Below are 57,671 nucleotides of genomic sequence, written 5' to 3' on the forward strand. Positions count from 1 at the left end.
GCACCCCTTTTTCATTTGCTGCATTTTGGATATTTTTTACTAGCAGACCAGAAGTGATCCCAGCGGTGCAAATCAATAATATCCGTTTTTCCTCTGTCGATTCCATCCGTTCACCACCTCAAGAAATTTTGCGTTTTTTATTGTAAATATCCAATACGACAGCTAGCAATAAAATCAAGCCCTTGATTGCCTGTTGCCAGTCTACTCCGACCCCCATGATCGACATCCCATTGTTCAGCACACCCATGACTAAGCCACCGACGATTGCTCCAGTGATCGTTCCAATCCCTCCAGAAGTCGAAGCTCCTCCAAAGTACACAGAAGCCATCGCATCTAATTCAAGCGAAGTCCCTGCCTGAGGGGTAGCAGCATTTAAACGAGCGGCTAAGATCAATCCTGCTAAAGCAGCCATGACGCCCATATTCACAAATACCCAAAAGGTGATTTTCTTCGTCTTGATCCCAGATAATTGAGCGGCCTTCAAATTGCCACCTGTGGCATAAATTTGTCGTCCAGCGACTGTCCGATTGGTCAAAAATCCATATATCCCAACAATCACACCTAAAATGATCAATATTACTGGAAATCCTTGGTATGAAGCAAAGATATAACTTAATCCTAAGACAAGAACGATCGTCAATGCTGCTTTGATCAAGAATGCGTTCATTGATGGTACTTCAAATAAATTTTCTTTTCTTCGCGCTCTCGCACGCCATTGAGCAAATACTAAACTAACAGCTAACACGACACCTAAAATCAACGTCAATAAGTGCATTCCAGGAACACCAAAGATATCTGGTAAATAACCCGTCGAGATTTTTTGGAAACCTCCAGGGAAAGGCGCTAAAGATTGCCCTCCTAATACAACTTGTGTCAAGCCACGAAACATCAGCAGACCAGCAAGTGTTACGATAAACGCCGGGATTCCTACATAAGCGACCCAAAATCCTTGCCACGCACCGATCACCCCACCAACTAATAAACATAAAGGGACTGCGAGCCAAGGACTGATGTTGTTATTGACCATCAACATACCCGCCATCGCCCCTACAAATGCCATGACTGAACCTACCGATAAATCCACGTAGCCTAAAAGTACGACCAACAACATTCCTGCAGCCAAAATCAAAATATGGCTGTTTTGCAACACGATATTCGTTATATTCAGCGGTCTTAAAAAGATCCCGCCGGTCATTAGTTGAAAAGCGATCAACAAAGCGACCAAAATAATGACCATACTATATTTACTAAAGATATCCAATATCTTTTCTTTTACATTCCAAGCTTTTTTTTCCTGACTTTTTTTTGTGACATTTTCCATCAGCCCACTGCCTCCTCTTCTTTTGTCATCAGGTTCATCAATAACTCCTGATTTGCCTCTTCTCTAAGCACTTCTCCCGTCATTTTCCCTTCATTCATGGTATAGATCCGATCACACATACCGATGATCTCAGGTAGTTCAGAAGAAATGATACAGACACATTTTCCTAAGGCAGCCATTTCTTCAATAATCGTGTAGATTTCATACTTTGCCCCGACATCGATACCACGAGTCGGTTCGTCCAGAAATAAAATTTCCGGTTCTGTCATCAACCACTTAGCTAAAACGACTTTTTGTTGATTCCCTCCACTTAAACTACCAACGTTTTGGAACACATTGGTGGCTTTGGTCCTCATTTTTTTCCGAAAGTTCTCTGCTTCGATCACTTCTTTTTCTTGATCTAAAATGCCACTTCGACTAATTTTTTTGAGACTAGCAATCGTCGTATTTTCTCTGATGTCCATTAAAAGATTCAAGCCAACAGACTTACGATCTTCGGACACATACGCCAACCCATGATCAATTGCTTGAGAAACATCTTTGATCACTAATTCTTTTCCGTCTTTAAAAATCTTACCGCTGATATTGCTTCCATATGATCGACCAAAAATACTCATGGCAAATTCAGTTCGTCCTGCCCCCATCAATCCGGCGATACCAACAATTTCTCCTCGTCGAATCGAAAAATCGATATGATCATTGATGATTCGGTCGGTGGTCAATGGATGATGGACCGTCCAATCCTTGACTTCAAAATAAACCTCGCCAATATCAGGATGACGATCAGGATAACGATTCGTTAAATCACGACCAACCATCCCCTTAATGATCCGTTCTTCACTGATTGCTGTATTTTCTAACGTTTCGATCGTTTGGCCATCTCGTAAGATCGTGATCCTGTCCGCCACCGCAACGATTTCATTCAATTTATGCGAAATGATGATCGAAGTGATCCCTTGATTGCGAAACTCCTTGATCAATGCTAAAAGATTGGCACTTTCTTCTTCATTCAGTGCTGCTGTCGGTTCATCTAATATGAGTAATCGAACATTTTTAGAAAAAGCCTTCGCAATTTCCACCAACTGTTGATGCCCGACACCGATTTGTGAGACTAAGGTGTTCGGATCGATTTTCAAGCCCACTGTTTTTAGTAGATTTTCTGTTTTTCGTTCCGTCAAGTTCCAGTCGATCACGCCATGTTTTGTTTGTTCGTTCCCTAAAAAAATGTTTTCTTTGATCGATAGATAAGGACTCAAGGCTAATTCCTGGTGGATGATCACGATCCCTTTCGCTTCACTATCTCTAAGATTTTTGAATTGGCATACCTCACCGTCATACATGATTTCGCCTGAATAACTGCCATAAGGATACAAACCGCTCAACACATTCATCAACGTGGATTTTCCTGCACCATTCTCGCCACAAAGGGCGTGGATCTCTCCACGTTTAATGCGGAGATTGACATTGTTCAACGCACGAACACCAGAGAATTCTTTGATGATTTCTTTCATTTCTAAAATATAATCTGCCATTTTTTCACTTCCTAATCGAGGGTGTGATAGAAGTACTCAACTCCGAAAAATAAGCGCGAAACCTGAAAATTGTTCTTCAAATTTTGAGATCTCACGCTTATTTTTGAAGGAGCTACTACTGAAACACTATTTATTGAGGTTATGCCAGAAGCGTTTTGACCTAAGCAATAAGAGAGAAAATTGAAAAATAGTTGGTTATATTTCTCCGATTTTTTGCTTAATGTTGAAGGTCAGCTTCTAAACACCGTTTATTCGGTTCTAAGGGTACAAGAGGACAAATGTTCCAAAGCCCTCTTATTGGCCTAAATCACTTTCGCTGTAATACTCAGTATCGATCAGCTCTTGTTTGTAATTTTCTTTATCTACAGAAACTGGGTTAGCTAGATAAGTCGGGATGACTTTCACACCATTATCGTAGGTTTCCTCATCATTGACCGGCACTTCTTTATCATTGTTGATTGCTTCGATCATCTCTACCGTATTATCAGCTAGCACCCGTGTATCTTTAAAGATCGTTTGTGTTTGCTCTCCTGCAATGATGGATTTCACTCCAGCAATCGTTGCATCCTGTCCTGTGATAACTGGAAGTGGTTTGTCGGCTGAGCCATAGCCCACTCCTTTTAAGGAGGAAATGATCCCTAAACTGATTGGATCGTAAGGAGAAAGAACTGCATCTAATTGTTCATCTGTATAGTTAGCACTTAATAAGTTATCCATACGTGCTTGTGCAGTTGAGCCATCCCAACGAAGCGTCGCGATTTGATTGAATTTCGTTTGACCTGATGAGACGTTCAATTGTTTGCTGTCGATATATGGTTGAAGAATCGACATCACACCATTGTAATTGATCAATGCGTTGTTATCGTCAGGTGAACCGCCAAATAATTCGATCGTAAATGGGCCAGCACCATCTTTTAAACCTAATTTATCTTCGATATAAGAAGCTTGTAAAACACCTACACCAAAATTATCAAATGTTGCATAATAATCGACATATTCAGAGTTCATTAATAAACGGTCATACGCAATGACTTTGATATCCGCCTGATGTGCTTTTTCTAAGACATCTGTCAATGCTGAACCGTCAATCGAAGCAATGACCAACGTATCTACTCCTTTTGTGATCATATTTTCGATTTGTGCCACTTGGTTTTCTACTTTGTCTTCTCCATATTGCAAATCCGTCTTGTATCCTTTTTCTTCTAGTTGCTTGACCATATTGTCGCCATCTGCGATCCAACGCTCTGCAGATTTTGTTGGCATCGAAATACCTACGAACCCTTTTTCATCTCCGGCTGCACTGCCATTGCTACAACCGGCGAATACTGTCACTGATATTAATAAAAAAACAATTGCTACCAACCAATTTTTCCCAACTCGTTTCATGTGTGTCCCTCCAAATACTTATTTGATGAATTCATCATAATCGAAATATAAAACGCTTTCATTGATTATTTTTCTGTGTTTCTATAAATTCCCTCGTGAATTTATGTAAACTTTTGATTTTTCTTCATTTTCTTTTGACGATTCTTGATTTTCTTACGAAATTGACAAACATGCTAATATGAAAATTGAAAACGCTATATGATATAGATAAAAGGGGAGATTCATTATGAAGAACAAAAGTTTTTTTATCCTGGTAGCTTTTTGCCTGTTGTTGACTGGGTGTGCTTTCAACTCTACTGAGCCTACTAAAAAAGAGTTGACCATTGGTTTTTCTCAAGCTGGCACCGAAAGTAATTGGCGCAAAGTTCAAAATCAATCCATCAAAGAAGCGCTGGAAAAACAAAATTTCCAAGTCCTTCACCGAAATAGTTACTCTGATCCAAAACAACAGATACAAGATGTGATGACATTTATTGCCTATCAAGTCGATATGATCGTGTTATCTCCTATCGAAGAAACAGGCTGGGATTCTGTTTTGGAAGAAGCCAAAGAAGCGAATATCCCAGTCATCATCGTTGATCGTAACATCACAACGGAAAAACAAGATCTCTATTTGACCCATATTGGTTCAAGTTTCAAAGCACAAGGTAGTCGAGCAGGCCTTTATGTCACCAATCATTACCAGCAAAAAACACAAGAATCGATCCAAGTATTTGAGATACGTGGTTCAGAAAACACATCTCCCACTCGCTTGCGATCAGACGGCTTTTTAGAAACCATCGGTCGCGACCCAAGAATCCATGTCAGGCAAGTGATCACCGGAGACTATATTCGCTTAAAAGCCAAAGAACAATTTTCAAAAGCCATTGATGAGGGAAAACTTGAGGGAATCGATGTCATTTATTCTCACAATGATGAAATGACACTAGGTGCCTTAGATGCGATCAAGGAAAAAAAACTTGAAAAGAATTTTGTGATTGTCAGCATTGATGCACAAAAAGAGATGATCGATCAATTAAAAAAAGGAAAGGTCAACTGTGTGGTGGAATGCAATCCTTTTATGGGTGAACTAGTAGCCAATACAGTCAAACGCTACTTCGAAAAGAAAGCGATTCCACAAGACATCTATGTTTCTGATACGGTGTTCTCAGACCAAAATGATTTTTCAACGATCCCACCGCGGGGGTATTAGGAGGAAAAATGAAAAAGAACGAAAGCATTAAAGTACTACTTCGACATACAAGCTGGCTCATGTTATCTTTAGCAATCACGCCTTTGATCATTAGCATTGCACTTTATACACATTATCTTTTTTCCTATGAAAAAAGTATCCATAATATCTCGATTGCTAATCAAATCGCCAGTAACGTAGAAGAAACAATCATCGAAGAAGCTCTTGGATTAACTTATGGACAGATCACACCTGAAGAATTTCAACAGAGCAACCAGATCAATCGCATCAAAGAAGAAATCAGTGCCATCAAAGTCAGTACTCAAAACTCACAAGAATTAGCAACACTCAATATCGTTTTGCGCTCCCTTGATAATGTTTCTGACTATTTAGACAAAATCATTGCAAATATCCATCAAAAAGAAACATTCGCAGAAAATCAAGCATTGATGTTACATGTTGAATCTGCGGTCAAACTTGCCCATGACATCTTACAAGATTTTGTCAAAATCGAAATCGATACGGCTTCCGTAAAAAGTGAAGAAGTTCGCAGTTCCTTGGTGATTCTCTCCACCATCGAGGCTGTTATCATCGCGCTGATTTTCCTATTGACAAGAAAGTTCAACACGAAAATGATGTACCAAATTCAACAGCCTATGGATGAAATGATCAAAATGGCTGATGCTTTAGCAGAAGGACATTTAAATCATCGGATCAAAACTCCACAAAATAATGAGTTAAAAAAATTAAGTAATAGCATGAATGATATGGCTGATAACTTAGTGATTTTGTTAGAGGAAAATGCGTTGAAGCAATATAATCTTGCGCAAAGTGAAGTCAGGACACTACAAGCTCAGATCATTCCCCATTTTATTTATAATAGTTTAGATGCCATTTTGGTCTTGGCAGAAATGGGTCAAATTGAAAAAGTCAAAGAAATGACATATGCCTTATCTGACTTTTTCCGCATTTCATTAAGCCAAGGAAAAGACTGGATACCAGTCGAACAGGAAATTCGACATTGCGACAATTACCTGAAGATTTTGCAAATCCGCTATGGAGACCAATTATCTTATCAATTAACCATTGATCCAAAAGTCAATCATCATCCAATATTGAAAATGATTCTTCAACCATTGATTGAAAATGCGGTCTATCATGGAACCAAATTGGTACGTCGGCCAGGAAAAATCATCGTAAAAGCGTATATAGACCAAGAAGAATTTATCCATTTTTGGATCATTGATAACGGAAAAGGGATTACTGAAACCAAGTTAGAGGAGATCAACCAAGAACTCGCAGATGGTTTAGATACTAATTTCCATAAAGGATATGGACTCTTTAACGTCAACAAGCGCTTGCTTTTATACTATGGAACCGATGCAAGTATCAAGATTACTAGTCGGATCGATCATGGAACGGTCATCCATGTCGTTGTCCCTACAAAAAATATAGATAGGAATGAAGCAAATGTATAAAATTTTTATTGCAGAAGATGAACATTTGATTCGCGAATCATTGAAGAGGATGATCACTGATTTTTCAACCTTTTTACCTTTGGGCTCTATTGAAGATGCCAGCGATGGCGAACTTGCTTTATCAATGATTGCCGAGCAGAAACCAGATATCTTATTGACAGATATTCGTATGCCTTTTATGAATGGGATTGAATTAGCCAATGAAGTAAAAAAACTTTTGCCTGATATCCAAATCATTTTTATTAGTGGATATGATGAATTTACGTATGCAAAAGCTGCGATTCAACTTCAAGTAGCCGAGTATCTGTTAAAACCGATCAAACCTAATGAACTACAAAAAAGCCTAGAACAAATCATTCAAAAACTAGAAGCTGCCTCCTTATTGAAACAGTCTAAAGAAACAAATGGCTATTCCTTAGAAGTACAAAAAAACTTCTACTTGAATGCCCTGTTCAATAATCAGTTACTACTTTCAGAAGCAATTGAAGAAGGTCGAAAACTTGAACGTGAAATCGCCGGAAATAAATATATGGTTCTTTTGATCGCAAATCATACAAATAAATTTTTTTCAGATTATGATATTTTTCATGAAAAGATGGCTGAGCTATTCGATCACGATAAACAAATACTTTTTTCTTCCCTTTCTTCACGATTTATCAAACTATTGATTTTTGATCCAAATGAAGATATATTACAAAAAAAAGCAAATCAAGTCGCATTGCTTTCTCATAAAACATTAGGTCATACGACAGATGATTTAGTTATCGCAATCGGTTATCCTGTCAAACGAATCAGCGAAATTCCACATAGTTATCAGACTGCTGTTCATTTGCTCAGTTACTTGAAGATCGATCCTAAAATAAAAATTCTTTCTTATTTAGATTATGAAAAAAAGCTTGGCAATTACGGACAATCTTTTGATCTAAAAGAATCCATTCGTTTACTAAGAAAAAGCGAAATTTCTTCGTTTGTTGAGAAGTTGGTCAAACAGACCAATCAACATGCCGATCCACTTCTCGTTAGGCATCTGATCATCAATGAGTTGAATGAATTAGTAACGATACGTCAAAAACAAACCAATCAAGTCGTTTCTTTTACCACTACAGAGGAAATCCCGAACATTCTGTCAGACACGCCTCTCTTCATCCAATACCTTGAACAAATGATTTACTTTTTAAAAGAAATGGTACTTGAGAATCACATGAATCAATATAAAGAAGTACTCGAACAATCCGTCACGTATATTGAGAACCACTATTTTGAACCAGAGCTTTCTCTTAAAGAAGTGGCTGATCATGTCCATTTGAGTAGCTCACATTTCAGTACGATTTTTTCTCAAGGGATAGGACAAACATTTATTGACTATCTTACTGAACAACGATTGAGCATGGCTAGGCGACTTTTGCGGGAAACCAATTCAAAACTATCTGTCATAGCCTCAGAAGTGGGATACAATGATCCAAATTATTTTAGTTCTATTTTTAAGCGAAAAGAAAAAATCTCACCTAAAGAGTATCGAAAAAAGAAACAAAATAGTGCACATTCTTTACAAGAAAATAATTATCTAGTCAACGAATAAGCAACAAACCCGCGAAATATTTTTTTCAGTTTAGTCTGAAAAAGTTGTTACTTTCTTACCTGGACTACTTGCTATAATTATAGAAATAGTGAAAAAAGAAAGGAATACGCGTGTGAAAGCAGAAATAAAAAAATTACCTGTGATTATTGTTGGAATCATTAGTATTACAGTGGGACTAAATATGTTTTTGCTTCCACATCAAATTGCTTCAGCAGGCGTAGGATCAATTGGTTTTCTTCTAGAAATGGTCTTGCTGATCGATCGGACATTGATTGTTTGGGCAATCAATCTAGCGATGCTTTGCTTAGCTTTTATCTTTCTGGAAAGAGCAGTTTTTTTTAAAACCCTGATAGGTAGTTTGATATTTCCGATTATTTTAGCACACACACCGACTTTGACAATCACCCAATATTTCCCAATCGCCTTAGTCGCTGGCAGTTTTCTATTTAGTCTTGGAATATTCATTCTTTACCAAATCGGTGCCTCAAACGGCGGAGTTACGGTTCCTCCACTGATTTTCAAAAAATATTTTGGGATCGAACATGCTTTAGGTGTTTTACTGACAAATACCGTGATCATAGTTCTAAACCTTGTGATTCTGGGGGTAAGACAAGCGGTTATCTCTGCCATCTCTATTTATCTCATTTCATTTTTCATGAAAAAACTATTACAATTTCAAACTCAATTTTTAGCTATTAAGCCGATTGATTTAGTGAATGAGAGTTCGCCTATTCTAGATGAACAAACTAATAAAAACCTAGCAGAATAAACATTGTGACTAATAGCTATAAGAAAATAACCCATGAAATCCAAAATAGGAAACTATTTTCGGAAGTTCATGGGTTATTTTATATGATTATTTTTATCTATTATTTAGACGGAATGCGTTAAATCAAATTGACTACTTCAAAATAAAGCGAGTAGGACATTAGTCCTCTCGCATATTCTAAAACCGAATAAACGGCGGGAACAGAAGTAACTTCTTTGGAAATAAGGCACCATCTACGAAAATTGTTTTAGTGGATGGTGCCTTATCTTTCGAGGCTAAACACTTCTGTCCTGATCGCTGACTTATCGAGGTAAAAGTATTCTATTTTTACCTTATTTTCTACTTTTTATCCTTATTTTCCTCTTTATTTTCTTGTTCTTCATCTTCCTCTTTGATCACACGTTCGACACGATCTTCATCATTTTGTAATTCACGACGGTTGCGTTTGAACAGTCCGAAGAATCCTGCAAAAGCAACAAGTATCCCACCAACAAATTTTCCAAACATACCTGAAGTTGAACCAGTCTTAGGTAATTGCTTACCTGAAACATCTTCAGAGTCACTTATCTCTTGTGTGTTACTCGTTTGGTCATTCGTTTGCTTATTACTAGATAATCCATCATTAGAGCTGTTATCACTTAGTACTTGGTTTCTTGCAACTTGATTATCTGTATCGGTCGTCTCAGTTGATGTGGTACTACTTAAATCAGTTTCGCCTCCATCACCGGTGCTTAGATTTACCTCTGGTGTTGTCGTACTTGGGTCAGTTTCTCCTCCACCAGCGCCTGGGTCTACTTCTGGCGTCGTCATTCCTGGATCGGTTTCGCCTCCCGTGCCTGGGTCTACTTCCGGCGTGCCAGTGGCCGGATCGGTTTCGCCTCCCGTGCCGGGATCGACTTCTGGCGTGCCGGTTCCAGGATCGGTTTCGCCTCCGGTACCTGGATCGACTTCTGGTGTACCTGTGTCGGGATCGGTTTCGCCTCCGGTACCTGGGTCTACTTCTGGCATGGTTGTACCTGGATCTGTTTCGCCGCCACCTGTGCCGGGGTCTACTTCTGGTGTGCCTGTTCCCGGATCGGTTTCGCCTCCCGTTCCTGGGTCTACTTCTGGCGTAGTCGTTCCTGGATCTGTTTCGCCTCCGGTACCTGGGTCGACTTCCGGAGTGGTCGTACCTGGATCGGTTTCGCCTCCGGTACCTGGGTCTACCCCTGGTGTGCCTGTGCCCGGATCAGTTTCGCCTCCCGTGCCTGGGTCTACTTCCGGCGTGCCTGTGCCCGGATCGGTTTCTCCGCCACCCGTGCCTGGGTCTACTTCTGGCGTGCCAGTGGCCGGATCAGTTTCGCCGCCCGTACCTGGATCTACTTCTGGCGTACCTGTGCCCGGATCGGTTTCGCCTCCGGTGCCTGGGTCTACTTCCGGCGTACCTGTGCCCGGATCGGTTTCGCCTCCGGTGCCTGGGTCTACTTCTGGTGTGCCTGTGCCCGGATTGGTTTCGCCTCCTGTGCCGGGATCGGTAGTTTCTCCGCCTGTTCCTGGGTCTACTTCTGGCGTCGTTGTGCCGGGATCAGTTTCGCCTCCCGTATCTGGGTCTACTTCTGGCGTCGTCGTTCCTGGATCGGTTTCGTCTTCACCCGTGCCGGGGTCTACTTCTGGCGTGGTCGTACCTGGATCGGTTTCGCCTCCCGTACCTGGATCTACTTCCGGCGTCGTCGTTCCCGGATCTGTTTCGCCGCCCGTACCTGGGTCTACTTCTGGCGTCGTCGTTCCTGGATCGGTTTCGCCTTCACCCGTGCCTGGGTCTACTTCTGGTGTAGTCGTGCCGGGATCGGTAGTTTCTCCGCCTGTTCCTGGGTCGACTTCCGGTGTTGTTGTACCTGGATCAGTTTCTCCTCCGGTACCTGGATCGACTTCCGGCGTTGTCGTTCCTGGATCTGTTTCTCCGCCTGTTCCTGGGTCTACTTCTGGCGTCGTTGTGCCGGGATCGGTTTCGCCACCTGTACCTGGATCGACTTCTGGTGTGATCGTGCCGGGGTTAATAGGTATTAACGGATCAATCTCTGGCGTGACCGTGTTTAGACTTTTATCTGGTATTACGATATCTAAACCTGGAATACTTGCTCCTGGTTGACTTGGCAAAATTGGGTTGACAGTTGGAATACCTGCTTCTGGCTTATCTGGAGTCGCTGGTTCTACCTCTGGCGTACCTGTGCCTGGATCGGTTTCGCCACCTATACCTGGGTCTACCTCTGGTGTGCCTGTGCCCGGATCGGTTTCGCCTCCTGTGCCTGGCTCTACTTCTGGTGTGGTCGTACCTGGATCGGTTTCTCCGCCACCTGTGCCTGGGTCTACTTCTGGTGTTGTTGTACCTGGATCTGTTTCGCCTCCGGCACCTGGATCTACTTCCGGCGTACCTGTGCCTGGATCGGTTTCGCCTCCGATACCTGGGTCGACTTCTGGCGTCGTCGTGCCGGGATCGGTTTCGCCTCCCGTACCTGGGTCTACTTCTGGCGTCGTCGTGCCGGGATCGGTTTCGCCTCCCGTGCCTGGGTCTACTTCTGGTGTACCTGTGCCCGGATCGGTTTCGCCTCCTGTGCCTGGGTCTACTTCTGGTGTGGTCGTACCTGGATCTGTTTCGCCACCTGTGCCTGGCTCTACTTCTGGCGTATCTGTGCCCGGATTGGTTTCGCCTCCCGTACCTGGATCTACTTCCGGCGTACCTGTGCCCGGATCGGTTTCTCCGCCTCCCGTTCCTGGGTCTACTTCTGGCGTCGTCGTGCCCGGATCGGTTTCTCCTCCCGTGCCTGGGTCTACTTCTGGTGTGCCTGTGCCTGGATCTGTTTCGCCTCCGGTACCTGGGTCTACCTCTGGTGTGCCTGTTCCTGGATCGGTTTCGCCTCCCGTACCTGGGTCTACTTCTGGCGTGGTCGTACCTGGATCTACTTCCGGCGTACCTGTGCCTGGATCTGTTTCGCCTCCGGTACCTGGATCGACTTCTGGCGTCGTCGTGCCGGGATCTGTTTCTCCGCCCGTACCTGGATCTACTTCCGGCGTCGTCGTTCCTGGATCGGTTTCGCCACCTGTGCCGGGATCGGTAGTTTCTCCGCCTGTGCCTGGGTCTACTTCTGGTGTGCCTGTGCCGGGATCGGTAGTTTCGCCTCCACCGGCGCCTGGGTCTACTTCCGGTGTTGTCGTACCTGGGGAAACTTGTGGATTCGTTGCATCCGGTGTTGTTGCATCTGGTGTGGCCATATCCGTCATTGAGGAAGAAATATAAGCAAATTCTCCACCAATTTGGTAGATATTAAAGTTCGTATCTTTCACAACGATTGTAAAATCACTGCCACTTCCATTTGCTCCGGTTAAATAGCCAGCATACTGAACTCCATTGACCATGATTGGTTGAGCAACAAACTGATTATAAGACACACCGTCTACTGTTATATTGACCGTACTTATAACTGAAGAAAAGTTTGTCTGAGAAACCTGTCCTGTTTTCACAGTTACTGCCGAATTCGCTGTAATCGTGTGACCACCATACCCACCACCAGAAAACGTCGCTGTCTGATTCCATCCTGCTAATCCAGCTGCGTCTTCGGCAAGATTACCATCGACTGCTCCACCAGGACTAATACCTGATTGAGAACCACTATACGTTGGCATCGACATTTCATCTGCGTATGCTGTAGTTGAATCAGTGGCTTTTTGCTCGTCTAAACTAACGGTCACATATTCATATTTCAATGACTCGATCACTTGATCTTTTGCTTGGATTTCATAGTAAGTTGTATTTTCATCCGCTAATTGATCAACGAAATTTACTTTAACATTGATATTGGATTCATCTGTATTTAACCAAGAATCTGTGTTCTCAAAACTCCTTACACCGTGCAAGGATAAAGACGTTTTCAAGCTGTCCACTGTACTACCGAACTGAACAGGGGAAACCAAGTAATGTCCGTTGATCTCTAAAGGCAATCCATGGGTCGATGAAGAAAACGTGAAGTAACCATCTGCTTGATTTTTACCATGATCGGTAGAAATAGACTCATCATGATAAACTGCATAATAGGTACTTCCTTCATAGGTAATTGAAAAATTCTTCTCCATAGCATCTTCAAAGTCGCTTTTGATTTCATCTGTTAATTTTGCTTGCCCATTTTCTGCTTTCACGTTCAAAGAAAAACCTGTATCGATTTTCATATTTCCTAATACTGCACCATCATCCGCGGTAAAGTTGGTGCTTTCAGGTTTCGTTTTAGATGAGAAACTTAAGGATTTTTCTCTCGTACTTGCAACTACTTTTGAATCTTTCCAGTTTGCAGAATCTTCATAAGCCTTTTCTTTGGATTCATATAAATGAGGAGAGACCGTTTTATAATTATCTTGTGAAGTTACCTTTACATTAGGATTTGCTTGGATCAATTGCCGATAGCTTGACATTTTCATTACTTGCGCATCACTTGTAGATAAAGTAGAAGTTTGGTAATAAACGTCCGCATCTTTGATTCCCAAAATTTGTTGGATATCATATGCCGTATGGGTATCACTGACTTTGATCCCTTCTCCTTCATACATAGAAGAAAGTTTTTCTTTACTTGGTAGTTGATCCATTAACTTAGCTACAAAGCCAGTATTTGTCTTCACACTGCTACTTTGACCTTTTTGTAAGGATTGATTTAATTCATCCACAGAAGTATGTTCAATATCTTGGATGGTCTCATCTTCAACAAGTCGCTTTTCGGACAAAGAGGAACTGTCTGCAGAGGCAGAAAGATTTGGAATCGTGACGCCACCGATAAATGCCCCAGCACCAACTGTCAACAGTGCGCCAGCTTCAATCATTCGCTTTTGTTTTTTTGACATCTCTTTATCTGGTTTATTTAATTTCATTTGATCTTTCTTCTTTGCCATCACGACCACTCTCTCTTTCTTTTTCCCTAACTAAAGAGGCTAATATTTTTGTAAAACCTAGTGGATTCTTGTAGCCATGTTCAAAAAAGAAATCCGTAAATTCAATTTCTGGCACGGTCACGTTTTTTTGGATTGCTAAACTGATGATATTGACATATTGAGAAATATCAACTGTTCCTAGGACCTGCAATCCTAAGATTTTTTTAGTTTTCTTTTCATAAACAAGATAAATACTTGAATAATGATTTTTTCTACCTTTCTCAATTGGTGAGTATTTGACGATTGATTCATGGACAAACTGACCACCACGTTCTAGATAACGATTCTGATAGTGTACCTCTTCTGCGTCATATCCGAATTTTTTTGCTTGATTGAGTGTGATTCCTGTATTCGCAATGGTAAATCCATCCATATTGAATTTATACGTTCCTGTGGTCATTGCTACTTCTTGCTTTTTCTCGTGGATATTGACAGCAGCGATCAGCCCTTGACGAAACGCATCGGAAGCATGAGGATTATAAATATTTTCTTTGGTCAAGTCCATATAAGTCGTAGAGCAATCCCCTACCGCTAAAATCGAATCATCGGTTGTATACATGTACTTATCAACGACGATTGCTCCACGGTCACCGGTTTCGACTTGTCCAGCTAATAAGAACGAATTTGGTCGGAAGCCAACAGAAACAAAGACGCCATCTGCACGGATAGTCAAATCAGAAGAAGTTTCAACTTCGATTTTAGGTCGGCTCCAGATTTTTTTATCAATTGTATTGTAACTTGTCACTCTAGTACCTAGTAATAGTTGAATACCTTCTTCTTCTAGTTGCTTCTCTACTTCGATTGCGGCATTCTCATCCAAATATTTGTCAAGGATTCTTGCATTTGACTGGATCAAAGTGACTTTCATTTTTCGTTGCGCTAAGATACGAGCAATCTCTACACCGACCAGTCCAGCGCCAATCACTACCGCATGATGGGCTTCTGATATAAATTTTTCAATTGCTTCAGCATCCTTACGCTCTTTCAAAAGAAAAAGTGTCTCATTTAGTTTTCCGCCAGTTGGAGGAAGGTTGGGATACGAGCCCGCAGCCATGATCAATCGGTCATAAGATATTTCGTGCTCATGTTGACTTAACACATTTCTAAAATTCAACGTCTTCTTTTTCGCATCGATGTTAGTTACTTCTTTTTGAATGCGTAAATCCACTCCTTGAGCAATAATTTCATGCGGTGTTGCATAATTTGCTTGGGAGTGGATATCTTGATGTCCCATCAAAAATAATGGGATTGTTTGGGAGACAAATGTTATTTCATCTTTTTTTTCAAATACGATTACTTCATCGTCTGGATATTCCTCACGAATACGAAGTGCTGCGGCAATCCCCGCATGGTTTCCTCCAACAATTATGATCCTCATCAACTGCCTCCTTCATTAATAAAAGCATGCTACAAAAAATACATACGGTTATTTTTAATCTACTATTTATATAAATTATATCACTTAGAAAGACTAGTTGTCAGTTATAAAGGTCTATTTACTAAGAGTCAACCAAAACAGTTATTTCCACTCCTATTTACCAAAATCGGTACAGAAAAGAATATAACCATTCTTGATTCAACAGATGAAATAAACCATTTATTTTTTAAGTAAACATCCAGTCATAAAGTAGATATAATTGTACATTGAATTTCATAAAAAAAATTTATTTTATACGATATACACTGTATGTACATGGACATTAGATGTTAGCTACCTATTGTTGCTTAAACTGCATAGCGGCTATTTGATAATGGTTGAAATAATAAATATGACGTTATTTAAAAAGAGTCATAGAACGGATAGATCAACCATTCTATGACTCTTTATTCTTTTTATTTAGAGGAACTTATTGCTCTGATTCTTCTAATGCTTTCACATCTTTGACCCCGAATGTCTCTTCCCAGTCTTTCTTAAAATCTGTCACTGCCTTATGAATGGAAGGCATACCGAATACTTGTGTAAAGATATCTGGTGACGCAGTAATACTATGCGCCCCTTGACGACAAGCATGATTGACTTGTGCAACATTTTTAAAACTAGCAGCTAAGATCTTGCTTTGAGATTGCGTTCGTTCGATTTCCATTGCTAGTGCTTTGATAATAGCAACAGCATCGATATTTAGATTTTCCATACGGTTATAATAAGGTGCCACATAATCGGCACCTGCAGCAATTGCTAAGTATCCTTGCATTTCAGAGTAGATAGCGGTAGCAGTGACATTTACTCCTTTGGCTTTCAGTTGTTTGATGGCAGCCAATCCTGGTTCGTTCACTGGTACTTTAATGAAAATATCCTTACCAAGATGATCCATGATTACTTGGGCATCAGCTAAAATCTCCTCTGCTGTTTCTCCAACTACTTGAACATGTAAACTGGCTTTTCCAATTAACTGCTTGATTTCTTTAAAGTGAGCAAACAAATCGATCTTTCTTTCTTTTTTGATGATTGAGGGATTCGACGTTACTCCAGATAGCGGGAGGATCGATTGATAATAACGAATTTTCTCAATATTGATCGTATCTAACATAAATTCCATTTTATTCATCCTTTCAACAGATGTGTTGCTTTGTAATTTATTTAATACTGATTTTAGTCTTGATACCAATCTCTACGATTTCTTTCTCTTCAACATATAAAGTACCTGGTAATTCAGGTTTTACTGATCCGTCAAACTTGATTGTGATATGTCCAAGCTCTTTTAGATTATCATTGACCAAACTTCCAACAGACGTGATGCGATAGCTTGTCTCATTGACGAATAGCTGTTGTCCTACTTTGATCTCTCCGTGGATTGGCTGGAGTTCAATATTATAACAATAGGCTGATAGCATATCTGGTGCATCTTTTCCAAATAGAATCACGATCTTCTCTTCTTTGAATAGCGTAGCTTCTGCCCCAATCGAAGTTACTTTTGTTGAATAAACTGACATTTTTTTCCTCCTAGATTCAACTATACATTCCAAAGCTTGCTATCCATGCGACTAACACTCTGGGTACACCGTTTAAAAAGCGTGAATATAAAACGGAAGGTACGCCAACCTCTACTGTTTCAGCCTCTGCTTCTTCTAAGCCTAATCCGACAGGGATGAAATCACAAGCATTTTGAGTATTGATTGCAAATAACGCAGGTAAAGCGAGCTGTGGCGGAATATTACCTTTACCGATCTCCACCCCGATCAGTGTCCCAATGACTTGGCTGATGACTGCCCCAGGTCCTAATAATGGAGAAAGAAACGGTAAGGAACAGATAAAACCGATGATCATCAATCCCCAAATATTTCCTGCTAAAGGTGCCATGATATTAGCAAAGAAATTACCGATACCAGATCCTTGTATGATCCCGATCAACAAGGAAACAAATGCCATGAACGGAATGACCGTATTGATCATCGTCTGTACACCTTCGCGTGCGGACTGATTAAAAGTTGCCACTACTTTTCCTGCACCCATGCCGATTTTTGCAATAAAATTCTGCTGTTCAGCTTTTTGTTCAGTAATTTTTTTGCTTGTATCGTATTTATATTCACGTGTTGGCCCACTCTTATTTCCTATGTTGTCAGAATGACCGACCGTGCTTTCTTCAGTAGTCAGCGTGATTTGATTGACCCCTACTGCTGATACGTAAATGTCTTCTGTAATGTATTGTGCTAATGGTCCGCTTTTTCCTGTTGGTACGACATTGATCGTAGGTATTCCTTTTTTTGGATAGATCCCACAACGCAATGTCCCTCCGCAATCAACGATTGCTAAAGCGATTTCATTATCTGGGATAGAAGTTTTAAAGCCATTGACTGCTTCCATTCCTGTCAATTCAGCAATTTTATCGACGATTACTGGTTTTTCTCCCCCACCAGTAATATAAATAAATTTATGTTTTTCCTCTGTTGGTGTGATCACTAATGGTCCTCCGAACCCACCAGTTCCTCTTACAACTCGAATACTGTGATAGCTCATTTTTTCACTTCCTCCTTATTCTGTCGCTGTTTCTACTGTTTTACTCAGAGTGACTCCTTGTTGTTTACAAACATATGCGGTTGTAAAGTCTGTTACCCAGCCACCAATAAAATTCATAAGAATTCCGACAAACATATAACGCACAGCTAACTCCATTGAATTCAATCCTAAGGTTGTGATTCCTTGGGCGATTCCTAACCAAACAAATAATTCACCCGGATTGATGTGGGGAAAGACGCCATTGCTCGTATGACAAAATTGTGCTTGAGAAGCATAATAGCTTGGCTTGTAATATTCAGGCAAAAAGCGAGCCATTGTAAAAGACATCGGATTTCCCAACATAAAGGCAGATAAAAAAGGTAAGATCAAATATCTTGTGACGGGATTCTTCGTTGATAGTTTGGCAACTTTAGTTACTCGTTCTTCACCTAAGAAAGCAATCAGTGTATTCATTGCTACCATTAGGATCAACACTACAGGGACGATACCAGTCATCCAAGATACAAAAGTTTCCGCACCCGTTTCAAATAAACCGATGAAGCCTTCCGCAAATTTTGTGATATATTCCATTATTCAACACTCCTTTTTCTTGATAGGTATTGTTTTTTCCATAAACTGAATTGAATACCAAGCATCGTAAGTGGGGAAGGTAGCGATTCTTCTTGATAATTGCCTAATTCTACCCGCAAATAGATTTCTCTGGCATTTGCCATTGCTTGTTGCACCAATTTATTTTCTGTTCGCACCAAAGGATGATAGTTGTCGATGTAGTGGATATCTGTTCCAATATATTGTGGCAATAGACGAAATTTTGCTAGGACAGTTACGCCCTGCATCTTTCGCGCATCAATAATGATCCCTTTTTGATCGACAGCAAACATGACGATCGTTCCTGCTTTGATTTTTCCAGATCGACGACCGATAGCCACCTTCCCTTTTCTGCGCATTTCTAGATAGATTTGATTAAAGTGTTTGATTTGTTTCATTCCAAATATTACTTGCAGTCCGTAAGCAGCAAGTGCAAATGCGCCGAATATATATATGAAGTTCATGTTATGACCCCCTTTCGTATCATCCAATTTTGTAACCCAACTAAATCATCCAAACGACATAGTTCACTTCTAAATTCAGGATCGCCAATAACAGCAAAAAGCTGATCATACAGTTTTAGCAATTCTTTTTCTTTTTCCATCGTTAGATCTTGTGGAATGGCTAACAACAAGACGACTTGCACTTGTCCGTTGATCGTGGAGATCCCTTTCCTAAAGATCCCCACTGATAAAATAATTTCAGCCGATTTTTTATTGATGGCATGAGGAAAAGCAATTCCATATTCAAAAATCGTACTCCTTAACTTTTCTCTAATGAACAATTGTTCCTTAAATTCTTGATCGACTAAGCCTTTGCTCTCAAGAGATTCTAGCATATGATCAAGATTTTGTTTGTAGGGTTTCTTTTCATTTAAAATCTCAAAATCTAGTTTTAAGTGATGAACGTTTGCAGCTCTCAACTTTTCTGCTTTACGCCACTCTTCTTGCAACCAAGTTTCGTTGAATAGATTGATCAATCGAATGATTGGCGTATGTTTCTTTACATTTTTCAGAGGAATGGTTGTAAAAACAGCAAAATATTGGTCTAAGTCTTCCTGCTGATACTCCTCCTCAGAAAAATGGACCATGCTTATTTGAGGACCCAAAACCCGTTCCAATTGACGGCGAATAATCAAAGCTGTTCCTTTTCCGGTATTACAGACAATTGCAATTTCTTTGTGTTCGTTGTTACTGGTTTGTTTCCTCAATGCAAGTTCAAAATAAAAGGCAATATAGCTGATTTCTACAGTCGGAACCACTCGTTGTAACTGCTCCCCAATCTGCTGTAGACCAATTTTTGCCAGTTCATAGGCTAGAGGATATTGGGATTCGATTTCACCATAGAACTGATCTTGCAGCTCTATTCGAAAAATCAAACGATTGAGCATGTAAATGAAGTGCTCTTTTATTTCATGAACTAAGAAGGTTTCATCAAATTCTACTAGTAAATTTTTATGGATTCTCTCTATCATTTGTTGAAATAACTGTTCGATTTTTTGCTCATCAATAGTAGACTTATCCATGCCAGCGATGGCACTTATATTAAGTGGAAAACTAAGAAAAGCTTGTTCTGTTTGGCTTAGTGTGATGCTATATTCATATTCCAAATGATGGATCAATTCGACAAAAGCAGGGTGACTCGTCATAAGGTCCATATACTCATTTGGCAAATCTACCAGTATATTTCCTTTAAGGAGTCGTTTCATTGTAATAGAAATCGTTTTTTTCAAAAGAAGACCCTGATTTTTAGGTAAATTAAATTTTTGAACTAAGTGCTCTACGAAGTCTTGTGTGCGTTCTGATAATGGACGTTCTGCAAAATATTCTTGTACATAATGAAGGTGTAATAGTCGTAGATCCAGTTCTTCTCCACGCATACGCAGTCCACGATTCGGCGTGCCAATCACTTCGACATCAAAAGAGGAAATCAGTTTTTTCATCACTCGTAGATCTTTGACGACAGTACTTCGGCTGACCCCTAATGCTTCTGACAAATCATCGATCAGCAAAAAATCTTTTTGCTCGATCAGCTTCTTGAGAATAAAGAAAACTCTTTTACTGCAAGAATTAAAATCGCTCTTCCGCTTCAAACTGCCGTTCATTATCAAGTCAAATTTTTCAAAATTTTCAATTTCGATATGAAAAGCATTCTTATGTTGAACGATTTCTGCAATTCCAATCAATTCTTCGTTTAAAGATTCAATGCTGGTTTTCACCGTTTGCGTACTTGTATTCAGCTTTTGTTTCAACCCGCCGATTCTCATTTCTTTGTGGGTAACCAGTAATTGTAGAATTTGATACCATCTGTTCACTACCGTCATTTACTTCCCCCACTTTTTATCCTCTAGTTTTTCCTCCGGCCACATTTGTGGTTACTCCAGTGATATAACTCGAACGATCAGATAGATAGTAACTAACTAAGTCAGCGACTTCTTTTAATTTCCCGCTTCGACCTAATGGAATCGTGCTTGTTTTGGCATAACCTGCTCTAAGCTCTTCAATCGTGATGCCACGAGTATAGGCCAAGGCTTCTTCATAAGAAAGTGTGCGTAGTCCGGTTTCCTCCATGATTCCTGGAGCAATCCCTATTACCCGAACATTTGATTTTCCTAACTCTTTTGCCCAAGATCGAGTAAAGCTGTTGACAGCGGCTTTCGTTGCAGCATAAGCACTTTGTCCCTCTGAACCTTCAAGTCCTGATTCAGAAGACATATTGATGATAACTCCTTCTCCTTTAGCAACTAAAATTCTACTTACTGCTTGAGTCATCAAATACAAACCTTTTTGATTGATTGCGATGATTTTGTCAAAGACTTCCTCGGATAATTCATATTCCCCGTGCGCGTGCTTTTTATCCACTAATAAGCGCGGAATGTTGATTCCTGCATTGTTGACCAACCCATCGATCGTACCAAAGTGATCCTTTACTTTTGCAACTCCAGCTTCTACCTCTTGTCGTAATGTTATATTGGTTTTTACAAACAATAATCGTTGATGTTTAAGTGTCGAATCTTTAATATCAAAATTTGCTACATTGACATGTTGTTCCAATAAACTTTCGACGATACTTTTCCCGATACCAGAAGATCCTCCGGTTACAATAATCGTTTTCCCCTCAATGTTCAGCCAATTTGTCATAAGCGATCACCCCTTTTTTTGTTTACGCTTTCAGTATAGCTACGTAGAGGAAAATAATTAAGCCAGACTTTTTTTGAGTTTCCAAAAAAAATCTGACTTAATGTCTTTTTATAAGTGATGCTTTTTTTATTTACTAGTTCTTTGCTCTATTCTATTTTTTTACATGAGCATTATCTTTCAGTTTTATCGGCTACCTTCTGATTTTGAACGTTTCAACCAGTATATTGCTACTATAAAGACTATGATCATACCCAAGCCAACCAAGATATTCGAGTACATCGATTGTTCTGCTGTTTTCGGAAGCTGTCTGACTTTTCTTGAATGGTTGATGGGGGTTTTAGTATACGTGACTTGTTCCTTATTCATTACTTTTGTTATCGCTTTAGTTATTTCAGTCGTTTTGACTGTTTCACTCACTTTCTTTACCTCTGCTTGTTTGATTGGTGGTGACACAGGCTCAATGATTTTTGGCAATTTTTCCCATTGTGCGGTATAAGTCATATCACCTTCAACAAACTCGCTGACAGTTGGCGTCCAACCGATGAATTTATAGCCTTCTCTTGATGGCGTTCCACTAAACGCCGGAGTTGCTACGCCTTTAGTTAAATCTGAAAACACTTGATTATCGAAAACAGTTTGATTTTCTACACCGTCTGTATAGATCACTTGGTAATTGATGGTTTGTGGAATCACAGGTTCCCAAATAGCTGTGTAAGTTACATCACCAGTCACTGTATCAGTTACTGCTTTATCCCATCCTTTAAATGTATACCCAGCTCTTGTAGGTTGCCCACTAAATGTGGGTGTCGCAGAACCGGCGACTAAATCTTTAAAGACTTGATCTGCAAAAATTTCCTCTTCTGGTACACCGTCTGTATAGTTGACCTGATAAGTCGGAACGGGTTCCCATATGGCTGTATAGATTGCGTTGCTAGTTACTGTCTCACTGACGGTTGGACTCCAACCAGCGAATGTATAACCTTTTCTTGTTGGCTCTTCACCAAAAGTAGGTGTCGTAGCTCCTGGTTCAATACGTTTGAATGTTTGATCCTCGAATACAACTTCATTCTCCACGCCATCGACATAACTCACCGTATAGGATTCAATTGGTGTAAATGAGGCATTTACTCTAATTTCAGCTACTCGCGAAGCATTGGATGCATCTACAGGTAGTGAAACATGAATTTCAAGTGTATTTATATCACCGATTTCACCTTCGATGGAAAATGGAACTCCGATCATACGTACACTTGGATCTAGGTATGGATTCGTATGACTGAATAGCTCGCCGACCTGATATTTTCCTAATGAGGTCCCATTTAGAAAAACTTCCAGCTCCATCTCACTAGGATTTCTTCTTTCCGCATCAGTATTATCTAGCGTACTTAGATCAACCATGACCATTGCCACACCACTTTGTTGATTTTGAGATAATAGCTTCACTTGTGTTGAAAAAATCCCTGGAGAACTTCCAGGATTGATTTGTGCACCATTAAAGCGCCACGGGATCATTTCATCGTCCCCGACGTCATAATAATCAATGCCATTTGCAGAATAAGACACTTCTGAATTGACTCCTGAAGTTGCCGCAGAAACATTTGGGTTGAACCCTACAAATACAAGAAAAACAATAAAACACGATACTATCTTTTTCATAATGATCCTCCATTCTGGCATGAAGTCAATAACCATATTGTGTTGACACTTTAAATTGCTCAATGATGAACAATAAAAATCGCATATACCTCTATTTATTAAACCCCCTTTTTCCGAAAAAAATAATGATAATAAACTCGATCATAAATTTAAACTCCTGCCTCTCTATTTAGTTGTGATGTTCCATTCGCTTTTAATTTATTATTAATATTACAAAAAATATAAAAGCCTTAGATTATCCTTTGAAATTGTTATTTTTTTAATTAATCAGCTGTTTTTAGCAGTTTATAAAGATGATAGATATCTTAATCTCAAGTAAATTATAACAAATTAAACATTAAAATTGTATGAATTTTTACATACCTAATCCTCAGAATGCCAATAAAACAGTAATTAAATATGTTCTATTTTTGTTTTAAGTTATCTTGTTTATTAAATTAAATTAATTCCATTGCTTCTTTCAAGCTATGTATATTTCTATTTGAAGTTATAAAAAAACTCAACAATGTTATTAAATTCACAAATATATTTTTTTAATCACTTCATATTTTCTAACTTTATCGATTATGTTGAACAGAAAAGTAAAATAAAATGATTGCTCATCTGTCTATAACAATTAACTTTTTTTAAAAAAGGTACACCAAAATAAGCAATGAAATCCGGAACTAGCCACCATGTCCAGATTTCATTGCTTATTTTTTTAGCATAGGCTTCGATAGAATTGCTTTAACTTTTCTTTTTCCTCTTTTGATAAAGCTTGCACAGGCTTGGCTTTTCTCGCTCCTTCGATTCCATATAGCATATGGAGACAGGCGCCACTGTCTACCTTTTGACGAATTTCAAAAAATATCTGTTCCGCTCCCTTTTCTTTAAATTGTTCTTCCGTTGTCACACCAATCTTTCGTAAATTTTCTTCTAATACTTTCCCTATATTCGGTAGATTACTTAACTCTGTCATGAGATTCCCTCCAAAAGTCTGGCTTTGATATATTGCATAGTACACTTAGAATATTCTATCGTTTTTCTTTAGTATACCATTTTGAGAAACGCACTAGCAATTCAGATAAGAACGCTACTTCGAAAGAAAGTAAACTGTTTCTTTTAGCTACTCAATGTAGGCTTGCTCCTGTAAAACTTGAATCTTCTGCTTTTTTCAGATATCATTGGTTCGTAACTAAATATGATTTTGTTTGCAGGGGGACGTTATCGCGTTGAGAAGGTAAAACCTGACCCTTTGAACCTGTTGGTTGATACCAGCGTAGGGAGCAAATGTCCTTTTTGTTGATGCGAAATCGAAACAATCAAGGCATTCTTCTATACTGGAAGAATGTCTTTTTTCTATTTTAAGGAGGAATCTGATGAAAAAAGTACTAACTATTGCTGGTTCAGACTGTAGCGGGGGCGCCGGTATCCAAGCCGATTTAAAAACATTTGCCGCTCATGGTGTTTATGGAATGTCTGTGATCACCTCAGTAGTCGCTGAAAATACCGCTCGTGTGATCTCATACCAAGACATCGCACCAACAATTATCAATGAACAAATGACAGCTGTTTTCGAGGACATCTATCCTGATGCAGTCAAAATCGGTATGTTGTCGTGTGCAGATACGATGTTAGCTGTCGCAAGCAGTCTACAAGAATGGCAACCTAAAAATATTGTACTAGATCCTGTGATGTATGCAAAAAATGGCGATGCCTTGATGGAGCCACAAGCAATCGATACATTGATCAAAAACGTTTTACCATTAGCTACTTTGATCACCCCAAATATTCCAGAAGCAGAAAAAATCGCAGATCGCTCGATTACTTCCCTGGAAGAAATGGAACGAGCAGCAAAAGCCATTTATGAAAGATGTCACGCTGCAGTTTTGATCAAAGGAGGGCATCGCTCAGGTGAAGCCACTGATATATTGTATGATGGGGAAAATATTTACTCCTATACGTCTGAACGAATCGCCACAAAAAACACCCATGGCACTGGTTGTACCTTCTCTTCAGCGATTGCCTCACAACTCGCTTTGGGCGTACCATTAGACCAAGCAATTTCCAAGGCAAAAAAATATATCACTACTGCAATCGCACATTCACTAGAATTGGGCGAAGGTCATGGCCCAACCAACCATTTCTATTCACTCTATCGCAATGGTCTTAAGGAGGAACAAAGTCAATGAATACATTTTTAAAAACAGCTGTAGAAACGGTCCGTATGAAAAATCCTTTGGTCCACCATATCACGAACTATGTAACGGTCAATGATTGTGCGAATGTCACACTTGCGATTGGCGGTTCACCGATTATGGCTGATGAAGCGTTAGAGGTAGCAGAAATCACAGCAATGTCACAGGTATTGGTACTAAACATGGGTACTTTAAATGAACGTACCGTAGCTTCGATGCTTTTAGCTGGGCAAACAGCCAATGAAAAAGGTATCCCAATCATTTTTGATCCAGTCGGTGCAGGGGCTTCACAGTTTCGTAATCAAACAGCAAAAACGATCATGGAAAACTTGAAATGCGCAGTGATTCGTGGCAATATTTCAGAAATCCGCTTTTTAGCAGGGATCGCAAGCACAACGAAAGGTGTTGATGCCTCGGCAGATGATGCAAGCTCCATTGAAGAAGCCCAACAGATTGCTGATCAATTAGCAACCGCTCACAAATGTATCGTAGTGATCACCGGTGCGACAGATGTGATTTCTGATGGGCGGCGTAAAATATTAGTGCACAATGGTTGTTCTGAAATGAGTCGGATCACTGGCACTGGCTGTATGCTCACTTCATTGATTGCTAGCTTTTGTGGAGGGTTACTTGAAGATCTTTTTCACGCCACAACCACAGCTGTTCTTACCATGGGGATTGCTGGTGAGCTTGCGTTGGAAAAAACGGCTGGAACGGGAAGTTTTCGGATCGCATTGATTGATGAAATCAGCCGTATTGATCGGGAAACATTACTACTGCGAGGAAACTACTTTGAAAAATGACATCAACTATTCCTTATACCTGGTGACTGATCAGTCACTTTTGAAAAAATACACACTCCAAGAAGCAGTGCAACAAGCACTTGAAGGTGGTATCACTGTCTTACAGTTGAGAGAAAAAAAAGCCAATTCACGAGATTTTTATGAGGAAGCGATTGCGTTGAAACGATTAGCTAAACCATACAATGTTCCATTGATCATCAACGATCGAGTAGACATTGCGTTAGCTTGTGATGCAGACGGTGTTCATGTCGGTCAAACAGATCTACCTGTGGCTGTGGTGAGAAAAATGATTGGCCCAGAAAAAATCATCGGCGCTTCCGTCCAAACACTCGCACAAGCAATTTCCGCTGAACAAGCTGGGGCAGATTATTTAGGTGTCGGGACGATGTTTCCAACCGCGACTAAAACAGACGCCATCAATGTATCAAAAAGAGAACTCAAGAAGATCCTTCAACACGTTTCGATTCCTGTTGTTTTGATCGGTGGTCTCAACGAACAAACGATTGCAGAATTCAAAACTTGCCCCGTCCAAGGATTTGCTGTGGTTTCAGCGATCCTAGCAAAAGAAGAAATCAAAAAAGCGACTAAAAAACTTTCTGTACAAATCAATACGTTCATCAAAGAGTAATAAATTAAAAAAGCGGCCCATGTAAAGTCAAATGATCTTTACATAGGTCGCGTTTAATTTCATTCCTCACTCCAAGCTTTTCAAATGATGTTCAACGATAAAAGCAGTTTCTTCAATCGATTTATCCGACACATCAATGACAAAATTTCCATAGTGATCAAAAATCTCTTGCGAGTAAGCCAATTCTTTGTGGATCGTTTCTAAATTGTTGTAGCTTGACGATTGATGCAAACCTAAAGAATCTAAGCGATTGCTCCGGATTCTCACTAAATTCTCTGGATGACAAGTCAAACCAACGATTTTACTTTTGTCTACTTCTTCTAATACTTTGGGTAATGGTACTTCAGGGATCAATGGCAGATTGGACACTTTGTACCCCTTATTTGCCAGATACATACTTAAAGGTGTTTTTGACGTTCGGGAAACACCTAGAAGTACGACATCTGAATCTAAAAAACCTTTAGGATCTTTTCCATCATCATATTTTACAGCAAACTCGATGGCAGAAATCCGATTGAAGTATTCAGTATCCAACTTGTGGACAGCCCCTGGTTCTTCAATGGGCTGCATCCCAGTTTTTGCATGAATGATCTCGAAAAGAGGATGCATCAAGTCGATATAGAGTAAACCAGTTTTCCGACTAAAAGATTTTGCCACTTCCGATAGTTCATGATTCACGAGTGTACTGATCACAATTGCTTTATCACGTAAAGCATCTGCTAAAATCGGCAACAGCTCTTCCTTCTGATTCACAAAAGGAAATTTATAGTTATTATGGAACACCAAGTTAGGATATTGGACCATCACAGCGGATAATAACTTTTGCGACGTTTCACCTAGTGAATCTGAGATAGAATAAACAATGACTTCATTTTGCATGGATAAACTCCCCCTATCGATTTCGTTCAGCATTTCTCGCTTGCTGAGTGATAAAATTCAATACTTTTGATTTAGTGATCTTACCGATTACGTTTCGCTCATTTGCTTCATCAACCACTGGCAGAGAGTCAACTTCAAAATCTTGAAGGATCGTCGCTACTTCCAATAAATCCATTTTTTTCGTGCAAGTTCTGATATGCGGATTTCGTGTCATACAAAGAGCGACCGGCGTATGATCGATTTCAGTATTTAAGGAAGCTCTCAACAAATCTTTTCGAGATAATACACCCACCAATTGTTTTTCTCCGTCAATCACATAAATCGAGCCAACATCATACACGAATAATGTCGTGATCGCATCACGGATCGAAGTATTCAAATCAATCAGCAATGGTGGCACCATGATCTCATCCACTTTGACTGTGAATGTTTTAAAGAAAAAAAGCGTCTCTAGGTCAGAACCTGTATACGTATAACCAATTTTCGGCGTAGCTTCCAGTATCCCAGACATTGTCAAAAAGGATAAGTCCGACCGCAGTGTCGCTCTTGAAACATCTAAGAGTTCAGAAATTTTTTCTCCGCTGACAGGTTGTGTCTCTTTGACGATCTCGATGATCTTTTTTTGTCGTTCACTCAATTTCATTTGTGCTTTTTCTCTCCCTCCCTCATCTTCATTTCTTATTATACACATATATAAACCGATTTCAAAATAAATTTGTGTTTCATTATTCTTATTGACAGATATATATGAGTCATATTAAGATGTGTTTACAATATAAATGACTCACATTAAATCAATGGAGGCTTATCATATGGTAAAATGGATCTATGACTTTAACGAAGGCAGAAGCAAAGATAAAGCATTATTGGGTGGAAAAGGTGCAAATCTAGCGGAAATGACTCACTTAGGATTGCCTGTTCCTTCTGGCTTTACCCTGACTACAGAAAGTTGTATGCGCTATCTTAAAAATGCCGCTTTCTTTGATCAACAATTGATAACAGAGATTCAAACAGCTATCGAACGGCTAGAAGTAAAAACAAACAAGTCATTTACGAACGATGATGAGCTATTGCTAGTTTCTGTAAGGAGTGGTGCAGTCTTTTCTATGCCTGGTATGATGGATACGATCCTCAATCTAGGTCTAAATGATTTACGAGTACATGCTTTAGCTGAGCAAACTAGTTTAGCTTTTGCTTATGATTGCTACCGTCGTTTGTTGCAAATGTTTGGCGATGTCGTCTACGGAATCCCCAAAGAAAAATTCAATCTTCTACTCACAAATGCAGAAAAAGAAATCAATAAAACGGTTAATGATTTCAACGAACAACAACAGTTAGCATTGATCAAAAATTATAAAGAGCTATTTATCAAACATAATAAAGTTTTCCCTCAACATCCTATGGATCAGCTAAAAGAAGCAATCCAAGCGGTCTTCCACTCTTGGAACAATCCACGAGCAAACGTTTATCGAGAGTTACATGGTATCTCTCATCATTTAGGCACGGCTGTCAATGTCCAAGAAATGGTTTTTGGAAATAGCGGAAATGAAAGCGGTACAGGTGTCGTCTTTACCCGAAATCCCGCTACAGGTGACAATCAGCTTTTTGGTGAATTTTTGCTGGATGCACAAGGAGAAGACGTTGTTGCTGGCATTCGCACGCCCCAACCGATCCAAGAGCTAAGTGAGCGACTACCTAATGTCTACCAAGATTTCTTGCACTACGCACAAATGCTAGAACTTCATTACAAAGATATGCAAGATATCGAATTTACCGTTGAACAGGGAAAGCTATTTATTTTACAAACGAGAAATGGCAAACGAACAGCTAAAGCTGCTTTAAAGATTGCGACTGACTTAGTAGACGAGAACGTTCTTTCAAAAGAAGAGGCTTTGATGCGAGTGGAAGCAGAAATGATCGACCAGTTGATCCATCCGATTTTTAAACCCGAAGCTCTAGATCAAGCAACACCATTTGCTCAAGGCTTACCTGCAAGTCCCGGTGCTGCCACAGGTGAGATCGTCTTCACAGCCGAAAAAGCAAAAGAACGATATGAACAAGGAAATAAGGTCATCTTAGTTCGCCAAGAAACCTCTCCAGAAGATATCGAAGGAATGATCGTTAGTGAAGCCATCGTCACTAGTCGTGGCGGGATGACTTCTCATGCCGCTGTCGTCGCTCGTGGGATGGGTACTTGTTGCGTGACTGGTACGGAAACCTTGACGATCGACGAAGAAGCAAAAACTGTAACAACAAATGACATTCGGCTAAAAGAAGGCGAGATTCTCTCCGTCAATGGCAATACAGGCGAGATTTACTTAGGGGAACTTCCTACAGTTATCGCTGAAAACAATCAGGACCTTACTTTATTTTTATCTTGGGCGGATGAACTCGCCGACTTAGAAGTGCGTGCCAATGCTGAAACTTTAACTGATTTAACCACTGCTCTTGATTTTGGGGCTACAGGTATCGGATTAGCTAGGACCGAGCATATGTTTTTCGGAGAAGATCGTATTTTAGAAATGCGTCGCTTGATTTTAGCAGAAGATCACCGAGAAATGGAAACAGCTATGACAAAATTGCTGGCATTTCAAGAAAATGATTTTTATCAGATGTTCCAAACGATCCAAGATAAACCAATGGTCATTCGCCTACTTGACCCACCGATGCACGAGTTTCTTCCCCATGAGGTACCAGACATTGCGAATTTAGCAGACAAACTGGTCCGATCAGTCAATGAACTGACAGCAAAGATCGAGTATTTGAAAGAAACCAATCCGATGTTAGGTCACCGTGGGTGTCGCTTAGGGATCACTACACCTGAAATCTATCAGATGCAAGTCAAAGCAATCATTCAAAGTGCGATTCGGCTAGTACAAGAAGGGATACCAGTTGTTCCAGAAATCATGATCCCATTGATTGCTGAAAAAGAAGAATTGCTACACCTCAAAGCTCTATTGATCGAAACGATTGAAGCAACTTTCAACGCACAAAACATCGTACCATTTCCTTACGAGATCGGTACGATGATCGAGTTACCTCGTGCTTGTTTGATTGCCGATCAATTAGCAGAACAAGCTGATTTCTTCAGTTTCGGTACAAATGATCTCACTCAAATGACCTATGGATTTTCTCGAGATGATATTGGAAAATTCATCAATCGCTACCAAGAAAAAGCGATCATGACCCATGATCCATTTCAACATTTAGATCAACAAGGTGTTGGTCAATTGATCAAACTCGCTGTTTCTAATGCACGTCGAACCAAACCAACGATGACGATCGGCATTTGTGGTGAAGTCGGCGGAGATCCTCAATCGATTCCCTTCTTTCAAGCCATTGGAATCGACTATGTCTCCTGCTCTCCTTACCGGATTCCAGCTGCTCGATTAGCGGTGGCACAGGCTGCGATCCGTAGCCGTCCGTCTTAATTATTTATTTCTTTGTATCTAGTTTTAAAAAAAGTAACCACAGCCAACGTATCGAACGTTTTAGGCTGTGGTTACTTCTTTAGAGCGATATTATTTTACCGTGAGCTATTTTCTTTTTCTTCTGTTCTTCAGCTTCTCCTTTTCACGGATTCTCTTTTCTTGAAAGAGCAGTTCTTTCTGCAATTTCAAATAGTTCATATAGCGATTTTCTGATAGCTCTCCACTGTCGATCATATTGACTAAGATCCAACCAACATATCCTGCTCGGTCTTTATCTAAATTCTATTTTTAGCTACCTTTCTCTTTGTATCCTTTAAGAAAGACTGAGTTTTTTCATTCTCACATAAATACTTGTATCTAATACCACTTTTGTCACCAACAGAACGATAAGTATTAAAGCGACGTTGGCAACAAAAGAGTGAAAGAAGAACATATTATCTCGACTCATCCATAACAACACTTTATCAATTTCAAATGTATTGATTGGGAAGAGATACAGTATTTTATTCGGTATTCCCGACATAAAAATATGCGTCAGTGGTTGCGGAATGACAAAGAGTCCTAGTGAAATAGCTAGCGCACTAAATGGTGAACTACTCAAACTGGAAATCAGCATAGTTACGCCAGCGATGAACAGCACTCCTATTAACTGAAAAACAACACCGAACAAGTAAGCTTGAAGCATATTCCATCCCAATGGAAAATCAAAGACCTTCCAATCCAAGTTGGCTTGAACGCTCACATCCCACCCACTAAATCCATAATAAATATAAAATATTATCAAGATGATTAACTGAACGATCAGAAAGGAAGCTATAGCCATACCTGTTCCAACCAGAATTTTTGATTTTATCATTTTTGTTCTGCCGTACCTTGTAGACAACAACAAAGGAATAATATTTTTTGAAGTATCATTCGCAAAAAGAATCGAGCATATCAGAATGACAAACAGCGAAATTGGGATAAAAGCAATTGAAGTGACATTTAACAAATCCGTCCAAGTCTTAAAATTCCCTATTTTGATCGGAAATCCCATTTTTTTATAGCCCACGTTTTTCATAGATAAAAGATTCACATCGTCAATGGTATATTTTTTACCGTCCCTAATGGCATCTATCATTTCAACATAAACATCTTGCTCCTCGTGATTTGTGAATGTATCGACCACTGACCATTGAAAGTAATCAAATATTTGAATGTTTTTTCTTTTTTTGTCCTGATAAATCTTCAAATAGTCAGATGTAATTTTTTTAACCTTATGATCAGTCAACTCACCTTGGTACTCATTTGTAAAATCTAGATATCTTTCAATTGATTCCCTACCCGAAACATCAGTAATATTTTTAGCTCCCCTAAGTTGCGACTGAAAAAAGCCAATATAGACGATTGCAAAAAGACTCAATAACAAGACAAGCCCAGATCCAATAATCGATTTGTTTTTCAGTATCTTTTCACTTTCAAATTTAAAAATCTGCATTCGTTTGATCCTCAGTTCTAAAATAGTATAAATACAAATCTTCCAAGTTCGCCTTCACATGGAGAGCATTGTCATTCGGTTTGACCGTCGAAATGATTCTTAATATGACACGATCATCTACATACTTTTGATTGCTTACAGGATATTTTTGGTAATATGATTCAATCTCGTCAAGCGATGTTTTAACTTCCCACACACTGTTTTCGATATTATTCATTAATTCAGTTACTAATCCTCTATCTTGAACCACACCTTTATTTAAAACCAACACTTCATCCGAAATATATTCCACATCAGATACAATGTGAGTAGATAAAATAATAATTTTATTCTCTGATAGGGAGCTGATTAAGTTTCTGAACCTCACTCGCTCTTTTGGATCTAATCCTACTGTTGGTTCATCAAGTATCAAAATTTCAGGATCATTAATCAGTGCTTGAGCAATTCCTAAACGTTGTTTCATACCACCTGAATATTTCTTTATTTTTTTATTCTTTTGCTCTGATAGCCCAACTAATTCAAGCAATTCCAAACATCGTCTTGTTGCTAGTTTCCCTCTCAATCCTTTTAATGCTGAGATATAAAGCATAAACTTTATCCCTGTAAAATCTGGATAATAACTGAAATCTTGTGGTAAGAAACCTAGTACCGATCTAAATGCTTCACTATTTATTGTCACATCCTCATCGTTATATAAAATTTTCCCACTATCGGATTTGATCACTCCACAAATTAATCTAAAAAGAGTTGTCTTTCCTGAACCATTGGCTCCAAGCAAGCCATAAACTCCTGCTTTCAACGTTAGAGAAACATCATCTAAGGCTTTTAATTCATCGAATTTCTTAGTAATATTCTTTATTTCTAATTTCATATAAAATCACCTCCCATGTTATGTTGCTTTAACATTTGTCTTATCAATGCAAGAAGTCCAATTGAAGTAATCACATAAACAATCGTCCAATAAGAAAGTGGAAAACTATAAATGTTGAATATCCCTTCGATAATAATCGATACTGCGACTAGTACTCCCGAACTAGTCCAAAGCAATAGGTTCGACAAGTTATTTCGTATTAGAGTAAAAATTGAGAATAAAACAATACAGAAAACATTGAACGGAACGAGAAGATACAACGCAAAACTTAAGAAAGACACAGGAAATATCTGCTTACCTACCACCGCAAGAATCACTATCAAAAGCAAATCAAATACACCAAAAACAAGCATTTTCATCGCTGTATGTTGCCGTAAATCGTATTTAAACGTCTGCTCTAGCTCCCACATATTATTCGTGAAGCTCTTAAACAGCTCATCTGTGAAAAATATCACTGAAAAAAGAACCATTCCTGTTATCCCTCTCAGAACATGTTCATAGCTCATTTCACCCTTTGAAAACATAAGAAACAAGGAGAATCCTAGAAGTGCAAATTGAATACTCCACAATTTCCATCCCACAAACTTAATTGAGGATAAAAACAAACTTAAATAGGATTTTCTTGAAATTTGGTTTTTAAGCATTTGCTTGTTTCCCAATCTCACTATTCTTTTTTTGGCTTCTTGGGTAGAAATATCATTTTTCAAATAATCTCTATTCAAAATAATAGTCCTCCTTTTTAAGTATTTGTTTCATTTTGTCTAGTCCTTGTTGAATCCTTGATTGTGCTGTTGGCACACTCGTTTTAGTTAACTGTGCTATTTCCTTAACTTTCATATCATAGAAAAATTTAAGTATGATCGCTTCTCTTTGGTACTCTGGCAGTTGGTCTAACGCACGCTGAATGTTCCTGTTTTGATCATTTATGAAGTCAAAGCTTGAGTCTTGGTCTTCTAACTCTTTATTGTAAGATTCATCGAATACTACTTCGTCAAAATCATTTTTCTTGCTATAGCTATTACACGTATTCACAGCAATGGTGAAAAGATAATTGAAGAAACTTCCTGAAAATTTATAAGAATCAATGCTGCTTATCACTTTCAAAAACGTTTCTTGGGTTAAATCTTCAGCTAATCTACTTTTTCCAAAAAACCTTCTTCTGCAATAATTGAAAATTTTGTCGTAATATTTATCAATAAGTTTTTCCCAAGCGTCAACATCTCCTGACTTTATTTTCAGGATAGTTAGATAGTCGTTGATTTCTCTCACCTACCTCTCTTTCAATTCATCAAGGAGTCAAAATCCGCCTGGATCTACTTTATTTTGACAAGGCTTATTCTTGACATTGTTTTTCTTACCATGCTAAAACCCCAAACCATAATGAGTGGAATTAACACTCCCATCATTACACGAAATAAGCCATTAACGACAGTAATTTCGTTATGCCACAAATTAAAAATTTGAATAGGTATCATATGTAGCAAAAAAACACTTTGACTATAGGGTTTCAACTTTTCAAATCCGCTTATCTTGTTTTTCGTAATAACTAATAAGCCAAACAAACACACCGTAAATGGAATAGTGAAGTACATAAAATTCTTATCGATTCCTTGATTTTGAAATACGATCATTCCTTCAAAAACTCCAATAAGACTAGCTAAGAACAATCCATAGAAAAGTGACTTGGAGTATTTTTTTAATTTATACTTATTATCTGCTAGAACAAACCCTATGAGAACAAATATCGGACTAAAGAAAAAGCCATTCCTTGTAGTCGCAAACACACTGAAATATTTTTCCACGCCTGAAACGAGCAACGGATTAGAAAAAAATGCTGAATATGTTTCAATAGAGCCAATCGAAAAGAGCAAGAAGCAAATCAGCAGCATCCATCTATAACCTAGTTTTTGAAGCATGTATCTCACAATAACTATCGAGAAGACTAAAGCAGGAAAATACCACAAATGATAGAAGCTCCCACTGTAAAAGAAAGAGACAATAAGTGCTATTGGTAGTAATCCTAAATGAACTTGGACTGTCTGTTGTATCAACTGAATACCAAAAGGTATGTAAAGCATAAATGTCACTGCATAGAGATATACTATCTTTCTCAGCCACTTCAGCGAATGCCCTTCTCTTTTGCTGTTCAATCGAAAGAAGTACGCATTATTTACGAAGAAAAACGGGACAGCGATTCGGCAAATCATGCTTTTAACTATAAAATGCAATGTTGGATCACTAACAATCGTTCCAGAGTGGACAACGACAACACAAACCGTTGCAATAAATTGCGCAATATATAGGTTCTGATTTTTGTTCTTCATGGCTTCTCCTTATGATTTGGCTCTTACACTAACAATTAACTGTAAAAATAAAAAAAACATTTAAAGATTAGCAAAATCTAATAAATATATGTAAATATCAAATGAAAGTTTTTTAAATAGTATTTTCTCATTCGGATTATCGACATTTATCGTAAGCAACTGGCTTTTCTAACTAAATATAAAGAAAGCCTTCCAAACATCTTACAGTAATGAAGCATTGGAAGGGAAAAACATAAAATCAAGGTCATCAAAAATTGAAAAAAAAAAGAACCCTTGAAAATTCAAGGGTTCTTCCTCTGTCTGATAATAACAAATTAACGACGGATTTCTTTGATACGAGCTGCTTTTCCGTGTAATGCACGTAGGTAGTACAATTTCGCACGACGTACTTTACCGTAACGGACAACTTCGATTTTTGCAACACGTGGTGTGTGCAATGGGAATGTACGCTCAACGCCTACACCGTTAGAAACTTTACGTACTGTATAAGTTTCGCTGATTCCAGCACCACGGCGTTTGATTACAACACCTTCAAATAACTGGATACGTTCACGAGTACCTTCGACAACTTTCGCATGAACACGTACAGTGTCACCAGGGCGGAAAGCTGGAATGTCAGAACGTAGTTGTTCTTTTGTTAATTCTTCGATTAATGGATTCATTGTTTTCTTCTCCTTATTCCAAACATTCTTATGAGTAATTTCTCACAGCGGAACATCGTAATAGTTAAGTGTTTTTACACTCACCATAGAATACTATCATATTCTATGGTGAGTGTAAAGAAAATTTTCATTTATTTGTTGCAACTCAAGCTTCTTCTTTTTTGATCTCCGCTAGCATTTTTTCCATTTGCGGTGTCATGTCTAATTTTTCTAACATGTCTGGACGTCGAAGATATGTCCGGCGTAAGGATTCTTTTAGTTGCCATTCTTCAATCAATTTATGGTTACCATTGGTCAATACTTCTGGTACTTTCATATCTTTGAATTCTGCTGGTCTCGTATATTGAGGATGTTCCAACAAGCCAGTAGAATGCGAGTCTGTTTGGGCAGATGTTTGATTACCTAAAACATCCGGCAATAGCCGAACGGTCGCATCGATCATGACCATGGCACCTAACTCTCCACCGGTCAGTACATAATCTCCCAATGAGACTTCATCAGTTACGAGCGAACGGATGCGCTCATCATAGCCTTCATAGTGGCCACAAATAAAGATCAGGTGCTCTTCTTCCGAAAATTCTTCTGCCATTTTTTGATTGAACGGTTGACCAGCTGGATCAAGTAAAATCACCCGTTTCTTAGTCTCTGGATGTTTTTCTTCGATGGCTTTGATATTGTCATAGATGGGTTGGACTTTCAATAACATCCCTGCTCCACCACCATAAGGATAGTCATCGACCGTTTGGTGTTTGTTGTCCGAATACTCACGGAAATTAGAAACATTGATTTCTAACAATTCTTTTGCTACTGCTTTACCAATGATCGATTCCCCCATCGGGCCTTCAAACATTCGCGGAAACAGAGTCAACACGTCAATCTTCATCATCGATCAATCCTTCTAATAATGTTACACGAACCAAGCCATTTTCAAGATCGACTTCTTGAACGACGGAATCGATATACGGGATCAGTGCATCTTTTTTCTTTGGTCGTTGGATGACCCAAACATCATTTGCGCCTGGAGATAAAATCTCTTTGATCTTTCCTAGTTCTTTTTCGTTTTCATCAATGACCTTTAAGCCAATGATTTCATGGTAGTAATATTCATTTTCTGTCAATTCAACTAAGTTTTCTTTTGATACACGTAAGATACCATCACGGTATTTTTCAACGTCATTGATGGAAGGATGATTCTCAAAGCTGAGTAAATCAAAGTTTTTATGTTTACGGTGACTTTTTACAGTCAATTCTACAGGAGCTTTTCCTTCTTGGAAGAGTGTCAAAACTTCACCTTTTTTGTAACGTTCTTCAGGGAAATCTGTGGTTGAGATGACACGGACTTCGCCTTTGATTCCTTGGGTATTGACAATCTTGCCAACATTTAGATATTCAGTCAACTTTTGTCCTCATTTCTTTCATGATTCTTGTCACTCTGCTTGGTCACGATTTGCTTTTGGACTCAGAGTGTTCTATCGTTTCCTGTCTATTTTAGCATGTGGTTCTTGGCAATTCTAGTCTTCTTTTATTGTTGTTCCATGGAAACAGCCATTTTTAATGCATTCATCGAATCTTGATTCGTGATCGTATAGACAGTGGTTGGTTGTTGCCAAATGATCCGAGTATTTTGATTGGTGCCATCGGTCATATTGATTTCGATCGTTCCGACTTTTTCCGGTGCAGGTAAGCGGGCAGACTCCAAGTAAGTCACGATCTGTTTCGCCAAAGGTACAGGATCTTGTCCGTCAATATTGCTGGCACGTATTCGTAACCGCCAATTTCCTTCTTGCCATTCAAGAATCGAAGAACCGGCAGCACCTTGTTGATAACCGACAATGTTATAGCCGAGATCGACTTGTCTTCCTCCAGTATCGACCGTAAATGGCTGAATCGTGTTCAGTGTTTCTTGGGAAGATGCAAAGTCATCTTGATAAAGGTAAGAAGCGATTGGTTCTGCTTGGTTCAATGAGGCGTCGTTTAGTGGTAGCGCTTGTTCTGATTGATAGTATAAGACAGAAAAGCCTTGTTTTGTCATCGTTGCTGCGATGTTCAAGTTAGATGACCCAACTGGGATCTCTTTTGGCATCGGTGTGTCTGGATACTCTTTTTGCAATTGCTCAAAGGCAGTTTGCGTCGAATTTTCTTGTGTGCTCGTGCTTGTTTCAGCTGATGATGCTGTTGAAGCTGTTGTCTCCTGACTACTTGTGGAAGATGCCCCTATCTCTTCCTTTGAAGTAGTTGTTTCTGTCGTACGAACTGTTTCATTTGTCGTTTCTTGACTCGTTTCACTTGGTGATTGACAAGCACCGAGTAAAGCGACAGCGAATAAGCTGATCAAACCTATTTTTTTCATTTGAAACACTCCTCTCTTACTATTAAGGATACGCTTTGTACCTGTTTTTGCCAAATATGATCTCTAAAGAACACAAAAAAACTGTTTCGCGAAAACGAAACAGTTTATTCTTTATTGTCGATGATATTCAAACGCACTTTTTTCGGTGCATTGATTCGTACTCCGTAAACGATCGTGCGGATTGCTTTCGCAACGCGCCCTTGTTTACCGATGATACGACCGATATCTTCGGGAGCCACAGTTAGATTGTATTCGTAAAAATCTTCCGATTCAACGACTTCTAGCTGGACTTGATCAGGATAAGTAACTAACGGACGAACGATTGTTAAGACTAATTCGCTTAAATCTTTCATATCCGGTCACCTTATTTCTTTGAGAATTTAGCTTCATGATGTTTTTTCATAACGCCTTCTTTTGAAAGGATGTTACGTACTGTATCTGAAGGTTGTGCACCTTTTGATAACCAGTCAAGTACTAAATCTTCTTTTAAAACTACTTCTGCAGGGTCTTTCAAAGGGTTGTAAGTACCTACAGTTTCGATGAAACGTCCATCACGAGGAGAACGAGAATCAGCTACGACGATACGGTAAAAAGGACTCTTTTTAGAACCCATACGTTTTAAACGGATTTTAACTGCCATTATATATTTCCACCTCCATTGTTTTATTCACAAGATGTAGTGTACCAGTTTTTTTTTACCCTGTAAAGCTTTTTTTCTTTACAGTCTGATTTTTTTCTATTTTTATTCTTTCTTTAAGTCGTTAGTGTCCTTTTCCATGGATTTCTTCTTACTTTTTTGAATCATCAAGGTTGAACATAGGAAGCTTGTAAATCCCCTATCCATAAGCATTTCTTTTGTTTTCGACTCTACATTAAAATAACCCAAGTGTTTTTATTTGCTCAGTTTACTTATTTTTTGTAAGATAAATATAGAAAGATTGAAGGAGGAATTGTTTTATGACAAAAAAAATTGGTTTTTTCATCGGAAGTTTAAGAAAAGATTCATACAATAAGAAAGTTGCAGAAACTTTTTCGGACTTATTACCGGAAGGATACGAGAGCGTATTTGTAAAAATCGATGACCTTCCTTTTTATAACGAAGATATCGAGACACCTGAGCAAACACCTACAGAATGGACACGTTTCCGTGAAGAAGTCAAAGATCTAGACGGCGTGATCTTTGTTACTCCTGAGTACAACCGCTCAGTGCCAGCTGTATTGAAAAATGCCTTGGATGTTGGTTCTCGTCCTTATGGTCAAAGTGTCTGGGATAAAAAACCTGGTTTAGTGGTCACTGCTTCTCCTGGTGGAGTCGGTGGTTTTGGCGCAAATCATCACTTACGTCAATCATTAGTCTTTTTAAATGTCCCAACATTACAACAACCAGAAGCGTATATCGGAAATATCAATAACTTACTTGATGAAGATGGCAACATTATCCAAGGAACCGTTGATTTCTTCCAAACGATTTTAGATGCGTATCTAGATTTCGCTGGAAAATTGAACGCTTGATGTCTTGCTAATTTTACAAAAAACCACGAAACAGCATGTTGTTTCGTGTTTTTTTGTGTGACCTACTATTCTTTGTGCCCTTCTTTACGATAGTGTAGCTCAATAAACTCGCCAAAGCGTTTCGTGTCCACCAATTGATACCGCTGTACATAATCTCCTTCTTGAAAAAGACGAATCCCTTTCCCAAGTAATACAGGCGCAATTTGAATGTACCATTCATCGATCAGTTGCTGTTCAATGATTGGTTTGAGCAAACGACCGCCACCAACTACCCAGATCCTTTGTTCACTTGATTCCTTCAACTCCTTGATCAAGCTTACGGGATCTTCGTGAACGACCCTAGCATCCTCTAACTTCAATTCTTTGTCTGTTGAAAAGACATAATTGGTTTTTTCTGGATAGATCTTGGCTGTATCTAAATATTTTTTGGCTTCTTGATACGTTTTTCTGCCCATGATCGTTGTATCGATGGTTTGATAAAACGCATCATAGGTTGTTTTTTCCCCAATAGGCGTATCGAAGAGCCATTGCAAGTCATCATTAATTGTTGCTAGATAGCCATCCATACTGATTGCTCCGTAAAAAATGATCTTAGACATTTCATCTTTCTCCTTTAGCGAGTGACTTCTTGGTGGCGAAAACATGTGATCAGGTGATCGTTGATGATCCCTACCGCTTCTAAAAAGGCATAAATGGTCGTACTTCCAATAAATTTGAAACCGCGTTTTTTTAAGTCCTTTGAGATGCGATCAGAGAGTTCACTAGTAGTTGGCACTTCACTTTGGTCTTGGTAGTTTCCGATCACGACTTCGCCATTGACAAAAGACCAGAGGTAATCAGAAAAACTCAGTCCGGTTGCTCGCATGGCTAAAATAGCTTGTGCGTTAGCGATTGCCGCTTCAATTTTCCGGCGATTGCGGATGATTCCTTTATTGCTCATCAATTCTTCGATTTTTTCTTTAGTATAGCTAGCGACTTTTTCGAGTTCAAACTGGTCGTAAGCCTCATCGAAAGCTTGGCTCTTGTTCAAGATCGTTTGCCAGCTGAGACCTGCTTGATTGATATCAAGCATTAATTTACGGTACAGTCGTTGGTCATCATATTCAGGTACTCCCCAAATCGTATCATGGTACTCACGCATCATTTCAGTTGATTCACTCCATGGACAGCGTTGCATCGACTCACTCCTTTTGGGATTTTCAGACAATGTATGAAAAAACTCCGAAGACAAAATTAAATACGTCTTCGAAGCTTTTTTGCACTTGATTACTGTTTATTTCTTTTTCTTCTTTTTCTTTTTATTTTTCTTCATCATGCGATTCATCGCCATTTTTCCTAGCTTACCTTTGACACCGGTACCGAACATTTGGTCCATGCCAGGAATATTCATATCCCCTTTAGACATTTGTTGCATCATCTTACGGGATTCTTTGAATTGTTTGATCATACGATTGACTTCCACTACGCTGTTCCCTGAACCAGCAGCAATTCTGCGTCGGCGGCTTGGATTCAATAGGTCTGGGTTTTCACGTTCTGCAGGTGTCATCGAATAAACCATTGCTTTTTTACGCTCAACATCTTTCGGATCAACTTTGATATTTTCGATTCCTGGCATCTGATTCATTCCTGGGATCATTTTTAATAAGTCTTCGATTGGGCCCATACCCATGACTTGATCCAATTGTTCAATGAAATCATTGAAGTCAAATGAGTTCTCACGCATTTTTTGCGCAAGCTCTTCTGCTTTTTTCTCATCATAGTCTTGTTGCGCTTTTTCGATCAGCGTCAACATATCCCCCATACCAAGGATACGACTTGCCATACGATCTGGATGGAAGACTTCTAAGTCAGTCAGCTTTTCACCAGAACCGATGAACTTGATTGGTGCACCGGTCACTGAACGAATCGATAGCGCCGCTCCCCCACGTGTGTCTCCATCTAATTTTGTGATGACGACCCCGGTGATCCCTAATTGTTGATTGAAGCTATCCGCAACGTTGACGGCATCTTGACCAGTCATCGCATCGACAACGAGTAGGATTTCGTTAGGTTGTGTCAAGTCTTTGATTTGTTTTAATTCATCCATCAATGTTTCATCAATGTGTAAACGTCCGGCTGTATCGATCAATACGTAATCATTTTTCTTTTCTTTCGCGAGTTCCATCCCTTGACGAACGATTTCTACAGGACTCACATCTGTTCCCATATCAAAAACCGGAACATCCAATTGCTGTCCTAAAACTTTTAACTGGTCGATGGCAGCAGGACGGTACACGTCACCTGCAATCAATAAGGGACGAGCATTTTCATTTTTCTTTAAATAATTCGCTAATTTACCAGTAAACGTTGTTTTACCTGCCCCTTGCAAACCAGCCATCATGATGACAGTCGGGATTTTTGGAGATTTAGTCAATTCGACCGTTTCTGAACCCAAAGTGATCGTTAACTCTTCATCCACGATCTTTACGATTTGTTGTGCTGGAGAAAGACTATCAAGTACTTCTGCTCCAACTGCACGTTCGCGCACACGTTTCGTAAAATCTTTGACTACTTGTAAGTTGACATCGGCTTCTAATAGCGCAAGACGGATCTCGCGCATCATTTCCTTGACGTCAGCTTCAGAGACTTTTCCTTTTTTTCGTAACTTTGACATCGCCTGTTGTAGGCGTTCAGTTAAGCTTTCAAATGCCATATTTTATTCATTCCTTTTTGTTATTCTTCGATTTCTTGAATTTTTTTGATGTATCCTTGCAGCGTTTGATCTTCAGGATACTGTTCATTGATATAGTTCGTCAATTCTGTCAACAACTGTTCACGAACGACATAATCAGAAAAAAGGTGGAGTTTTTTTTCGTAATTCTCCAAGATCTTGCTCGTTCGTTTGATATTATCATAAACTGCTTGGCGACTGACCTCATATTCTTCAGCGATTTCTCCAAGTGAAAAATCATCTGCATAATATAATTCCATATAATTCATTTGTTTCTCAGTCAACAGTGTCGAATAAAATTCAAAAAGAGCATTCATCCGATTGGTTTTCTCAATTTCCATTCAACTCACCTCGTTGATCCATCCACTCTTCTTCTGAGCAGACACTGATTTTTTGTTGGAGAAAATAGGCGGTAGCTACGCCAATGCCTTCTTTCAGACTACCAGTGAAACTACCATCATAGATAGTTGATGAGCCGCAGGAAGGACTATTTGCTTTTAAGATCAACGTTGAGATCTGCTTTTCCTTGAGTACTTGATAAGCATTGATCGCACCATTTTTATAAGCTTCTGTAACATCTTTTCCAGAGATCGTCATGACCTTAGCCTGATGATCCCAGACATCAAACCCATCACCACCAACGATTTCCGCTGGTTCTCTTGGAATGGGCAAACCTCCTGCTACTTCTGGACAGATCACGATTGCTTGACCTTCTGTCACGAGTTTTTTTAAGGCAGGGATTGTTTGTTCCCGGCCATCATAGCGACATGAGACGCCACCTAAACAAGCACTGATACCGATCATCGGACATTTTCTCCTTTAGCTGAGCAAATTGCTTTTATATTATACCATTTATTTAGCTGGTTAAATAGTCCTTGCCCCCGATTCTGTGCTAAAATAAAGGAGATGAAATTTATCAAAAGGAGAATTTATGAAAAAAGTACTAGTTGTTGATGACGAACCCTCAATTGTAACATTACTGACATTCAATCTTGAAAAAGAAGGATATAAAGTAACCAGTGCTGCAGATGGTCAAGAAGGTCTTGATCTTGCATTGGAACATTCATATGATTTCATTATTTTAGATGTGATGCTTCCTTCGATCGATGGCATCGCGATCACACAAAAGCTCCGTCAAGAAAAAAATGATACACCTATATTGATCCTAACAGCTAAAGATGATCAAGTCGATCGAATCATCGGACTGGAGATCGGTGCGGATGATTATTTGACGAAACCTTTCAGCCCTCGGGAAGTCCTTGCACGGATGAAAGCCATCTTTCGTCGGATCGAGCCCCGTAAAACTCAATCTGATGAGGCAGAACCAGAATACTTATCGATTGGACAAATCAAAGCCGACTTGACGAATTATCAAGTGACGATCGAGGACCAACCGATCGAACTTACGCCGAAAGAATTTGAGTTGCTTGTTTATTTCATGAAACGCAAAGATCGAGTGATCGACCGAGATACACTGTTGGATCGTATCTGGAATTTTGATTTTTCTGGACAAAGTCGTATTGTTGATGTCCATGTCAGTCATTTACGTGAAAAAATCGAGCGTGATCCGAAACATCCTAAATATTTACTGACTGTTCGGGGCTTTGGTTATAAATTCCAGGAACCAAAACGATGAAAAAACAATGGAAAAAATTCTCCGAGCGCTTGTTTTTTCTCATCTTGTTGCTTGGCTTATTTTTTGGTGGATGGCAGATCATCTCCCATTATTTCCAACAACAGATCATTGAACAACAAGAAAGTTATTTGACTAAAAAAGCGCAGTTATTGGCTCGTCAACTAGATGTCGAGAATCCTACTTCTGCTAGTAATAAAATAGTTCTGGATGAATTTGTCCATCAATCCAATGAACGAGTGACGTTGATCGATCAAACTGGCACGATCATTTATGACACGGAAGAATCTTCTTTGCATGAACAAAGAAAAACACGCCCGGAAATCAAAGCGATCTTAGAAGGAAGTACGCTTGGTACTTCTCTTCGTAAGAGTACGACATTGAATGAAGAATTACTTTATGTCGCCTTGCCCATCAAAGTCAATGGAAAATTGGTAGCGATCATTCGCATCGCTGAACCTACAAGTGGCTTTCTTCCTCGTACGGAAAGTTTTCGCCGTTGGGTATTCGGTTTCTTCTTGGTTTTCTTTCTTTTATTGACATTTATGATCTACTACCTGATTTACCAACGAAACCAACCACTCAAAACAGTGATTCCTGTTTTGAAAAAAATGGTCAAGAACCCGGAACAAACGGAGATCATCATGCAGACTTCTGATCAATGGGAAGAATTATACCAGACGATCAATGGCTTGAGTGAACAGATGACCAAAATGTATCGCGCCTACACGACGACGGAGGAACAATTATACAGCTTGTTGAATGAATTGATGATCGGTGTCTTTCTGATTGACTCCAATGCCACACTGCGCCTGCTTAATCCAAAAATGCAAGTCCATCTAGGTGTGAAAGATTATCAAGAAAATCAACATTACACAGAAGTGATCCGCGAACCAAAATTGATTCAATTGATCCATCAAGTTTCTCCGTCTGAACCGATCGTTCATCAAGAAGTCACGATTGCTGACGGTACGCAAACACTGGATATCAGCTTGCGTTATTTCAATAGTTCAGAGGATACTGGACAAATTTTAGGTGTTGCTTATGATCTGACAAAAGTCAGACATTTAGAAAAAATGCAAAAAGATTTTGTCGGCAATGTCTCACATGAATTAAAAACACCTGTCACTTCTTTGATTGGGTTTACTGAGACTTTACTGGACGGTGCAAAAGAGGACCCCGACACACTGACTGAATTTCTATTGATCATGCAAAAAGATGCGATTCGTTTAGATAAGCTGATCCGAGAAATTATTCAGTTATCAAAAGACGAAGAGAGTTTACATGAAACCCAAACGATCTATATGGAGCCTTATTTCCAACAGGTGATCCAAAGCTATCAACCAATGATCCGGAAAAAACAGTTGACGATCAAATTGATTGGAGAAAATACTGCCTTTACGACACATCCTGATTTGCTTTACCCGATCATCAAAAACTTGTTTGAAAACGCGATCCAATATTCAAAAGAAGAAAGTGAGATCATCCTTCGCTACGAAAGCCACGATCAGCTGATTTTCTCTGTACAAGATTTTGGTATTGGTATCGATCGCGAAGATCAAGAACGCATCTTTGAACGTTTTTATCGTGTAGATAAAGCGCGTAGTCGCCATTCAGGTGGTACAGGATTAGGATTGTCGATCGTGAAAGAATACGTGAATTTACTTCATGGTACGGTGGAGATCGAGAGTCACCCTGGTATCGGCTCTACCTTTATTGTGAAGATCCCTAAAATCAATTAATCGTGAACCTGATAGGTATAAATGAAATAAGCGTCAACCTCCAAGAACATTTCTGTTTTAGGAGGTTGACGCTATCTCTTTGTACCCAACAATTCTTCGCTCATTTCTTGAAAAATGGAAATACTTTTCTCCAACGTTTTTTCGTACGTGTCGTATCGATCTTATCTAAATGCAAATATTTTTCCACGAAAAAGGTCAACTGACGAAAGATGGATTCTGCTGCGAAAAAGAGCATGACCACCATTAAGATAGACACTGGAGAAATGGCTGATATTGAAAATAGTTTATGCAAGAAGACAACAGAAAAGACGATTCCACTTGCACAAAATAGTATGATCCGTGTTCGAAATTGGTTCAATGGTTGACAGATTTTATAAAGGACTAAAAAGCCAACAACAATCAACAACATGGTAGAAGCTGTCGATGTATCCGTTTTGTTCAGATTTAAAATCGAACCACCCACGACTAAAGCGCCTACCACCATCATATCAGTCAGCCCCCCCGGAATAGCTTTTTCCAAGACATTCTCAATGAATCGGCCTTTGATCCGGTTCTCATTTTCTTCCAATGCTAATAAAAAGGAAGGTAACCCGATCGTAAATAAACTGATCAATGTGATTTGTGAAGGTTCTAATGGATAAGTGAATGCAAAGAGAACAGAAAACACAGACAGTAAAAATGAAAAAATATTTTTTACTAAGAAAAGACTGGCAGAACGTTCGATATTGTTTACGACACGCCGTCCTTCGCCAACAATCTCTGGCATTTTAGAAAAATCTGATTCCAACAAGACCACTTGTGCCGCTTGCATCGTCGCTTCATTCCCTGATGCCATCGCAATGCTACAATCGGCTTCTTTCATCGCCAAGATATCATTTACCCCATCCCCAGTCATCGCCACTGTATGCTTCTCTTTTAGTAAACGAACAAATTCCTTTTTTTGTTCTGGTTTGACACGGCCAAAGACGGTATATTTTTCCATGGCTTCTGGAAATTCTTCTTCCCTTAACGAGGAGACATCCACATATTGCTCCGCGTTTGAAATACCCGCTTGTGTGGCAACATGAGAAACTGTCGCTGGGTTATCACCAGAAATAACTTTGATAGCAACTTCTTGTTTCTTAAAGTAATTAAACGTTGCTTTCGCTTCTTGACGGATCGGATTAGCAATCAATAAATAACCTAACGGGATAACGGCTTCTTCCAAGTCTTCTTGTGACAGTACCCCTTGGTATTCACCGAAAACTAATACCCGATAGCCTTGTTCCGTATACGCGCTAAATTCAGAAGCATAACTCGTGAACGCTTCGCGTAAGACCATTTCTGGTGCTCCAAGGACATACGTTTTATCCGTAAATGTCACGCTGCTATATTTTCTCACAGAAGAAAAGGGTAAACTTGCTGTTGCCTCCCTGTCAGAATGCTTCGTGAAGTAATTTTTGATTGCTTGCATCGTTTCATTGTCAGCTTCGATTGCCTGTGCGTAGTCACCAAGTAATTCATCCAACTGATCTGCTGTTTGTTTTGCTAAAGAATTTTCAGGAATCAGCACACGTTGAACGTCCATTGCATTTTCAGTGATTGTTCCTGTTTTATCGACACATAATACATCCACTCGTGCTAACGTCTCGATGCTTTTCATGTCATGCAGCAACACTTGTTGTTTTGCTAAGCGCGTCGCACTCATTGCTAGTGCAATCGTTGTGAGTAGGTACAGCCCTTCAGGAATCATGCCGATCAACGCAGCTTCCATCGAAACAATACTCTCTCTTAATGTATTGCCATTGTAAAAATAGCTTTGAGAAAATAAGGTCAATCCAATGGGGATAATGATGATCCCTACCCATTTGATGATCTTATCTAACGAAGCAATCATCTCGGATTGTTCTCCAGTACCCATTTCTTTTGCTTGCATCGTTAATTTGGCAATATAAGATTCATTGCCAACTCGTGTCAACTGAACTTTTGCTTTACCCGTAACGATGAAGCTTCCTGACATTAATTCATCGCCGATTTCCTTACTTATCTCATCCGCTTCACCAGTCAATAGCGCTTCATTCACTTGTAGATTACCTTCTATGATCTTTCCATCTGCGGGGATCTGGTCTCCTGTTTTTAGAATGACGAGATCATCTAGAACTAACTCTTCGATAGTTATCTTCTGTTCTTGACCATTCCGTAATACTTTGACTGTTGCGGCATGTAACATGCTCAACTGATCCAAGATTTTCTTGGAATGGATCTCTTGATAGATCGCAATGCCAGTATTTGCCAATATGACAGGTAAAAAAGTCAAATTTTTATAGGAATTGACGACACATAATAAAATCGCTAGGACTAAAAAAATCAGATTGAAATAAGTAAAGACATTCTCCATCACGATTTGCTTGTTCGTTTTAAATGTAGGACTCGTTGCTTGATTGACAGCGCCAACACGTATTCGCTCTTGGACCTGTTTCTCTGTCAGCCCTTCATTTTTGTTAGGATCGATGCGTTCTAATTGTGCCAACATTTGCTGTATCTGTTTTTCTCGCTGCTTTTCTTTTCTTTTCATAACTAATCCCTCAACTTTTTTTCTACTCTTTAACCATACGTCATTTTGCCAAATAAATCCTCAGATATAACTGATATTCTTCTTTCAAAACTGTCATATGGAAAAAAACGAAAACGTAGAGTGAGCAATAAACTAAAAAAAGCTTAGATCCTCAACGAGGAACTAAGCTTAATAATCAATGGTAGTCGTTATGAATAAACATGTGATTGAAAGATGTATTCAATCTTATGATAAGTTACCTTCTGCGTCACGTTCAACTTTCATCATGCTGATCGGTAGGTAGCCTAAATCTTGTACTGGTCCTTCTTGAACGGCATCAGTCATCATGAAGTCTAAGAACTTCTTCACTTCTGGTTCTGGTTCGCCATTTGTATACATATGCTCATAAGACCAAATTTCCCAGCTATTGTCTGAGACATTTTCAGGAGTTGGTTCTACACCGTTGATTTTCAACGCTTGAGTAGAATCATCTAAATAAGAGAAAGCTAAATAGCTGATCGCACCTGGTGTTTGTGAAACGATTTGACGAACTGTTCCTGATGAATCTTGTTCTTGAGATTGTATTGGTACAGCGCCATCTAATGCCCAGTATTCAAAGGTTGCACGAGTGCCACTTCCGTTTGCACGGTTGATGACATTGATTTCTTGATCTGCTCCGCCTAGTTCACTCCAGTTAGTGATCTTACCAGTGAAGATCTCGATCAATTGTTCTTTTGTAATATCTTCAACGCCTGTATCTTTATTTACGATTGGTGCCATTCCAACAACTGCTACACGATGGTCTACCAATTTACTTGCATCGATCCCATCTCTTTGTTCTGCAAATACATCAGAGTTTCCGATTGTTACAGCACCTGACGCTACTTGACTAAGACCTGTTCCACTTCCGCCACCTTGAACAGAAATCTGATAGTTGGGGTTATCTTGTGTAAACATTTCTTGTGCAGCATCAACTAAAGGTTGCAAAGCGGTTGAACCGACCGCTACGATTTTTACTTGATCATCTGAACTAGCCGAGTTGCTTGCTGATCCATCCGTACTTCCTGAACCAGAACCACATCCAGCTAAGATAAAACCTAATACTCCTAAAGAAAATAAAACTTTTTTCATTTATATGCCCCTTTCTTAGTTACAAATTGATTGTATCAGGGTACTGTAAATCCTAGATATTGAATATGTAAAGTTATTGTTAAGTTGTGTAAATATATCGTAAAACAAAAAAACGTCCGAAAATGGACGTCCTACAAAAAACTATATCTTTTCTATCAGTAAGGATTGTTCACGGATCTCTGTATAATAGAATAGGCCAACTGCTAACGCAAAGGAAGCAATCGCTACATAAAAACAAGGTTTGATGGTCAAAAAATACATCGCAGAATAGCTTGTATCTTTTAGTCCACTTTCACTTAATCCATTCGGACCGATGATGATCCTCGGTAATATCGAGAAATAAGATGTAAAGACCAGCATAGAAGAAAACTGGATCAAATGCCAATTATACTTTTTTATAAATGTTTTTGAAACGATCAAATTCACACTGATCAAAAAATAAAAAAGGGTCAATGTCGGAAAATTTTTGGAAATAATAAAGCCACTTCCATTGATGATGCCAAGAATCTCGGCACCTTGTACTACTGCATTCACCCATGTAAAAGGCAAAAGAAAAATTGGGAAAAACCAAAGAAACAAATACAATTGTTCTAGTTTTATTCTCTTTTTCATACAAAACCTCCCAAAAGACACTCCATCTATCATACTATATTCTATTTCTCTAAAAAAACTGAGGGGAAAGACTAGTTTTTTAAGAATAAAGCAATGAGAGTTTATTCATTTTATTCAGAATATTTCAAAAAAGAATTGATTATTCATTGTTTGATTTTACAATAAAAACCAAAGGGAAATGATTTGGAGGATTGTACCTTTGCGATTATTTTACATAAAAAAAACAATCTACTTATTGATGTGTGTGCCTTATTTTTATCTCGCTCTACTTTTTGATTATTATTATCATTCAGTCATCCTATTTATATTATTGATATTTTGGGCTTTTTTTGTTGGTTTTACGTTGAGGCGAACCAATCGTTTAAAAACATTGTTTCTTGGCAATCTTTGTTCTGCGAGCACCTCTTATTTATTTTTTGCTAAATGTACAGAATGGCATTTTTTGTATCATCCTTTTTCACCTGAACAGATCATCTTACTGCTCGCTGGTATTTACTTATTTCCACAGTTATTAGGGATCATCTGGGGTAGCATATTCGCGCGTTATCGTAGACACACTCACTTTTAATGACAAACAAAGTAAAGCATCCACAACAGCTGTGAACTGTCCTCAGATGCTTTACTTTTATTTTTATGCTCTATTTTACCTAGTTGTAATGTTTGATAAATAAATTATCGTCAACACTTCGCAACTTATTATATTTCATGTAAATAGATTTTCTTGATGATCAGCTTATCGAATAGTTGCGATTGACTATCTTGTTCACCGATGATCTCTGCGATCACGATTTTACCATTTGGTTTTTTCCTTAATTGGTAATTGATTTTACCCGTTTCTGTTAATTCATTGAGCATATCAACAACCCCGCCAAAACCAGTTTTCTTCGTAATGAATCCTAATGCTACCATTCGTTCATCAAGATTTTTAGCAGAGATAGACACACCTGTAACTAAATATTGTTTTAAGGCGCTAACCAATTCATCTAACGATTCAGAAGTGGATACGATGGCCGTGCGATTTTTTGTGAATGGTTCGTTTGTCGCTGATCCATTTGTTTTTGTCTCTTCTGTTTCTGTCGCAATGAGTTGGCGAAGCGTGGCTAATTCTTGCAACAACGTTTCATATTGCTCTTGGGTCAACATCACACCAGCAACTTTTTCACGATTAAAAATATATACGCCTGTTTCAGCTTTTCTAGCTTGGTCAAACACATCCATCGGCGATCTTTTCACTTCTGTAATCGAAGATGTAGGTACTTCTAGTTTCTTTAATTCCAATGGATTTTCCTCCTTTGTTTTTCCAGTCCATTATAGCATATTCTAGCGCTCGATGATTCGTTTACTCGTAAAAGTTATCTTTGTGTTGATCCAATAATCGATGTCTGATAATAGTCTTTCGATTCCTAGTGAATCTTGATAAAAATATGTTTTCTGATCATTAGTGAGACTAGCAGAAAAAAAGTGATCTGTGATGACAAGTTGAGCATAACTAGGTGGCTTACTTCTGGTACATACATGGATCGATGTTCGTTTACGATGACGTAACGTTTTATCTAAGATGGCTGCAAGTCGTCTAGCTTCTTCGTGGTCATAGCGAAAAAAGAACACGATTTTCACTTCCGGTGCATACATCTCCAAATAGCCTCGTTCATTCAATAATTTCAGCAACATCTTTGCCCAATCGGTCGTTGGCTGAAACAAAGCTTGTTGTAAAGCGATACGAAACTGGTTTGATTTCTCAATGAAATTAGGGATCGTGTCTGCCAATGCTTGGTAGGCAACGGCTTCTTCATGGATAAAGCGATCATGAAGACCAATTGAATATTTCAACCACTCTTGGAATAGTACTCTTGTTATTTTCTTTTTGTTGGAACTTTCAAAATCATTCGTCAACCAAAATAATGAATCTAATTTTTCAGTAACAATCGATAATTTTTGATAGACGGAGGTTTTTTCGATCTTTTCCCACCGCTTGTCTGTGATCAAATGGCTATTCAGTCGCAGGATAGCCCGATAATTCTTTTCTTTTGTCGGAAGCTTTTGTTCAGAGCGAAAGAGTAGTTCTGGAAAAATCTCATAGAAGAACAATTGATGATTTGTAAAAATCTCAATATCTGTATGTTTGGGACGATGATCTAGAAGTTGGATGAATAGTTCTGAAAATGTTTGATCATGGTCTTCCTTAAAAAAAGTTGGGAACTCTTTGAGAAAGCAAAAAAGTAAATATCTGATTTTTCGTTCAGAACCATAGATTTGCTGCTTTTTATAGGAAAAAGAAAGATGATAATCCCCTAACCATTTTTTCAATCGTTCTTGTGCGGAACGATCATATTCGAAGGAGTATTCCCTTTGTAAAATCAGATCCCGTAGTAAACAGAACGAATCCGATCGGATCAAAAATTCAAACAAAAGAAATGGTTCATTGTATGCTTGGTGGTAGACGAGTTGGACTTCTTTTTTATCATACGCTAGTTCTAAGGGATAATCCTCTGATTTCAATCGCTTCAAATAACGATCGATCGTTTTGACATCGACATCCATCCTTTTTGCTAAGTCGCTTTTCTTCCATGTCAGATCTTTCATTTGGTTGATCAGTAAAAAGATATTCTGTGCATTTTTTGTTAGTAATGTTTGCCAATTCATTGCTTAACCTCACTCTATCAATAGTTTTTCCAGAGTGGCTCATCAATACTCTGAAAATGTCTCTTATATAAAGTACGCAAAGAAATATTTTTTGTTTTTCTTATTTTACTAATTTACAAAATTAACCAGAAATTAATCCAAAGTCTCTCGTTTGTGTAAATCATACCAATGACAAAAAAAAGGAAGCAGGACCTTAGTTCCTTCCCTCCATTTAAAAACGAATAGACGGCGAGAACAGAAGTAACCTCTTCGGAAATAAGACGCCAGCCACAAAAATTTGAAGAACAATTTTCGTGGCTGGCGCCTTATTTCTTGAGGTTGAACACTTCTGTCCCGACCTCCCATTGACATAGTCATATTCACTCTTTATTCAATAATTATTTACTAAAAATGATCATTCTTTGATCTTCAACGTCAACGCATTCAATGCTACAACTACGGTACTCAATGACATCAAGACAGCTCCGATCGCTGGGCTTAACAAAATTCCGATGGGTGCAAGAATCCCTGCTGCTAAAGGAATGGCAAGAATGTTGTAACCCGCTCCCCACCATAGATTTTGGATCATTTTCTTTCTCGTTTGTTTAGCTAGATCCAAGAAATGCAAGATATCTTTTGGGTCACTGTTGATCAAAACAACATCCGCTGAATCGATCGCAATATCGGTTCCTGCTCCAATCGCCATCCCGATCGTTGCACGTGCTAAACTTGGGGCGTCGTTGATTCCGTCACCGACCATGATGACTTTTTTTCCTTGTTCCTGATAACGTTTGACGATGTCTTCCTTGTCATTTGGTAAAAGCCCACCATAAAACTCTTCGATACCTAAGTATTGCGCGACCACTTCTGCGGCATGTTGATTATCACCAGTCAACATCACCGGAGTGATCTTTCTTTCTTTGAGACTTTGAATAAAGGTTTTTGCTTCTGCTTTGATGATGTCACCTAATGCCACTAATCCGACTAAACGATCATCGATCAATAGAAAACTAACTGTATTCCCTTGCTCTTCGTAAGGCGTTAGTCGTTCCTTTGCAATTTCAATTCCTAAACGTTTGATTTCTTTTTCGTTGACTACTTTTACATTCTTATCTGCTACTGTTCCAGTTAAGCCAACCCCTGAAAGATTTTTTTGATTTTCTGCTTGATAAGGAGAAATATTCTGTTCCTTCAAATAACGCATGATCCCAATGGCTAATGGATGATTGGCGTTCGCTTCTAAGGCACCTAAATATTTCAATAGTTCTTCTTGAGGATAATCATCGTCTAAGCTTTCGATACCAGTGACGGTGAATTTTCCTTCCGTCAACGTACCTGTTTTATCCAGCATGATGACATCTAACTCATTAGCTTGTTCTAAGGCGCGACGACTTTTAAGCAACAACCCATTTTTAGCAGCAATCGACGTTGAACGTGCCACCACTAGAGGAATCGCCAAACCTAACGCATGGGGACAAGCGATGATGAAGACAGTGACCATCCGTTCTAAAGCAGTTGGTAAATCGGTTAAAAAGAGCCAAATAACAAATGCCAATAGACCGGCGATCAATGCGACATAAAACAACCATTTTGCTACTTTGTCAGACAAAGATTCTAGTTTTGACTTTTCACCTTGTGCTTGACGGACCATATCCATGACTTTGGCTAAATAGCTATTTTCACCTGTTCCGGTCACTTCGATTTCAATGGTGCCGTCTCCATTGATCGAACCACCGATCACTGGATCAGATGTTTGTTTTTTGACCCCTTTTGATTCGCCAGTCACGGCAGATTCATCCACGATCGTTTCTCCTTTGAGAATCGTTCCATCCGTTGGCATCTTATCTCCTGCTCGAACAACTAAATGATCTCCCTCTTTGACTTCTTTTAAAGAAATCGTCTCTTCTGTCCCATCTGTTCGTAATCGTTTGACTGTTTCGGGTAATAATTCTGCTAGTTTCTGTAACGCATTACTTGCATTAGAAACGGCACTCATTTCGATCCAGTGCCCTAATAGCATGATGACGATCAATGTCGCCAACTCCCAGAAGAAGTCCATTACATGAGTATGAGGGTTGATGAGATTCGCAATAAAAGAATAGACACTATAAACATAGGCTACAGTGATCCCCATAGCAATCAAGGTCATCATTGCTGGACTTTTTTGTTTCAATTCCATTTTAGCGCCACTTAAAAAGGGTTGTCCGCCATAAATGAACAAGAGGGTCGCCAGGATCAAGACGAGCCAATCAGAGCCAGGGAAAGTCACTTGAAAGGGAAATTCCATACCCATCATGGGTGAAAACAAGATGATCGGAATCGCTAGCAACAAGGACAACCAAAATTTTTGTTTGAAATTTCCCATGTGCATCGAATGATCCATCCCACCGCTCATATGGTCATGATGATCCATTGAACTGTGATCCATCGAACTATGATCCATCGAACTATGATCCATTGAGTGATGCTCATGTGCCATGGTCTCGTGGTTCATTTTCGTATGGTCCATCTTTTGGTGTGTCATGTTCGTTTGTTCCTTCGTTTCATCATGATGATGCTCGTGCATCGTTCGTTTTTTTTGCTCGTTCATTTTCATTCTGTCCTTTCCTTTGTTGAACCGTTTATTTCTTCATTTTTTGGTTTAGACTTAATGAATTGAGTAACACACTGATTGAGCTAAAGGCCATCGCTCCTCCGGCAATGATTGGATTCAATAAGCCAAACGCAGCAAACGGAATGCCAATCGTGTTATAAATAAATGCCCAAAATAAGTTTTGTTTGATTTTTTTCAAGGTCACACTTGAAAGCTCGATCGTTTGTCCAATCGACGAGAGTTGACTATTCATCAACGTTACATCTGCTGTTTCCATGGCAATATCAGTACCACTACCCATCGCGATGCCGACATTTGCTAAAGCCAAGGCGGGAGCATCATTGATACCATCGCCGACCATTCCCACTTGTTTTCCTTCTTTTTGCAATTTTTCGACATAGCCTGCTTTTTCATCAGGTAATACTTCAGCAAAGATGTGTTCTGGCGAGATACCCACTTCTTTTCCAATCGTCGTTGCAACCGATTGATTGTCCCCTGTGACCATATAAACTGCCAATCCTTGGGCTTGTAATCGTTGGATTGCTGATCGCGCATGTTCTTTGATCTGGTCAGCCACAGCGATCATACCCAATACTTGTCTATCATCTGCAAGAAACATTACGGTTTTTCCTTGTCCTTCTAATTGTAACGCTTGTTCTTGATACGCTTCAAATGAAACGTTCATCTCGACTAGTCGTTTTCTCGTACCAATAAAATAAGATGTTCCGTTGATTTCTCCACTGATCCCAGCACCCGGATGTGCTTTTGCTTGAAGCACAGGCAAAGTCGTGATCGACTGTTCTTTTCCATAAGTCACAATGGCTTTACCTAAAGGATGCTCTGAACCTTGCTCTAATGTGGTGGCGATCGTTAACACTTCTTCGTCACCGATAACGTCTGTGACCACTGGTTTCCCTTGTGTGATCGTACCAGTTTTATCTAAAAGAATCGTGTCTAGATGTGTCGCAGCTTCTAATGCCTCGCCGCCTTTGATCAAAATACCCTTTCGTGCGCCTAAGCCTGTACCAACCATGATAGCAGTTGGCGTCGCTAGTCCTAACGCACAAGGACAAGCGATGACTAACACTGAAACACTATGGATCACTGCCAGTTCCCAGTTGCCACTGATTAGTCCTGTGGCTATTAAGGTAACGAAGGCAATGACTAACACGATAGGTACAAAAATGCCAGAAATCTTATCAGCAATTTTTTGGATCGGGGCTTTGCTTCCTTGGGCATCTTCCACCATTTGGATGATTTGTGAGAGGACGGTTCCTTTTCCTACTTGGGTCACCGTCATTTCAAGAATCCCTGTGGAATTGATGGTGCCACCGAAGAGTAGATCCCCCGTTTTTTTCTCAACTGGCACACTTTCTCCAGTCAGCATTCCTTCATCGATCGCACTATCCCCTTTGATGACTTTCCCATCTGTTGGGATTTGTTCTCCCGGTCGGAC

At 39.2% G+C, this 57,671-nt stretch carries 51 protein-coding genes and 1 riboswitch (2 of these 52 running past the window's edge); of the genes, 11 read left to right on the forward strand and 40 right to left on the reverse strand.

All coding sequences use genetic code 11. The features are described 5' to 3' along the window. The 4 genes from IGJ00_RS10305 to chvE form a co-directional block, all read right to left on the reverse strand. Positions 1–106, reverse strand: the 5' portion of a protein-coding gene (locus IGJ00_RS10305) for a PTS sugar transporter subunit IIB (RefSeq protein ID WP_071866862.1). It extends 218 nt beyond the left edge of the window; 106 of the gene's 324 nt are visible here — the first part of the coding sequence; it begins with the start codon at positions 104–106; its stop codon lies off the left edge, out of view. 12 nt (positions 107–118) lie between these two features. Then, a complete protein-coding gene (gene mmsB, locus IGJ00_RS10310; protein WP_023519955.1) occupies positions 119–1,321 on the reverse strand; it encodes a multiple monosaccharide ABC transporter permease in 1,203 nt (400 codons plus the stop codon). Next, complete coding sequence (gene mmsA / locus IGJ00_RS10315; protein WP_074799501.1) at positions 1,321–2,853, reverse strand: multiple monosaccharide ABC transporter ATP-binding protein; 1,533 nt, start codon at positions 2,851–2,853, stop codon at positions 1,321–1,323. Before mmsA ends, mmsB begins: the two co-directional genes overlap by 1 nt. Positions 2,854–3,147: 294 nt before the next feature. After that, the gene (gene chvE / locus IGJ00_RS10320; protein WP_071866864.1) at positions 3,148–4,239 is read right to left on the reverse strand and encodes a multiple monosaccharide ABC transporter substrate-binding protein; all 1,092 of its coding nucleotides are present in this window, start codon (positions 4,237–4,239) and stop codon (positions 3,148–3,150) included. Positions 4,240–4,465: 226 nt separating this feature from the next. Between chvE and IGJ00_RS10325 the strand changes: the two genes are divergently transcribed. The 4 genes from IGJ00_RS10325 to IGJ00_RS10340 all read left to right on the forward strand — a co-directional run bounded on the left by IGJ00_RS10325 (position 4,466) and on the right by IGJ00_RS10340 (position 9,236). Then, positions 4,466–5,431 carry an ABC transporter substrate-binding protein gene (locus IGJ00_RS10325; protein ID WP_115357946.1) on the forward strand — a complete coding sequence of 322 codons (966 nt, stop codon included), beginning with the start codon at positions 4,466–4,468 and terminating at the stop codon, positions 5,429–5,431. 8 nt (positions 5,432–5,439) lie between these two features. Then, positions 5,440–6,888 (forward strand): sensor histidine kinase, encoded by a 1,449-nt coding sequence (locus IGJ00_RS10330; RefSeq protein ID WP_438844403.1) that lies wholly within the window; start codon positions 5,440–5,442, stop codon positions 6,886–6,888. Beyond that, complete coding sequence (locus IGJ00_RS10335; protein WP_438844404.1) at positions 6,881–8,467, forward strand: response regulator; 1,587 nt, start codon at positions 6,881–6,883, stop codon at positions 8,465–8,467. The genes IGJ00_RS10330 and IGJ00_RS10335 overlap by 8 nt, the downstream gene beginning before the upstream one ends. A gap of 112 nt (positions 8,468–8,579) precedes the next feature. After that, positions 8,580–9,236 (forward strand): YitT family protein, encoded by a 657-nt coding sequence (locus IGJ00_RS10340; protein WP_086334925.1) that lies wholly within the window; start codon positions 8,580–8,582, stop codon positions 9,234–9,236. A 339-nt stretch (positions 9,237–9,575) separates the two neighbouring features. Here the strand turns inward: IGJ00_RS10340 and IGJ00_RS10345 are convergent, their stop codons facing one another. The 11 genes from IGJ00_RS10345 to IGJ00_RS10395 form a co-directional block, all read right to left on the reverse strand. Continuing rightward, on the reverse strand, positions 9,576–14,147 hold the full coding sequence (locus IGJ00_RS10345; RefSeq protein ID WP_438844405.1) for an LPXTG cell wall anchor domain-containing protein: 4,572 nt from the start codon (positions 14,145–14,147) through the stop codon (positions 9,576–9,578). Beyond that, positions 14,113–15,564: an FAD-dependent oxidoreductase gene (locus tag IGJ00_RS10350; RefSeq protein ID WP_438844406.1), complete on the reverse strand. Its 1,452-nt coding sequence runs from the start codon at positions 15,562–15,564 to the stop codon at positions 14,113–14,115. The genes IGJ00_RS10345 and IGJ00_RS10350 overlap by 35 nt, the downstream gene beginning before the upstream one ends. A gap of 469 nt (positions 15,565–16,033) precedes the next feature. Beyond that, positions 16,034–16,723 (reverse strand): fructose-6-phosphate aldolase, encoded by a 690-nt coding sequence (locus IGJ00_RS10355; protein WP_074799504.1) that lies wholly within the window; start codon positions 16,721–16,723, stop codon positions 16,034–16,036. 37 nt (positions 16,724–16,760) lie between these two features. Next, the gene (locus IGJ00_RS10360; RefSeq protein WP_438844407.1) at positions 16,761–17,117 is read right to left on the reverse strand and encodes a PTS glucitol/sorbitol transporter subunit IIA; all 357 of its coding nucleotides are present in this window, start codon (positions 17,115–17,117) and stop codon (positions 16,761–16,763) included. A 16-nt stretch (positions 17,118–17,133) separates the two neighbouring features. Next, positions 17,134–18,141 carry a PTS glucitol/sorbitol transporter subunit IIB gene (srlE, locus tag IGJ00_RS10365; protein ID WP_071867517.1) on the reverse strand — a complete coding sequence of 336 codons (1,008 nt, stop codon included), beginning with the start codon at positions 18,139–18,141 and terminating at the stop codon, positions 17,134–17,136. A 15-nt stretch (positions 18,142–18,156) separates the two neighbouring features. Then, positions 18,157–18,711, reverse strand: a complete 555-nt coding sequence (gene srlA / locus IGJ00_RS10370) for a PTS glucitol/sorbitol transporter subunit IIC (protein WP_071867516.1) — start codon at positions 18,709–18,711, stop codon at positions 18,157–18,159. Continuing rightward, on the reverse strand, positions 18,711–19,193 hold the full coding sequence (locus tag IGJ00_RS10375) for a transcriptional regulator GutM (protein ID WP_074799506.1): 483 nt from the start codon (positions 19,191–19,193) through the stop codon (positions 18,711–18,713). The genes srlA and IGJ00_RS10375 overlap by 1 nt, the downstream gene beginning before the upstream one ends. Then, positions 19,190–21,052, reverse strand: coding sequence for a BglG family transcription antiterminator (locus IGJ00_RS10380; RefSeq protein WP_438844408.1), 1,863 nt, complete (start codon positions 21,050–21,052; stop codon positions 19,190–19,192). Before IGJ00_RS10380 ends, IGJ00_RS10375 begins: the two co-directional genes overlap by 4 nt. 16 nt (positions 21,053–21,068) lie before the next feature. Further along, entirely contained in the window at positions 21,069–21,869 is an 801-nt protein-coding gene (locus tag IGJ00_RS10385) for an SDR family oxidoreductase (RefSeq protein ID WP_071867513.1), read from the reverse strand. 183 nt (positions 21,870–22,052) lie between these two features. Continuing rightward, complete coding sequence (locus IGJ00_RS10390) at positions 22,053–23,525, reverse strand: InlB B-repeat-containing protein (RefSeq protein ID WP_438844409.1); 1,473 nt, start codon at positions 23,523–23,525, stop codon at positions 22,053–22,055. 700 nt (positions 23,526–24,225) lie between these two features. Beyond that, the gene (locus tag IGJ00_RS10395; RefSeq protein ID WP_438844410.1) at positions 24,226–24,483 is read right to left on the reverse strand and encodes a TfoX/Sxy family protein; all 258 of its coding nucleotides are present in this window, start codon (positions 24,481–24,483) and stop codon (positions 24,226–24,228) included. Positions 24,484–24,709: 226 nt separating this feature from the next. Then, a riboswitch (TPP riboswitch) is annotated at positions 24,710–24,807 on the forward strand. Between the two features lie 76 nt (positions 24,808–24,883). Between IGJ00_RS10395 and thiD the strand changes: the two genes are divergently transcribed. Genes thiD through thiE form a run of 3 tightly spaced genes read left to right on the forward strand, consistent with a single transcriptional unit; the run spans position 24,884 to position 27,133 of the window. Then, positions 24,884–25,696 carry a bifunctional hydroxymethylpyrimidine kinase/phosphomethylpyrimidine kinase gene (thiD, locus tag IGJ00_RS10400; RefSeq protein ID WP_438844411.1) on the forward strand — a complete coding sequence of 271 codons (813 nt, stop codon included), beginning with the start codon at positions 24,884–24,886 and terminating at the stop codon, positions 25,694–25,696. Next, on the forward strand, positions 25,693–26,505 hold the full coding sequence (gene thiM / locus IGJ00_RS10405; RefSeq protein ID WP_142433356.1) for a hydroxyethylthiazole kinase: 813 nt from the start codon (positions 25,693–25,695) through the stop codon (positions 26,503–26,505). Before thiD ends, thiM begins: the two co-directional genes overlap by 4 nt. Beyond that, positions 26,495–27,133 carry a thiamine phosphate synthase gene (gene thiE / locus IGJ00_RS10410; protein ID WP_142433372.1) on the forward strand — a complete coding sequence of 213 codons (639 nt, stop codon included), beginning with the start codon at positions 26,495–26,497 and terminating at the stop codon, positions 27,131–27,133. Before thiM ends, thiE begins: the two co-directional genes overlap by 11 nt. Positions 27,134–27,199: 66 nt before the next feature. Here thiE and IGJ00_RS10415 read toward each other — a convergent pair whose 3' ends face one another. Continuing rightward, positions 27,200–28,012, reverse strand: a complete 813-nt coding sequence (locus tag IGJ00_RS10415) for a pyruvate, water dikinase regulatory protein (RefSeq protein ID WP_438844412.1) — start codon at positions 28,010–28,012, stop codon at positions 27,200–27,202. A 13-nt stretch (positions 28,013–28,025) separates the two neighbouring features. Further along, positions 28,026–28,655 carry a CBS domain-containing protein gene (locus tag IGJ00_RS10420; RefSeq protein WP_074799514.1) on the reverse strand — a complete coding sequence of 210 codons (630 nt, stop codon included), beginning with the start codon at positions 28,653–28,655 and terminating at the stop codon, positions 28,026–28,028. A 169-nt stretch (positions 28,656–28,824) separates the two neighbouring features. On the opposite strand from IGJ00_RS10420, the gene ppdK reads away from it, so the two are divergent. After that, positions 28,825–31,443 carry a pyruvate, phosphate dikinase gene (gene ppdK, locus IGJ00_RS10425; protein WP_430603787.1) on the forward strand — a complete coding sequence of 873 codons (2,619 nt, stop codon included), beginning with the start codon at positions 28,825–28,827 and terminating at the stop codon, positions 31,441–31,443. Between the two features lie 313 nt (positions 31,444–31,756). Here the strand turns inward: ppdK and IGJ00_RS10430 are convergent, their stop codons facing one another. The 11 genes from IGJ00_RS10430 to rpsP all read right to left on the reverse strand — a co-directional run bounded on the left by IGJ00_RS10430 (position 31,757) and on the right by rpsP (position 39,767). Continuing rightward, on the reverse strand, positions 31,757–32,920 hold the full coding sequence (locus IGJ00_RS10430; RefSeq protein WP_071867505.1) for an ABC transporter permease subunit: 1,164 nt from the start codon (positions 32,918–32,920) through the stop codon (positions 31,757–31,759). Continuing rightward, complete coding sequence (locus tag IGJ00_RS10435; RefSeq protein ID WP_071867504.1) at positions 32,907–33,791, reverse strand: ABC transporter ATP-binding protein; 885 nt, start codon at positions 33,789–33,791, stop codon at positions 32,907–32,909. The genes IGJ00_RS10430 and IGJ00_RS10435 overlap by 14 nt, the downstream gene beginning before the upstream one ends. Further along, entirely contained in the window at positions 33,788–34,513 is a 726-nt protein-coding gene (locus tag IGJ00_RS10440; protein ID WP_108173432.1) for a hypothetical protein, read from the reverse strand. Before IGJ00_RS10440 ends, IGJ00_RS10435 begins: the two co-directional genes overlap by 4 nt. After that, a complete protein-coding gene (locus IGJ00_RS10445) occupies positions 34,506–35,060 on the reverse strand; it encodes an RNA polymerase sigma factor (protein WP_108173431.1) in 555 nt (184 codons plus the stop codon). Before IGJ00_RS10445 ends, IGJ00_RS10440 begins: the two co-directional genes overlap by 8 nt. Positions 35,061–35,104: 44 nt before the next feature. Further along, entirely contained in the window at positions 35,105–36,115 is a 1,011-nt protein-coding gene (locus IGJ00_RS10450; RefSeq protein WP_071867501.1) for an acyltransferase family protein, read from the reverse strand. 314 nt (positions 36,116–36,429) lie between these two features. Beyond that, a complete protein-coding gene (gene rplS, locus IGJ00_RS10455) occupies positions 36,430–36,777 on the reverse strand; it encodes a 50S ribosomal protein L19 (RefSeq protein ID WP_002286913.1) in 348 nt (115 codons plus the stop codon). A gap of 145 nt (positions 36,778–36,922) precedes the next feature. Continuing rightward, positions 36,923–37,660, reverse strand: coding sequence for a tRNA (guanosine(37)-N1)-methyltransferase TrmD (gene trmD, locus IGJ00_RS10460; RefSeq protein ID WP_169823226.1), 738 nt, complete (start codon positions 37,658–37,660; stop codon positions 36,923–36,925). Further along, the gene (rimM, locus tag IGJ00_RS10465) at positions 37,650–38,174 is read right to left on the reverse strand and encodes a ribosome maturation factor RimM (protein ID WP_010735009.1); all 525 of its coding nucleotides are present in this window, start codon (positions 38,172–38,174) and stop codon (positions 37,650–37,652) included. Before rimM ends, trmD begins: the two co-directional genes overlap by 11 nt. A gap of 125 nt (positions 38,175–38,299) precedes the next feature. Next, positions 38,300–39,127: a hypothetical protein gene (locus tag IGJ00_RS10470; RefSeq protein ID WP_142433336.1), complete on the reverse strand. Its 828-nt coding sequence runs from the start codon at positions 39,125–39,127 to the stop codon at positions 38,300–38,302. A gap of 104 nt (positions 39,128–39,231) precedes the next feature. Next, complete coding sequence (locus tag IGJ00_RS10475) at positions 39,232–39,480, reverse strand: KH domain-containing protein (RefSeq protein WP_019722767.1); 249 nt, start codon at positions 39,478–39,480, stop codon at positions 39,232–39,234. An 11-nt stretch (positions 39,481–39,491) separates the two neighbouring features. Continuing rightward, complete coding sequence (gene rpsP / locus IGJ00_RS10480; protein ID WP_010735006.1) at positions 39,492–39,767, reverse strand: 30S ribosomal protein S16; 276 nt, start codon at positions 39,765–39,767, stop codon at positions 39,492–39,494. 317 nt (positions 39,768–40,084) lie between these two features. Between rpsP and IGJ00_RS10485 the strand changes: the two genes are divergently transcribed. After that, entirely contained in the window at positions 40,085–40,639 is a 555-nt protein-coding gene (locus IGJ00_RS10485; protein WP_142433335.1) for an NADPH-dependent FMN reductase, read from the forward strand. A gap of 65 nt (positions 40,640–40,704) precedes the next feature. Here the strand turns inward: IGJ00_RS10485 and IGJ00_RS10490 are convergent, their stop codons facing one another. The 5 genes from IGJ00_RS10490 to IGJ00_RS10510 form a co-directional block, all read right to left on the reverse strand. Continuing rightward, on the reverse strand, positions 40,705–41,238 hold the full coding sequence (locus tag IGJ00_RS10490) for a dihydrofolate reductase family protein (RefSeq protein ID WP_142433334.1): 534 nt from the start codon (positions 41,236–41,238) through the stop codon (positions 40,705–40,707). Positions 41,239–41,252: 14 nt separating this feature from the next. Further along, a complete protein-coding gene (locus IGJ00_RS10495; RefSeq protein ID WP_074799519.1) occupies positions 41,253–41,816 on the reverse strand; it encodes a DNA-3-methyladenine glycosylase I in 564 nt (187 codons plus the stop codon). A gap of 96 nt (positions 41,817–41,912) precedes the next feature. Beyond that, on the reverse strand, positions 41,913–43,331 hold the full coding sequence (gene ffh / locus IGJ00_RS10500) for a signal recognition particle protein (RefSeq protein WP_010735002.1): 1,419 nt from the start codon (positions 43,329–43,331) through the stop codon (positions 41,913–41,915). Positions 43,332–43,351: 20 nt separating this feature from the next. Then, complete coding sequence (locus tag IGJ00_RS10505) at positions 43,352–43,690, reverse strand: putative DNA-binding protein (RefSeq protein ID WP_010735001.1); 339 nt, start codon at positions 43,688–43,690, stop codon at positions 43,352–43,354. After that, a complete protein-coding gene (locus IGJ00_RS10510; RefSeq protein WP_071867494.1) occupies positions 43,680–44,153 on the reverse strand; it encodes a DUF523 domain-containing protein in 474 nt (157 codons plus the stop codon). Before IGJ00_RS10510 ends, IGJ00_RS10505 begins: the two co-directional genes overlap by 11 nt. A gap of 127 nt (positions 44,154–44,280) precedes the next feature. On the opposite strand from IGJ00_RS10510, the gene IGJ00_RS10515 reads away from it, so the two are divergent. Together IGJ00_RS10515 and IGJ00_RS10520 are read left to right on the forward strand one after the other, a co-directional pair. Further along, complete coding sequence (locus IGJ00_RS10515) at positions 44,281–44,985, forward strand: response regulator transcription factor (RefSeq protein ID WP_010734999.1); 705 nt, start codon at positions 44,281–44,283, stop codon at positions 44,983–44,985. Then, positions 44,982–46,724, forward strand: coding sequence for an ATP-binding protein (locus IGJ00_RS10520; RefSeq protein ID WP_438844413.1), 1,743 nt, complete (start codon positions 44,982–44,984; stop codon positions 46,722–46,724). Before IGJ00_RS10515 ends, IGJ00_RS10520 begins: the two co-directional genes overlap by 4 nt. Before the next feature lie 100 nt (positions 46,725–46,824). Here the strand turns inward: IGJ00_RS10520 and IGJ00_RS10525 are convergent, their stop codons facing one another. From IGJ00_RS10525 to IGJ00_RS10555, 7 genes are all read right to left on the reverse strand, one after another. Continuing rightward, positions 46,825–49,278: a cation-translocating P-type ATPase gene (locus tag IGJ00_RS10525; RefSeq protein ID WP_438844414.1), complete on the reverse strand. Its 2,454-nt coding sequence runs from the start codon at positions 49,276–49,278 to the stop codon at positions 46,825–46,827. A 225-nt stretch (positions 49,279–49,503) separates the two neighbouring features. Beyond that, positions 49,504–50,388: a phosphate ABC transporter substrate-binding protein PstS family protein gene (locus IGJ00_RS10530; protein WP_086334935.1), complete on the reverse strand. Its 885-nt coding sequence runs from the start codon at positions 50,386–50,388 to the stop codon at positions 49,504–49,506. A gap of 141 nt (positions 50,389–50,529) precedes the next feature. Next, the gene (locus tag IGJ00_RS10535) at positions 50,530–51,000 is read right to left on the reverse strand and encodes a hypothetical protein (RefSeq protein ID WP_010734995.1); all 471 of its coding nucleotides are present in this window, start codon (positions 50,998–51,000) and stop codon (positions 50,530–50,532) included. 696 nt (positions 51,001–51,696) lie between these two features. Then, complete coding sequence (locus IGJ00_RS10540) at positions 51,697–52,278, reverse strand: prevent-host-death protein (protein WP_074799523.1); 582 nt, start codon at positions 52,276–52,278, stop codon at positions 51,697–51,699. Between the two features lie 42 nt (positions 52,279–52,320). Further along, positions 52,321–53,643, reverse strand: a complete 1,323-nt coding sequence (locus IGJ00_RS10545; protein ID WP_071867488.1) for a hypothetical protein — start codon at positions 53,641–53,643, stop codon at positions 52,321–52,323. Between the two features lie 394 nt (positions 53,644–54,037). Then, the gene (gene copB / locus IGJ00_RS10550) at positions 54,038–56,218 is read right to left on the reverse strand and encodes a copper/silver-translocating P-type ATPase CopB (protein ID WP_438844415.1); all 2,181 of its coding nucleotides are present in this window, start codon (positions 56,216–56,218) and stop codon (positions 54,038–54,040) included. Positions 56,219–56,243: 25 nt separating this feature from the next. Further along, positions 56,244–57,671: the 3' portion of a heavy metal translocating P-type ATPase gene (locus IGJ00_RS10555; RefSeq protein ID WP_142433331.1), read on the reverse strand. 756 nt of this gene lie beyond the right edge of the window; only the last 1,428 of its 2,184 coding nucleotides appear in the window; its start codon lies beyond the right edge, outside the window — the gene reads right to left on this strand; it ends in the stop codon at positions 56,244–56,246.

Origin of the sequence: Enterococcus sp. AZ062 (assembly GCF_051715065.1) — a bacterium.
Lineage (GTDB): Bacteria > Bacillota > Bacilli > Lactobacillales > Enterococcaceae > Enterococcus_B > Enterococcus_B mundtii.

Coding starts and splice junctions, on each gene's coding strand:
- mmsB (WP_023519955.1), bottom strand. CDS start 1,321: ATGGAAAATGTCACAAAAAAAAGTCAGGAAAAAAAAGCTTGGAATGTA.
- mmsA (WP_074799501.1), bottom strand. CDS start 2,853: ATGGCAGATTATATTTTAGAAATGAAAGAAATCATCAAAGAATTCTCT.
- chvE (WP_071866864.1), bottom strand. CDS start 4,239: ATGAAACGAGTTGGGAAAAATTGGTTGGTAGCAATTGTTTTTTTATTA.
- IGJ00_RS10325 (WP_115357946.1), top strand. CDS start 4,466: ATGAAGAACAAAAGTTTTTTTATCCTGGTAGCTTTTTGCCTGTTGTTG.
- IGJ00_RS10330 (WP_438844403.1), top strand. CDS start 5,440: ATGAAAAAGAACGAAAGCATTAAAGTACTACTTCGACATACAAGCTGG.
- IGJ00_RS10335 (WP_438844404.1), top strand. CDS start 6,881: ATGTATAAAATTTTTATTGCAGAAGATGAACATTTGATTCGCGAATCA.
- IGJ00_RS10345 (WP_438844405.1), bottom strand. CDS start 14,147: ATGGCAAAGAAGAAAGATCAAATGAAATTAAATAAACCAGATAAAGAG.
- IGJ00_RS10350 (WP_438844406.1), bottom strand. CDS start 15,564: ATGAGGATCATAATTGTTGGAGGAAACCATGCGGGGATTGCCGCAGCA.
- IGJ00_RS10355 (WP_074799504.1), bottom strand. CDS start 16,723: ATGGAATTTATGTTAGATACGATCAATATTGAGAAAATTCGTTATTAT.
- IGJ00_RS10360 (WP_438844407.1), bottom strand. CDS start 17,117: ATGTCAGTTTATTCAACAAAAGTAACTTCGATTGGGGCAGAAGCTACG.
- srlE (WP_071867517.1), bottom strand. CDS start 18,141: ATGAGCTATCACAGTATTCGAGTTGTAAGAGGAACTGGTGGGTTCGGA.
- srlA (WP_071867516.1), bottom strand. CDS start 18,711: ATGGAATATATCACAAAATTTGCGGAAGGCTTCATCGGTTTATTTGAA.
- IGJ00_RS10375 (WP_074799506.1), bottom strand. CDS start 19,193: ATGAACTTCATATATATATTCGGCGCATTTGCACTTGCTGCTTACGGA.
- IGJ00_RS10380 (WP_438844408.1), bottom strand. CDS start 21,052: ATGACGGTAGTGAACAGATGGTATCAAATTCTACAATTACTGGTTACC.
- IGJ00_RS10385 (WP_071867513.1), bottom strand. CDS start 21,869: ATGACAAATTGGCTGAACATTGAGGGGAAAACGATTATTGTAACCGGA.
- IGJ00_RS10390 (WP_438844409.1), bottom strand. CDS start 23,525: ATGAAAAAGATAGTATCGTGTTTTATTGTTTTTCTTGTATTTGTAGGG.
- IGJ00_RS10395 (WP_438844410.1), bottom strand. CDS start 24,483: ATGACAGAGTTAAGTAATCTACCGAATATAGGGAAAGTATTAGAAGAA.
- thiD (WP_438844411.1), top strand. CDS start 24,884: ATGAAAAAAGTACTAACTATTGCTGGTTCAGACTGTAGCGGGGGCGCC.
- thiM (WP_142433356.1), top strand. CDS start 25,693: ATGAATACATTTTTAAAAACAGCTGTAGAAACGGTCCGTATGAAAAAT.
- IGJ00_RS10415 (WP_438844412.1), bottom strand. CDS start 28,012: ATGCAAAATGAAGTCATTGTTTATTCTATCTCAGATTCACTAGGTGAA.
- IGJ00_RS10420 (WP_074799514.1), bottom strand. CDS start 28,655: ATGAAATTGAGTGAACGACAAAAAAAGATCATCGAGATCGTCAAAGAG.
- ppdK (WP_430603787.1), top strand. CDS start 28,825: ATGGTAAAATGGATCTATGACTTTAACGAAGGCAGAAGCAAAGATAAA.
- IGJ00_RS10430 (WP_071867505.1), bottom strand. CDS start 32,920: ATGCAGATTTTTAAATTTGAAAGTGAAAAGATACTGAAAAACAAATCG.
- IGJ00_RS10435 (WP_071867504.1), bottom strand. CDS start 33,791: ATGAAATTAGAAATAAAGAATATTACTAAGAAATTCGATGAATTAAAA.
- IGJ00_RS10450 (WP_071867501.1), bottom strand. CDS start 36,115: ATGAAGAACAAAAATCAGAACCTATATATTGCGCAATTTATTGCAACG.
- rplS (WP_002286913.1), bottom strand. CDS start 36,777: ATGAATCCATTAATCGAAGAATTAACAAAAGAACAACTACGTTCTGAC.
- trmD (WP_169823226.1), bottom strand. CDS start 37,660: ATGAAGATTGACGTGTTGACTCTGTTTCCGCGAATGTTTGAAGGCCCG.
- IGJ00_RS10470 (WP_142433336.1), bottom strand. CDS start 39,127: ATGAAAAAAATAGGTTTGATCAGCTTATTCGCTGTCGCTTTACTCGGT.
- IGJ00_RS10475 (WP_019722767.1), bottom strand. CDS start 39,480: ATGAAAGATTTAAGCGAATTAGTCTTAACAATCGTTCGTCCGTTAGTT.
- rpsP (WP_010735006.1), bottom strand. CDS start 39,767: ATGGCAGTTAAAATCCGTTTAAAACGTATGGGTTCTAAAAAGAGTCCT.
- IGJ00_RS10485 (WP_142433335.1), top strand. CDS start 40,085: ATGACAAAAAAAATTGGTTTTTTCATCGGAAGTTTAAGAAAAGATTCA.
- IGJ00_RS10490 (WP_142433334.1), bottom strand. CDS start 41,238: ATGTCTAAGATCATTTTTTACGGAGCAATCAGTATGGATGGCTATCTA.
- IGJ00_RS10495 (WP_074799519.1), bottom strand. CDS start 41,816: ATGCAACGCTGTCCATGGAGTGAATCAACTGAAATGATGCGTGAGTAC.
- ffh (WP_010735002.1), bottom strand. CDS start 43,331: ATGGCATTTGAAAGCTTAACTGAACGCCTACAACAGGCGATGTCAAAG.
- IGJ00_RS10505 (WP_010735001.1), bottom strand. CDS start 43,690: ATGGAAATTGAGAAAACCAATCGGATGAATGCTCTTTTTGAATTTTAT.
- IGJ00_RS10510 (WP_071867494.1), bottom strand. CDS start 44,153: ATGATCGGTATCAGTGCTTGTTTAGGTGGCGTCTCATGTCGCTATGAT.
- IGJ00_RS10515 (WP_010734999.1), top strand. CDS start 44,281: ATGAAAAAAGTACTAGTTGTTGATGACGAACCCTCAATTGTAACATTA.
- IGJ00_RS10520 (WP_438844413.1), top strand. CDS start 44,982: ATGAAAAAACAATGGAAAAAATTCTCCGAGCGCTTGTTTTTTCTCATC.
- IGJ00_RS10525 (WP_438844414.1), bottom strand. CDS start 49,278: ATGAAAAGAAAAGAAAAGCAGCGAGAAAAACAGATACAGCAAATGTTG.
- IGJ00_RS10530 (WP_086334935.1), bottom strand. CDS start 50,388: ATGAAAAAAGTTTTATTTTCTTTAGGAGTATTAGGTTTTATCTTAGCT.
- IGJ00_RS10535 (WP_010734995.1), bottom strand. CDS start 51,000: ATGAAAAAGAGAATAAAACTAGAACAATTGTATTTGTTTCTTTGGTTT.
- IGJ00_RS10545 (WP_071867488.1), bottom strand. CDS start 53,643: ATGAATTGGCAAACATTACTAACAAAAAATGCACAGAATATCTTTTTA.
- copB (WP_438844415.1), bottom strand. CDS start 56,218: ATGAAAATGAACGAGCAAAAAAAACGAACGATGCACGAGCATCATCAT.